Genomic DNA, 57184 nt, shown 5'->3' on the forward strand with positions numbered 1-57184 from the left:
GCGCACACCGGGCCGCTCCGGGGCATCCTTGTGAGGCGGCTAGGGTTTGGCGCCGCCCGCGATCTTGCCCCAGGGGTCCTTGAGGGTCACGGTCCGGTTGAATACCGGGGCGTCGGGGCGGGACTCGGGGTCGCAACAGAAGTAGCCCAGGCGCTCGAACTGGACCCGATCGCCGGGGGTCGCTTCGGCCAGGGAGGGCTCCAGGCGGCAGTCGCGCAGGCGCTCGAGGGACGCGGGGTTGAGGTCCGAGAGGAAGTCCCCCGCCCCCCCGGGGTCCTCGCTTCGGAAGAGGCGGTCGTAGAGGCGCACCTCAGCGGGGACCGCGTGGGCAGCGGAGACCCAGTGGATGGTGGCCTTGACCTTGCGGCCGTCGGGGGCATTGCCCCCAAGGGTGGCGGGGTCGTAGGTGCAGCGCACCTCCGTCACCCGCCCCGCTCCGTCCTTCACCACCCCGGTGCATTGGACGAAGTAGGCGTACCGAAGCCGCACCTCGCGGCCCGGGGTGAGGCGGAAGTACTTGGGAGGCGCTTCCTCGAGGAAGTCTTCCTGCTCGATGTAGAGCACCCGTGAGAAGGGAACCTTGCGGGTGCCGGCGCCCGGATCCTCGGGGTTGTTCACCGCGTCGAGCTCCTCGACCATCCCTTCCGGGTAGTTCTCGATGACGACCTTGAGGGGGCGCAGCACGGCCATGCGCCGGGGGGCCGTGCGGTTGAGCTCGTCGCGAACACAGTGCTCCAGGAGCGCCAGTTCCACGGTGCTGTCGCGCTTGGCGACCCCGATCCGGGTGCAGAACTCCCGCAGGGCCGCGGGTGGGTACCCGCGCCGCCGCAGTCCCGAGAGGGTGGGCATCCGGGGGTCGTCCCACCCGTTCACGTGCCCCTCCTTCACCAACTGAAGGAGGCGGCGCTTGCTCAGGACGGTGAAGGTGAGGTTGAGCCGGGCGAACTCGATCTGCTGGGGAGCGAAGATCCCGAGCTCCCGGACGAACCAGTCGTAGAGGGGGCGGTGGTCTTCGAACTCCAGGGTGCAGATGGAGTGGGTGATGCCCTCGATGGAGTCGGACTGGCCGTGGGCCCAGTCGTACATGGGGTAGAGGCACCAGGCATCGCCGGTGCGCGGGTGGGCCGCGTGGAGGATGCGGTACATGACCGGGTCGCGCAGGTTCACGTTGCCCGACGCCATGTCGATCTTGGCCCGCAGCACCCGGGAGCCGTCGGGGAACTCGCCGGCCCTCATGCGCTCGAAGAGCGCCAGGTTCTCCTCGGGCGACCGGTTCCGGTAGGGGCTCTCCCGCCCCGGCGCGGTCAGGGTGCCCCGGTGCTCGCGGATCTCGTCGGCGGAGAGGTCGTCCACATAGGCCTTGCCCGCCCGGATGAGCGCCACCGCCCAGTCGTAGAGCTGCCCGAAGTAGTCGGAGGCGTAATAGATCCGCTCGCTCCACGAGAACCCCAGCCAGCGCACGTCCTCGACGATGGCGTCGATGTACTCCTGCTCTTCCTTGGTGGGGTTGGTGTCGTCCATCCGCAGGTTGCACCGCCCTCCGAACTCCTCGGCCAGGCCGAAGTTGAGGCAGATGGACTTGGCGTGGCCGATGTGGAGGTAGCCGTTGGGCTCGGGGGGAAACCGGGTGTGCACCCGGCCCCCGTGCTTGCCCGATGCCACGTCGGCCGCGACGATTTCGCGGATGAAGTTCGAGGGCGCCCCGCCCTCGTCCGCCCTTCTCTCCTCGCCCATCCCCACATCCTCCTCTCGCCGGCCGTGGCGCACCCGGGGCCCCCCGCGGCGCCGATTCTCGTACACGATGCCTCCCCGCGTCCAGGACGCGCACGCGGGCCGCTTCGTCCAACCGTCTCCCCGGGTCAAGGCTCCGCCCCCCGGAGCCGATACGTGCCTCCAACATGCTCGTCCCCTGGAGGCCCCCATGACACCGAACGACCGCCGCCGGCTGCGGCGGGCGCTGCACCGCAAAGCGGGCGGTCTGCTCGCCTACCTTCTCGCCCTCACCGCGGCCCTGGCGCTGTTCCTGGGGAGCCTCCACTCCTGCTCCGAGGGCACGGAGGATGTACAGGAGACCGGCGTGCGCATCGTGGAAGACCGGTAGCGGGCGCGGCGCAGGCCGTCACCCCCTGGGCTTGGGCTCCTCCACCAGTGCCGCTCGAGTGACGACCCCGGCGCCGAAGCGGGCCTCCAGGGCGTCCACCGCCCGGAAGAGCTCCCGGCGACGCCCACCCCCCGGAGCCTCGAAGAGGCCCAGCTGCACGCTGCCCTCCCCTTCCGCCCGCAGTCGGGTCGCCGTCACCCCCACGAGCCGCACGCGCCCGCCGCTGCGCGGCACCCGGTCGAGCAGCGCGAGAACCTCCCGGTAGAGCTCGTCCCCCAGGTCGGTCGGGCGCGCGAGAACGGCCGACCGGGTGCAGCTGGCAAACCGCTCGTCCCGAAACTTCAGGGTGACGCCGCCGGCGCGCAGCCGACGCCGCCGCAGCCTCCCGGCGACCCGGTCCGCCAGGGCGAGCAGGGCGCGCCGGACCACCTCCGGGTCGTCCACGTCCTCCTCGAAGGTGGTCTCGGCGCCCAGGGACTTGGCCGCCTCGCCCGCCTCCACGGGCCGATCGTCCTCTCCCCGGGCCAGCGCCGCCAGGTGCTCGGCGCCCTCCCCCAGGAGCCCGGCCAGGTCCCGGGGCCGGAGCCGGGCCACGTCGCCGATGGTCCGCAGACCCACCCCCATCAGGCGCTCGGCGGTCTTCGGGCCCACGCCCCAGAGCCGCCCCAGGGGCAGGGGGGCGAGAAACGCCCCGGCCGCGCCGGGGGGCACCACCACGAACCCGTCAGGCTTCTCCAGGTCGGAGGCCACCTTGGCCACGAACTTGTTGGGGGCGACCCCCACCGAGGCCACCAGACCCAGCTCCTCCCGCACGGCATCTTTGATCCGGCGGCCGACGGCCGCGCCCTCGCCGAAGAGCCGTTCCGACCCCGTGACGTCGAGGAAGGCCTCGTCGATGCTCAGGGGCTCCACGCAATCGGTGTAGCGGCGCAGCACTGAGAACACGGCCTCCGAGATCTGTGCGTAGCGCTCGAACCGGGGGCGCACGAAGACCGCGCCGGGGCAGAGCTTCCAGGCCTGGGAGATGGGCAGGGCCGAGCGGACCCCCGCGGCCCGGGCCTCGTAGGAGCACGCCGCCACCACCCCGCGCCCCCTGCCCCCCTTGGGGTCGGCCCCCACCACCACGGGGCGGCCCCGGTACGCCGGGTGGTCGCGCTGCTCCACCGACGCGTAGAACGCGTCCATGTCCACGTGGAGGATGGTGCGGGCCATGCTCGGACGATAGCGCGAAGACGGCGGCGGGTCGAGGAGGAAACACCCCCTCAGAAGCGATAGACCTGGCCTTCCCGGGCAAAGCGCAGGCGGCCGGTGCGGCCCCCCTCCTCGTAGGCGCGCCAGTCGTCGGCGTAGTGCACGAGGAAAGTGCGCTCCTGATCCTCGGGGGAGAGGGAGAGGAGCTCGGGGAGGGTGGCGTGGATGTGGGCGCCGTTGGTGGCGAGCTGGCAGTCGTGGAAGACGGCGGCGCAGCCGGCGCCGTAGCGGGCCAGGTTGCCCCGGTGGAACCGGGAGTCGCAGGTCAGGAGCGCCGCGCCGCCCGTGGCCCGGTCGTCGAGCCGAAACCCCCAGCTCGGCCGCCCCGGCACGTGGGGTGTGGGAAAGGGGGTGACCCGAACGCTTCCCAGCTCGAAGGGCTGGGTCCCCTCCAGGGGGCGCACGTCGAAGTAGGTGTCGAGGCCGGCCTCGAAGAACCCTCCCCCGGGCTGCCGCAGGCGCTGCCCCATGCCCGCCAGGAGGGCGTGCTCCCAGAGGAACGGGAGCACGTTCTCGGGCACGTGGAGCACCGGGCGCTCCCCCCAGGCGAAGTATCCGGTGAAGCCCAGCTCTTCGAGGCCCCCGATGTGGTCGGCGTGCAGGTGGCTGACCACCACCCGGGCCACCTGGCGCAGGCCGATCCCCAGGGCCCGCAGGGCCCGGGACGCCGTATGGCCCGCGTCGACGAGAAAGGGCTCGCCCCGACCCGGCCGCACGAGGAAGTTGGTCTGGGAAAGGGTCTTGGCAAAGGCCTCGCCCACGCCCAGGGGGACGATCTCCATGAACGCTCCGAGACGGCAGTATGCCGCGTTCCTATCGGATCGGCCGAAGCACGTCCAAAGTCAAGGGGGTTCTCCCCCGGAGAGTCAACCCAGGGGCCACGGGGGGCGCGTTGCGCGTGGCGTGTGGCGGGTTGGCGGGCCGATGGGACCTATGGGACAGAGGCGAGGAAGGCCGGATTCTTCACCCTTCACCCTTCACCCTTCACCCGTCACAGGTTCTCCCGATACCACCCGATGGCCTCCTCCAGGCCTCGGCGGACGTCGTGGGAGGGCTCGTAGCCGAGAAGGCGGCGGGCGGCGCCGATGTCGGCCAGGCTGTGGCGCACGTCGCCCGCCCGGGCAGCGGCGTAGACGGGGTGCCGGTCGCTGCCCAGGAGCCGCGCGATCTCCCGGTAGAGCCCGTTGAGGCTGATCCGCTCCCCGCACGCCACGTTGAAGACCTGGCCGCAGGCTTCGCGCGGAGCCGTGCAGGCCTTGAGGTTGGCCTGCACCACGTCGGCCACGTAGGTGAAGTCCCGGGTCTGCTCCCCGTCTCCGTAGATCTCGGGGGAACACCCCGCCAGCAGGGCGGAGACAAACCGCGGGATGACCGCGGCGTAGGCGCCCGACGGGTCCTGGCGGCGCCCGAAGACGTTGAAGTACCGAAGGCTCACCGTCTCGAGGCCGTAGAGCTCGGAGAAGAGCCGGCAGTACTGCTCCCCGGTGAGCTTGGTCAGCGCGTAGGGGGAGAGGGGGCGGGGGGCCATGGTCTCGACCTTGGGCAGGGTCGGGGTGTCCCCGTAGGCCGACGAGCTCGCCGCGAACACAAACCGCCTGGCTCCCGCGTCCCGGGCCGCCAGGAGCATCTGGAGGGTGCCCGTGACGTTGCACTCGTTGGAGAGGAGCGGGTTGGCCAGGCTGCGGGGCACCGAGCCCAGGGCCGCCTGGTGGAGCACGTAGTCCACCCCCTCGCAGGCCCGGGCGCAGGCCTCCGGGTCCCGCACGTCGCCCTCCAGGAACTCGGCCGCCTCCAGACCCCGCAGGTTCTCCCGCTTCCCGGTCAGGAAGTTGTCGAGCCCCCGCACCGTCTCCCCCCGGGCGAGCAGGGCCTCCACGAGGTTCGAGCCGATGAAGCCGGCGGCGCCGGTGACGAGGAAGCGCGGCATTTGGACTCCGTGACGGGTGACGGGTGACGGGTGACGAGTCACGGGTGACGGGTCACCCGTCACCCCTTTACAACGACCAGTAGTACAGCCCCAGGGCCTGGGCTTCGGCCCGGGAGTAGGCCATCTTCACGTCGGCAAACACGCCCCGGCCCCCGAATGGGCCGGAGCCGGGCCGGTAGAAGCCCTGGAGCCTCTCCAGGGTGAGCTCCCGGAAGGCCCGGTGGCTCACGGCGGCCACGATGGCGTCCACCGGACCGGCCTCCTCCAGCGCCAGGGGCCGCAACCCGAACTCGTGCTCGGCCTCGGCCGAGTCCACGAGCGGGTCGTGGGCCACCACGTCGACGCCGTACTCCCGCAGCTCGGCGATCACGTCCGCGACACGGGAGTTTCGAAGATCCGAGACGTTCTCCTTGAAGGTCAGTCCCAAAATCAGCACCCGGCTGCCCTGCACGGCCTTGCCGCAGCGGATCAGGCCCTTGACCACGTTCTCGGCCACGTGCTTGCCCATGCCGTCGTTGATGGTCCGGCCGGCCAGGATCACCTGGGGCTGGTAGCCGAGCTCCTGGGCCTTGTGGGTCAGGTAGTAGGGGTCCACGCCGATGCAGTGGCCGCCCACCAGGCCCGGCGTAAACGGCAGGAAGTTCCACTTGGTGCCCGCGGCCCGCAGCACCTCCCGGGTCTCGATCCCCATGCGGCCGAAGATGACCGAGAGCTCGTTCATGAGGGCGATGTTGAGATCCCGCTGGGTGTTCTCGATCACCTTGGCGGCCTCGGCGGTCTTGATGGTGGGCGCCCGGTGCACCCCCGCCTCGACGACCAGCTCGTAGACCCGGGCCACCCGCTCCAGCGTCGCCGCGTCCTGGCCCGCCACCACTTTCACGATGCGCTCCAGGGTGTGCTCCCGGTCGCCGGGATTGATCCGCTCCGGGGAGTAGCCCACCGTGAAGTCCACCCCGCACCGAAGCCCCGACGCCCGTTCCAGGATGGGAACGCACACCTCCTCGGTGACCCCCGGGTAGACCGTGGACTCGAAGACCACGGTGGCGCCGGGCGAGAGGTTCGCCCCCACCGCCCGGGAGGCCGCCTCTACGGGGGTGAGGTCGGGGCGCTTGTGCCGGTCGATGGGGGTGGGCACCGCCACCACCACGAACCCGGCGCGGCGCAGGTCCCCGGGGTTGGTGGTGTACTGGATGCGGCCCGCCTCCACCTCGGCCTGGCTGAGCTCGCCGGTGGGGTCGATCCCCCTTCGCAGCGAGGCCACCTTGGCTTCGTTCACGTCGAAGCCGATCACCGGCACCTTCTTCCCAAACGCCACGGCCAGGGGCAACCCCACATACCCCAGCCCCACCACCGCCAGGCACGCCTCCCCGCGGGTCAGTTTCTCGACGAAATCGGACATGGATGTCTCCTCTAGCCCTTCACTTTTCACTCTTCACGCCCCACGCCATGATACTCCCGATACCACTCCACGAACCGCGGGATGCCCTCCTCGATGGGGGTGGTGGGCTCCCAACCCAGGAGGCGCCGGCTCCGGGCGACGTCCGCGCAGGTGCGGGGCACGTCGCCGGGCTGCATGGGCAGGAGATTGCGCCGGGCCTCCTTCCCGAGCGCCCGCTCCAGCACGCCGATGAAGTGTTCCAGCCGCACCGGGCGGTGGTTGCCCAGGTTGAGCACCTCGTCCCCCAGGGGGCGGTCCAGGGCAGCGAGCACGCCCGCCGTGATGTCGTCCACGTAGGTGAAATCCCGCTCCATCTCCCCCCGGTTGTACACGTCGATGGGCTGCCCCTCGAGGATCTGGCGGGTAAACGAGTACAGCGCCATGTCCGGGCGCCCCCAGGGCCCATAGACCGTAAAGAACCGCAGCCCCGTCGCGGGCAGGGCATAGAGGTGGTGGTAGGTGCGGGCCATGAGCTCGTTGGCCACCTTGGTGGCGGCGTACAGGCTCACGGGGCGGTCGACCCGGTCCTCCTCGGAAAAGGGCACCTTCTCGTTGGCCCCGTACACCGAGGAAGACGACGCGTACACGAGATTTCCCGTTCCCCGGTGGCGACACGCTTCGAGCACGTGGAGGAATCCCATGAGGTTCGCGTGGCCGTAGACCACCGGGTTTTCCAGGCTGTAGCGCACGCCCGCCTGGGCGGCCAGGTGGCAGACGGCGTCGAAGGGCCCGTCGTCGAAGGCCCGGGCGAGCCCGGCGGGGTCGGCCACGTCGGCCCGGTGAAACGAGAATCCCTCCCGGGGTGCCAGCAGCGCCAGGCGCGCCTGCTTGAGGCGCACGTCGTAGTAGTCGTTGAGGTTGTCGAGCCCTACCACGCGATCGCCGCGCCGCAGGAGCGCCCGGGCGACGTGGAACCCGATGAATCCGGCAGCGCCGGTGACGAGGTAGCGGGCCATGGAGCCTTCCTGGGGTGCCGTGAGCAGACGACCGGCGGGATAGTAGCAGAGGCCGGCGCGCCCGATCCAGGCGAAACCCCCGGAACGCTTCGGGAAAGCGCGGCTTTCTTGACCCTCTGGAATCGCGGTTGCTATACTGCGCCGTTCTTCTCTGGCCGCCTCTTGGCGGCAGCCTCTCGGCAGGGGGTTCATGGATCTTTTCGACGCCATCCGGTCCCGGCGCAGCGTGCGGGCCTTCCGCCCCGACCCCGTGCCGGGAGAGCTCCTGGAGCAGGTGCTGGAGGCGGCCCGCTGGGCTCCCTCGGGGCTCAACAACCAGCCCTGGCGGTTCCACGTGGTGCGAGACCCCGCGGTGCTCGAAGGGCTCGCGGGCCTCACCCGCTACGGCCACGTGCTGCGCTCCGCCCGGGCGGCGGTTGCCGTGTTCCTGGACGGCGAGGCCTCCTACCACCGGGACAAGGACTGCCAGGGGATCGGAGCGTGCCTCCAGAACCTTCTCCTGGCCGCCCACGGCCTCGGGCTGGGCGCTTGCTGGCTCGGGGAGATCCTCAACCGCCGGGAGGAGGTGGAGCGTCTCCTGGGCGCCCCCGCCGCCTGCGAGCTCATGGCGGTGGTGGCCCTGGGGTTCCCCGCACGGGAGAACCAGGGACGAGGCGAGCGCCTGCCCCTGGAGCATTTGATCGTGGGCACGAGCCCGCCCCCCCCGCCCCTGGAGGACGCATGAAGACGGCCATCGTGAAGTTCGGCACCTCGGGCTGGAGAGCGGTGCTGTGCGACGACTTCACCTTCGAGAACGTCCGGGTCGTGGTGCAGGCCGTCGCGGACCACCTCAAGGCCGGAGGGCTCGACGAGCGCGGCGTCCTGGTCGCCCACGACAGCCGGTTCCTGGGGCCGCGCTTCGCCCAGGTGGCGGCCGAGGTGCTGGCGGGCAACGGTCTCAAGGCCTTCCTGCCCGACCGCGACGTTCCCACCCCGGTGGTCTCCTTCGACATCCTGCACCACCAGCGGGACGGCGCGCTCAACTTCACCGCCTCCCACAACCCCCCCGAGTACAATGGCATCAAGTTCAGCCCCGCCTGGGGTGGGCCCGCCCTGCCCGAGACCACCAGGGACATCGAGGTGCGGGCCAACGCGGGCATGGCCCGGGGCGAGTACCGCCGGCTCGGCTTCGAGGAAGGCCGGGACCAGGGGCTCATCGCCTCCCACGACCCGCGCCCCGCGTACCTGGACCGCCTGCGGGAGCTCGTGGACTTCGACCGCATCCGGGCTGCGGGGCTTCGACTGGCCCTGGATCCCCTCTTCGGGACGGCCCGCGGGTACCTCGACCACCTCCTGGCCGAGGCGGGATGCGAGCTCCACATGGTGCACGACTACCCCGACCCCCTCTTCGGCGGGCGACCCCCGGAGCCCAGCGAGGCCCACATCCCCGAGCTCATCGACCTCACCGCACGGGATTCGGGCATCCGGCTGGGCCTGGCAACCGACGGCGACGCCGACCGCTTCGGCATCGTGGACGCCGGCGGCCGGTACCTGGAGCCCAACTATTTCCTGGCGCTGCTCTTCGACTACCTGGTGCGCGACCGGGGCTTCGAGGGGGGTGCGGCCCGCAGCGTGGCCACGACCCACCTCCTGGATGCGGTGGCGCGCGACCTGGGCCGCGCAGTCCACGAGACCCCGGTAGGCTTCAAGTTCATCGGCGACCTGATCCGCAAGGGCCAGGTGGCCCTGGGGGGCGAGGAATCGGCCGGGCTCTCGATTCGAGGCCACGTGCCCGAGAAGGACGGCATCCTGGCCTGCTGCCTGGCGGCCGAGATGGTGGCCCGGCGGGGCAAGACTCTCTTCGCCCAACTGGAGGAGCTCTACGCCCGGGTGGGCCGGGTGCTCACCCGCAGGGTCAACCTGCACCTGACCCCGAGCCAGGAGCAGGCGCTGGCCGAGAAGCTCGCCCGGCCGCCCGCGTCCTTTGCCGGCCGAGGGGTCACCGAGACCGTGACCCTCGACGGCCACAAGTTCCTCCTGGAGGGCGGCGCCTGGCTCCTGGTGCGCAAGTCCGGCACCGAGCCCGTGGTACGCCTCTACCTGGAGGCTGCGGACGATCCGATCCTGGACGAGCTCACGACCGCCGGCCGGGACTGGATCCTCTCCGCCTAGCGTTCACCCTTCACCCTTCACCCTTCACTCTTCACCCGTCACGAGGCCCCCCATGATCCTCGATATCCATCCCGTCGGCATGATCCAGGCCAACTGCTACATCCTGGGGGACGAAGAGACCCGGGAAGCCGTGGTGATCGATCCCGGCGGCGACACCCCCATGCTGGTGCGGTCCCTGGAGACCCGCCGGCTCAAGCCCGTGGCGATCCTGGCCACCCACGGCCACTTCGACCACGTGGAGGGACTCGCCGCGCTCAAGCGCGCCACCGGGGCTCCGATCCACGTCCACAAGGGAGACCTGCCCCTGATCCAGGGTATGGCCGGACAGGGGCTCCTCTTCGGCGTGCGGGTCGAGGCGGCCCCGCCCCCCGACGCGTTCCTGGAGGACGGCGACGCCGTGCCCTTCGGCGGGCACAGCCTCCAGGTGCTCCACACCCCCGGCCACTCCCAGGGCTCGGTGAGCTACCTGATCGACAAGAGCGTCTTCGTGGGCGACCTCCTCTTTGCAGGCTCCATCGGGCGCACCGACCTCCAGGGGGGAGACTACGACACCCTCCTGCGCTCGGTGCGCGCAAAGATCTTCACCCTGCCCGACGACACCGTGGTCTACCCGGGCCACGGCCCCGCCACTACGGTGGGTACCGAGAAGCGGTCGAATCCGTTCTTCCGGTAGGTCAGGATCGTGAGACGTGAAGCGTGAGACGTGGAGCGTGAACCGTCTTCCGAAAGCGCCGAGGTACCGCACGTGAGACAAGCGACTCGCAGGATCGCCACCCCCCTTCCCACCGCCTGTTTCAAGCTGCACGCCCGAGGATGGGCGTTTCACCTCTCACGCTTCACGTTCGGCCGGCACTGACATGCTCAGAGACCGTGAGATCATCCTCGGGGTCGCGGGGGGCATCGCCGCCTACAAGAGCGTGCTCCTGTGCCGCGACCTCACCCAGGCAGGCGCCAACGTCCACGTGGTGATGACGGAAAATGCAACCCAGTTCGTCACGCCGCTCACCTTCCAGACCATCTCGGGAAATCCCGTCACCCACCAGCTCTTCGCCCTGTTTCAGGGGTCGGAGATCGGCCACGTGACCCTGGCCGACCGCGCCCACGCCATGGTGGTGGCGCCCGCCACGGCAAACCTCCTGGGCAAGGTGGCCAACGGCATCGCCGACGACTTCCTCTCCACCATGATCATGGCCACGCGGGTGCCGGTGGTCTTCGCACCGGCCATGAACGTGGTGATGTGGGAGAGCCGGGCGGTACAGCGAAACGTGGCACTGCTGGGCGAAGCCGGCTACCACCTGGTGGGGCCGGTACCCGGGGAGCTGGCCTGCGGCGTCACGGGCAAGGGGAAGATGGCCTCGCCCGCAGAGATCATCGACGCCCTCGAGATCATCCTCTCCCCCAAGGACCTGGCCGGGGAGCGCGTGCTCGTCACAGCGGGGCCGACCCTGGAGCCCATCGACCCGGTGCGGTTCATCTCCAACCACTCGTCCGGGAAGATGGGCTACGCCCTGGCCCGCGCCGCGGTGCGCCGGGGGGCCCAGGTCACCCTGGTCACGGGGCCCACGGCGCTGGCGTCCCCCCTGCACGTGCGCGTGGTGCGCGTGACCACCGCGCGAGAGATGCACGAGGCGGTGCTGCGGGAGGCGCAGGAGGCCACGGTCGTCCTCAAGGCGGCGGCGGTGTGCGACTGGCGGCCCACCGCCTCGGCCGCACAGAAGATCAAGAAGCGGCAGGGCAGCCCCCCCTCCCTTCTCCTCGAACCCAACCCCGACATCCTCCGGGACCTGGGGGTACACAAGCCCCCCGGGCAGCTCCTCATCGGATTTGCCGCCGAGACCACCGAGCTCGAGGCCAACGCCCGGGCGAAGCTCGCCGAGAAGAACCTGGACGCGGTGGTGGCCAACGACGTGACCGCTCCGGGGGCGGGGTTCCTGGTCGACACCAACGCCGTTCGCATCTTCACGGCCGACGGCGCCGAGATCGGGGTACCCCTCACCACCAAGGAGCGCGTGGCCGACCGGGTGCTGGGCGTGGTGGTAAAGCTGCGCACCGGTTCCCAGAAGCAGGTGTGGGAGCCCCCGGCGGAGCCCTTGAGATTCTGGCCGGAAGAGCCGTGAAGGATCCAACATGAAACTCTGCATCATCGGCACCGGCTACGTGGGATTGGTCACCGGCACGTGCTTCGCGGAGATGGGCAACGACGTGGTCTGCGTGGACGTGGACGCGCCCAAGATCGCCATGCTCCAGGAGAAGAAACTCCCCATCTACGAGCCGGGGCTCCAGGAGATCCTCGACCGCAACGTGGACGAGGGGCGCCTGACCTTCACCACGGACCTCGCCGCGGGCATGACGGAGAGCCTCATCCTGTTCATCGCCGTGGGCACCCCGGAGGGAGAGGACGGCTCGGCCGACCTCCAGCACGTGCTCGCCGTGGCGCGCGCCATCGGCCGGGAGCTGGACGCCTACCGGATCGTCGTGACCAAGTCCACGGTGCCGGTGGGCACGGCCGAGCGTGTGCGCGGTGCCATCCAGGAAGAGCTCGCCTCCCGGGGGGCCGAGGTGGAGTTCGACGTGGTCTCCAACCCCGAGTTCCTCAAGGAGGGCAACGCGGTCCAGGACTGCTTGAAGCCCGACCGCATCGTGGTGGGCACCGACAACGTGCGCACCGCCGAGCTCCTGAAGGAGCTCTACGGCCCCTTCACCCGCACCAACCACCCCGTGATCGTCATGGACGTGCGCTCGGCAGAGATGACCAAGTACGCCGCCAACGCCATGCTCGCCACCAAGATCAGCTTCATCAACGAGATGGCGAACCTGTGCGAGCGGGTGGGGGCCGACGTGGCCAACGTGCGCCTGGGGATCGGGGCCGACAGCCGCATCGGCTACCAGTTCCTCTTCCCCGGGGTGGGCTACGGCGGGTCGTGTTTTCCCAAGGACGTCAAGGCCTTGATCCGCACGGCACGGGCCGCGGGCTGCGAGCCGCGCATCCTGGAAGCGGTGGAGGCGGTCAACGTCCGGCAAAAGGCCGTGCTGCCCGAGAAGATCCTGGCCCACTTCGCCGCCCAGGGCGCCGACCCCCGGTCCGCGACGGTGGCCGTGTGGGGCCTGGCCTTCAAGCCCAACACCGACGACATGCGGGAGGCACCGAGCCTCACGGTGGTGGGGCGGCTCCTGGAGGCGGGCGTCACCGTGCGCGCCTATGACCCGGTGGCCGAGGAGACCGCCCGCCGGGCCTTCGGAGACCGCCCAGCAAACGGGGGCCTCACGTTTTGCTCCACCAACTACGACGCCCTCCAGGGGGCCCACGCCCTGGCCATCTGCACCGAGTGGGGCGCCTTTCGCCGGCCCGACTTCGCCCGCATGAAGTCCCTCATGGCCTCCCCCGTCATCTTCGACGGCCGAAACCTCTACGAGCCCAAGGACATGCGCCGGCTGGGCTTCACCTACTTCGGGATCGGGCGAACGGCGTAACGGACCATCCGTCCCCCGTTACCCGTTACCCGTTACCCGTTACCCGTCCCCCGTCTCGAGGCCCCCATGCCCGTCGATCGCAACCACCACCTCTACAACACGTCCCTGCGCTCCGACCTCCGGGTACTGGTCACGGGGGGCGCGGGGTTTCTGGGCTCCCACCTGTGCGAGGCACTCCTGGCCCAGGGACGCGAGGTGATCTGCGCCGACAACTTCTTCACCGGGCGCAAGGCCAACGTCGCGCACCTCCTCGACCACCCCCGCTTCGAGCTCCTGCGCCACGACGTGACCCACCCCCTCTTCGTGGAGGTGGACCGGATCTACAACCTGGCCTGTCCTGCCAGCCCCGTCCACTACCAGTACAATCCGGTCAAGACCATCAAGACCAGCGTGCTGGGGGCGATCCACATGCTCGGCCTCGCCAAGCGGGTGCGGGCGCGCATCCTCCAGGCCTCCACGAGCGAGGTGTACGGCGACCCGGCGGTCCACCCCCAGCCCGAGACCTACTGGGGCCACGTCAACCCCATCGGGATCCGCAGCTGCTACGACGAGGGCAAGCGATCGGCCGAGTGCCTCTTCATGGACTACCACCGCCAGAACGGGGTGGACATCCGCATCGCCCGCATCTTCAACACCTACGGCCCCCGCATGCTCCCCAACGACGGCCGGGTGGTCTCGAACTTCATCGTCCAGGCCCTGCGGGGCGAGCCCCTCACCGTATACGGCACCGGCTCCCAGACCCGCAGCTTCTGCTACGTGGACGACCTGGTGGACGGCCTCGTACGCCTCATGAACACCGAAGGCCTCACGGGCCCGCTCAACCTCGGCAACCCCTCGGAGTTCACGATCCTGGAGCTCGCCCAGCAGGTTCGTGAGCTCACCGGCTCCCGCTCCGAGATCCGCTTCCTCCCCCTGCCCTGCGACGACCCGACCCAGCGCCAGCCCGACATTTCCCAGGCGCGGGAAAAGCTCGACTGGACTCCCAAGGTGCCGTTGGCAGAGGGGCTTCGGAAGACGGTCGTGTACTTCGACGCGCTGTTGACGCAGACCTGACCGGGCGCCAACTCTCCGGCCCCGCCTGCTTCGCTCCAAGGAATCCCCCATGCCCGAAGCCATCCTGGTCGCCGGCGGCGCCGGCTACATCGGAAGCCACGTGGCGAAGCTCCTCGCCCGGCGGGGCTATCACCCGGTGGTGCTGGACAACCTCGTCTGCGGCCACCGCTGGGCCGCCAGGTGGGGCACCTTCGTCGAGGCAGATCTGGCGGACAAGGAGGCGGTCCGGGAGGTCCTTCTCGCCCACCGCATCCGGGCGGTCATGCACTTTGCGGCCTACGCGTACGTGGGAGAGTCGGTGCGGGACCCGGGGAAGTACTACCGGAACAACGTCGCCAACACGCTTTCGCTGCTGGAGGTGATGGCCGAGGTGGAGAGCGAGCACTTCATCTTCTCCTCCTCCTGCGCCACCTACGGCGAGCCTTCCTCGATTCCCATCGCGGAGGACCACCCCCAGCGGCCCATCAATCCCTACGGGCGCACCAAGCTCGTGGTGGAGCAGATGCTGGCAGACTTCGAAACGGCCCACGGGCTGCGCCACGTGAACCTGCGCTACTTCAACGCGGCGGGGGCGGACCCGGAGGGAGAGCTGGGGGAAGACCACGACCCGGAAACCCACCTGATTCCCCTGGTGCTGCAGGTGGCCCTGGGCAAGCGCCCCCACGTCGCCGTGTTCGGCACCGACTACCCCACCCCCGACGGCACCTGCGTGCGCGACTACATCCACGTGAGCGACCTCGCCGAGGCCCACGTGCTGGCCCTGGAACACCTGCTCGGCGGGGGCGCCAGCCGCTCCTACAACCTGGGCAACGGCCAGGGCACCTCGGTGGGCCAGGTCCTGGAAGAGGCCCGGCGGCTCACCGGCCACCCGATCCCGGCCCTGGAGGCGCGCCGTCGCTGGGGAGACCCGGCCTCCCTCGTGGCCAGCGCCGCGAGGATTCAGGCCGAGCTGGGCTGGAAGCCCCGCTTCCCGGACCTCCCCGCCATCCTCGAGACGGCCTGGCACTGGCACCGGGGACGGAGAGGTTCGCAGGCCGTCGAAAGACCTCCCAGCTAGAAGATCGCCACCGCCACGCCCGCGGCGATGGCGATCTGGTAGAGGATCTGGGAGATGTCCCGGAACTCCTTCAGGTAACTCACCCGCAGGAGTCTTTCCGGAACCAGGACTGTGTCGCCGGGGTAGAGGTCGAGGCTCCGGATGCCGCCCCGCGTCCACCAGTTGGTGCCCCCCTCGCCCTCGGAGCTGACCACCGTGCCGTCCGCCCGAACGACGTACATGCGCTTTTCCTCGGCATCGGGGGTCGGGCCGCCGGTACGCTGGAGGTAGTAGCCGGCCCGGCGGTTGTCGGGCTCCCAGAGAAGGCTGGTGGGGTTGTACACCTGGCCCACCACGGCCACGGTCTGGGGCCTCTCGGGCACCGCCAGGGAGTCGCCATCCTCGAGGATCACGTCCCACTCGGTCCCCTCCAGCTCCCGAAGCGGGAGAAGTTGGATCACCACCCGCCCCGAGGCCTGGATGCTCACGAGCTTCTGGAGCAGGGCCTGCTGGGAGGCCAGGAAGTGCTGCTGGATGGCTACGTCCTCCGGGCTCAGCGCCGCCTGGACCTCCTGGGAGGACGCGCGGAACACGGCTTCCTGGAGGCGGTCCCGCAGCTCGTTCAGGCGCTGCTGCTGCTGGCGGCGGGCGCTCTCCCGGGTGAAGACCGCCCCCCGCAGGTACGCCTCTGCAGTATACCCCCCGGCCCGCCGCAGGACGCTCGACAGGCGTTCCCCCTTGGCCACGTGATACGCTCCGGGAAACGTGACCTCCCCCTCCAGGGTGACCTGCCGGGCCCGCTTCCACTCCGGAATCTTCTTGACGAAGAGCCGGTCGTAGGGCTGGAGGGGAAAGTTCGCGGCAGGATCGCCGGCCATGGCGGCCGCCAGATCGAAGGGGAGGGTTCGGGTTTCCCCCGTCTCTCCGGCCAGGAGCTCGGTGCGCACCACCTCCGCCTCGGCCACGTAGGCCTCCTCGGTGAGACCGCCGGCGGCGAGCACCAGGTCGCGCACCCTCATGTTGCCGGCGTACGGGTAGTCGCCCGGGCGGTTCACCATGCCGGAGGCGCTGATCCGCTGCACCGGGGCGAAGTCGTAGGCCGAGTGGATGACCACGTGGTCCAGGTCCTGGAGCACCAGGTTCGCATCCGGATCCCCGGTGAGGGCACCTCCGAGGTCGAACACGTGGATGGTCACCGCCTTGGTGGCGGGATCGGTCCGGTACAGGTGGGCCACGGGAAGATGTGCGTCCTTGGTCAGGCCTCCCGCCTTGAACACCAGATCCCGGGCCGTCATCCCTCGCGTGAGCGGGACCGCCAGGGCCACGACCTCCTCCCGCTTGGGGGGCTCCGGCGGCTCCAGGGGCACCTCGGCGACCTGCGACCCGGGCGCCGTCGCCCCCGGAACGGCGGACAGCCCCGCCCGCTGGCGGGCGAACAGGCCCGAGGGCGTCATCGCCCCGGTTGCCGCGATGGCGCGTCGCATCGCCTCCGCGTCCGCCCGGTCCGCTTCCTCCGCGGTCTTCTCCGAGGTGATCTTGCGCTCCAGTCGCTCCCGGATGGAGAGCCCCCGGGCCAGCTCGGCCTCCTCGAAGGGGAGTCTGGCCTTCTCGTCCTGTCGCTCAAGGACCTTTTCCTTGAAGCGGAAGACCTCCCCTTCGACGAGCACGGTGGGTTCCTGCACCGCGGACCAGGCCTTGTGCACGATCAGCTCGTCCTCGTCCTGGAGCACGAGATTCTGGACGGGGTCGCCCGACAGGGCCAGCGCCAGGTTCAGGTACAGGGTTTCGCGGGCGCGGTCGGGAAGGTAGCGCAGCAGCTCGGCACGGCTGAGAAGGGCATCCGGCGCAAGCCCCCCCGCCAAGCGCGCCAGGTCGGCCACCCGGCTGCCCTCGGCGATGCGGTACACGCCTGCGTTTCGCAGCTTTCCAGTGGCCCTGGCCCGCAGCGGGGGGCGGAACTGCTCTCGGGGAAATACGTAGACCTCGTCCCGGGGCTCGAGGCGCAGGTTGTCTTCCGACCCACGAGAGGAGAGCGCCTCCCCCAGGCGGAACGGAAGCACCGCGGGCATCCGGGCGTCGCCGCTCTGCCGCAGGACCACCGCGTAGGAGAGATCCACCTCGGGCTTGAGTCGCTCGGCGGGACCGACCAGGTCGGCGGCGCGCATGCCCTCGCGAAAGGTGTAGGTGCCCGGTTGATAGACGTGGCCGAACAACGAAACCTTATTGGACAGCTCCGGGGACAGGGGGTACACGCGCACGACGTCGCCGTCCAGGAGGATCAGATCCTGTTCGGGGGCCGCGAGCGAGGCGTCGAGGGTGACGCGGCTTCGGTTCTCCAGGGTGCGCTCCACCCGGACGCGCCCGGCATCCCCGTCGGCGTCCAGCCCGCCGGCAAGAGCCAGGAGGGCGCGAAGGCCCTCACCTCCGCGCAGCTCGTAGATCGCGGGCCGCCGCACCTTGCCGTGGAGGTGCACGAGCGTTTGCGCCTTGGGCACCATCACCACGTCCCCGCTCTGGAGCGGCGGCCCCTCGGCTGTCTCCTCGGCCTGGAGAAAGGCGTAGAGGTCGAGGGTACCGACCGCTCGGCCCCCCCGGCGGTGGGTGACGGCCCGCAGCGACCCCAGGGGTGTGGGCCCGCCTGCCGCCATCAGGGCATGGACGGCCCCGGAGAGGGGGGAGAGGGTGACGGTCCCCGGGCGTTCCACCTCCCCCACCACGAAGACCTGAACGGCGCGCATCCGGCCCATGGAGACCGCGGCGCTCACCCCCGTGATCGACTCGGCCCGAGCCTGGAGCAAGGCGCGGGCCTGGGCGTAGGTGAGACCCCCCACGCGCACCGTGCCCACCTTGGGGAACTGGACGCTCCCCTCACCGTCCACCAGCAGGACGTGCTCCTCGGAGAGCCGCCCCCACAGGCTTACGAGCAACTCGTCGCCGGGACCGAGCCGGTAGCCGTCCGGCGGCGGCATGCCCTCGGGAGGAATGAAGGCGTCGGCCGGAGCCTCGAAGAGCTTGCGACCATAGAGCTCGAGCTTTTCTTCCACACGGGCCACCGTCTCGCCCCGCGCGCGGATGCCGGACAAGACGTCACGAATCCCGTCCCTCAGCTCGATCCGGGCTGCCTCCAGCGCCTCCCGATGTTCCTCCTCGGTGACTCCCAGCGCCTTGCGTCTCTCCTTGAGGTGCTTCTCCTCCGAGGTGTCGAGGAAGTCGTCCTCGAGGAAGACGAGCAGGATGGACCGGTAGAGCTCGTTACGCCGGTGCTGTTCCAGAACCCGGTCCACCAGGCGCTCCCCCTCGGCGTCGGTCATTCCCTGGTCCCGCGCCCGCATGACCAGGAACCGGCGGTCGTCCTCGGAGACCTCCCCTTCCTCGGCCAGGGCCTGGACCTGCTTCAGGAGGTACGTAAAGCGCTCGGACTCCTGCCGGGTGACCTTCTCGGCGAGCTCGGCCGCCTCCCGGGGCTCGATCTGGAGCTCCCGGGCCTTGAGCTCCAGGAAGCGCTTCTCGTCGTCGTCGAGAAACCGATCCCGGAAGAGGTCCCGCACCAGGCTCTCGTACACCTTGCGGTTGCTGACCCGAAGCTCTTCTTCCTCCGTGGGGCGGCGTTCCGCAGAGGGCCGCTCCCGCTGGCTCGGAGCGGCTCGCGGGTCCTGGCCCCGCACCCCGCCGGTACCGAGAAGCCGCTCCAGGTTCTGGAGTTGGGCAGGGTCGACCCCCGAAGGAACCTGGGCCGCGGCAACACCGGCTGCGAGGACCAAAGCCAGCAGAAGGCAGAAGAAACGGTGCCGCATGCGCTACCTCGCAAAGACGGTTTCCAACGGGGTTCCTGCCTCGAAGCCTGTGCCGGGGCGCCCACCGCCGGCTTCGCCCGTCCCGGTCGAAGCCGGCAGAAGAAACGCAAGCCGGACGCCCGAGCCGGCTCGCCGGCAGTTGCGCAACGCGCCGGCCCGGCAGGAAGTACCGCAAGGACGCGCTGGGCAAGGAGGGATGGTCGGCCCGCGGGTCCGGGTGGGGAGGGGTTATAGCACGCGGCTGCGAGGGGCGGCAACGGCCCCGGAACCCCTGGAGCCACCCCCCGGGTGGTAAGCGGGGTACGGGACGCCGGCGCTACCCGACTCCACGTCGGAAGGTCGTCAGAACCTCTCCACCAGCTTCTCGATGAGGTAGCTCGACTCGCGGATGGCCTGGTCGCCGAAGGGGCCGAACCACTCGGAGATGCGCCGGAACTCCCGGACGAAGGCATCCTTGTCCCCGGTCTCGATCATGGCGAGATTCTCGGCCACGCTCTCCAGGTAGCGGCGCAGGAGCGCCCGGCGCTCGGGCGTGGCGAAGACGATCTCGGCATACAGGCCCGGGTCCTGGGCGAAGAGGCGTCCCACCATCCCGAGCTCCAGGCGGTAGATCGGGCTCGAGAAATCCAGGGTCCGGGTCAGGGCCACGCCCTGGCGGCACAGGAACTGCCCGAAGGCAAAAGAAGCAAAGTGCCGAAGGGCCTGCACCACCGCCATCACCTCGTCGTGCTCCTCGGCGGTGGCCTGCACCAGCACCGCCCCCCAGGCGGCCAACTGCTCGAGAACCCAGAGGCAGTCCTCTTCCCGGCGCCCCGGGGTGACCACGACGATCTGCTTGTCCATGGTGGTCGTGGTGGGGCCGAACATGGGGTGGAGCCCCACCACGGGGCCCGGATGGGCCGCGAGCATGGCGTGCAGCGGCCCGGTCTTCACGCTGGTGATGTCGGCCAGCACGCAATCCGGCGCCAGATGGGGTCCGAGGCGGGAGGCCGCTTCCGCGGTGGCGTCGATGGGAACGGCCAGGACCGCCAGATCCACCCCCGCCGCCAGCTCACCCGCCCGCTCCCAGTCGTCCCGCTCCAGCACCCGCACCTCGTACCCTGCGGTGCGAAACCACCCCTGGAGCCCCCGGCCCATGCTCCCCTGCCCTCCCACCAGGAGCACCGCGGCGCCGGGACGCACGCCGTGGTATGCCAGGGAACGGGACTGGGCCACCCGGGACGAGCGCAGCAGTCGCCGAAACACGTCCTCCACCAGGTCCGGGTCCAGGCCGGCCGCCTCCCCCTGCCCCCGCCGCCGCGAGATGAGATCTTCCTCGCGCGCCGGGTGGTAGAGGGGAAGCCCGCGAGCCCTCTTGAGCTCCCCGACCTGCTCCACGACCCGGCGCCGCTCCGCCAGGAGCTCCACCAGCGCCGCATCCGCGGCGTCGATGCGGCGGCGCAGCGCCTCCAGCTCCTCCCGATCCCGTCCGTCGTCGTTCATTGCACCGTGTCCATGGGCGGCAGGAAGAGCAGCCCGTTGCCGAACAGAACGGGCGAGGCCTCACCCCCCCGCCACGGGTGGAAAGACGCTCAGGGTATCGCCGTCGGCCAGGGGCTGCTCCAACGTGGCATGGCGGCCGTTCACGAGGAGGATCTTGGGCTTTTCGAGGGGAACCCGGTAGCGCGCGAGAATCTCGCCCACGGTGGCGCCCCCGGGTATCTCGGCCGGGTAGGGAACGGGCTCGGGGGGCAGGAAGTCGCGCAGGCCTGCGAAGAACTTGAGGTGAACCACCATGGGGAGCCTCAATGGAAAAGAGACGGGGGCCCCGGAGGGCCCCCGTAGGCACTGGAATACCTATTTCACAAAATTGAAGACCTGATCGAGCTCTGCGTCGGGCACCGTGAACACGGTGTTGTGGGGCGCGAGCTTCTCGGTGCGCATCCAGTCCGGGAGCCGGTCGTGGGCGTTGGTGAAGCCCGCCGCCTGGTTGAACTTGCGCTCCATGGAGAGGACCGTCTTTCCCAGCTCCACCACGTCGTCCACCTTGAGCTCGGTGCCGTAGAGGCCGTTGATCATCTCGCAGGCCTGGGGCAGGCCGTCGGGGTTGTCCAGGAGCGCAAAGGCCACGAAGAGGCAAAGGCCCGTGGAGTCCACCGCCGCCGTGGCGATCTGGAGGTTGCGGGAGAGGTCCACCTGCCCCTCGGGCTTCAAGGGGTCCACGTAGCCCCCCACCTTGAGGATGTTGGTGGCGATGGCGTACCCGGCGGTGTGATCCGCCCCCTGGGTGGAGGTGGCGTAGGTGACGCCGATCCCCTGGATGGCCCGAGGCTCGTAGGCCGGCATGGCCTGACCCTTGACCGTGGGGATGTGGTCCACCCCGAAGCATCGCCCCGTGGTGTCGGTTCCGCAGCCCAGGATGCGCCCGAGCGGGGTGCCCTTGCGCACCTCCTCCAGGAGCCGGATGGCCGCGCCGGCGTCGCCGAACTTCGCGAGCCCCGCCTCCATGGCCACGCCGATGGTGGCCCCCATCTCGATGGTGTCCAGCCCGATGTCGTCGTCCAGGTAGTCCATGCGTGCGATGGCGTCCAGGTCGTCGATGCAGCAGTTGGTGCCGTGGGCCCAGATGGTCTCGTACTCGGGCCCCTTGGAAATGTAGTGGCCGTCCTTGTCCGCGTAGATCCGCGAGCACTGGATGATGCAACCCGAGTGGCAGCCATGGGGGAGCTTCCCGTCGCCGCCCCGCTTCACGATCCGGTCGTGCTGCTCCTCGCCCGAGATCTTGGACGCCCCTTCAAAGCTCCCGAGCCGGAAGTTCTTGGTGGGGAGCCCGCCGGCCTCGTTGATGATGTTCTGGAGCACGTTGGTCCCGTAAGTGGGGAGCCCCTCGCCGGTGACCGCGTGGTCCTTCAAGATCTTGGCGAACTTGCGGGACGCCTCGCTCAGCCGCGCCTTGTCCTTGGGCTCCTTCATGGACGTGCCGTTGTCGTCGCACACGATGGCCTTGAGCCGCTTGGAGCCCATGAGCGCCCCCAGCCCGCCGCGGCCCGCGTGGCGGGTGGGCCGCAGCTCCGGGTCGGTGCAGGCAATCGAGGCCGCGGTGAGGCCCCACTCGCCCGCCATGCCGATGGTGATGTAGCCCATCTTCTTTTCGCCATACTTGGCCGTGAGCTTCTTCACCGCGTCGTAATTGCCGAGCTCCTTGAGCTCCGGGCTCTCCACCAGGGAGATCCCGTCCTTCTTGAGCACCAGGGTGTAGAGCTTGGCGGGATCTTCGGGCTTGTCCTCGATGACCAGGGCCCGGATGCCGAGCCGGCCGAGAATCTGCCCGGGCTGCCCGCCTGCATTGGACTCCTTGATCGTCCCGGTCAGCGGGCTCTTGCCCCCCACCGAGATCCGGCCCGACTGGACCGCCGAGGAGCCGCCCAGGAGCCCCGGAGCGAAGACGAGCTTGTTGGTCGCGCCCAGCGGCGGGCAGGTGGGGGGCACCTCCTGGGAGACGATGGCCGAGGTCATGGCCCGGCCGCCGAACGCGGCCCACTGGGCGGGTATGGGCTCCTCCGTGATCTTCCGGGTCCTCATGTTGACGCGCACGATCCGGTCTGCCATCTGATCCTCCTTTTCCCGTGGGAGTGGGGTGACGAAACACCGCGAGATCCGAGGCGCCGTGGAGTCTACCCGAGATTCGCGGCCTGGCTAGGGGCAACCGACTCCAGGGCCATCCCCAAAGTGGCTCGGAAGAGCCCCGGTACTCCAAAATCCCGGCTCCCCGCCCCGTACCCCACCCGCTCCACGACGAGGGGGGGCAGGGGTGCGAAGCCCGCGCAGAAGTGCTTGAGGAGCGCGGCGCCGGTGGGGGTGGCGAGCTCGCCCCGGACCCCGTCGGAGTAGATGGGGGCGCCCCGCAGGAGCTCCAGGGTGGCAGGCGCGGGCACCGGCAGGACTCCGTGGGCGCACCGCACGGTACCCGACCCCACGTGGACGGGGGAGCACCACGCCTCGTCCGCCCCCACTTGGCAAAAGGCCGAGGCGGCTGCCACCACGTCGGCGATGGAATCGAGCGCCCCCACCTCGTGGAAGTGGACCTCCTCGGGGGACCGCCCGTGCACCTTGGCCTCGGCGGCCGCCAGGAGCTCGAAGACGGCGACCGCATGGCCGGCCACGGGCCCGGGAAGCCCCGCCCCCCGGATGAGCGCCCGAATCTCCGGCAGGCCGCGGTGGCGGTGGTGGCCGGGGAGGGCCGGGTTGGGGTGGTGGTGCCGGTGGAGGGCGTCGTGTCCGTGTTCTCGGCCGTGTCCGTGCCTCTGACCGCCCCCCTCCGCCGGCTCGTCCACGGGGTGCCCGGTGCCGGGGTCGAGCACGTCGAACTTGGTCCCCACGAGACCCCGGCGCTCCACCCTGCAGGCCCGAAGCTCCAGGCCCTCCACCCCCAGGGAAGCCACGTGGCGCTGCACGGTCTCCAGGTTCGCCCCCAGGTCGAGCAGCGCACCCACGAACATGTCGCCGCTCACACCCGCACAGGCGTCGAAGTAGAGGATGCGCTTCACCGCCCCTCCTCCTTGTGCCGGGCGCCGCAGGCCAGCTTGTTGATCATGTCCGCCTGGTAGGCGGCCCCGAAGCCGTTGTCGATGTTCACCACGCTGATCCCCGAAGCACAGGAGTTGAGCATGGCCAGGAGCGCCGTGATGCCCCCGAAGCTCGTTCCGTACCCGACGCTCGTGGGTACCGCGATCACCGGCACGTCCACCAGCCCCCCGATGACCGACGGGAGCGCCCCCTCCATCCCGGCCACGGCCACCACGCAGTGGGCGCGCCGGAGCACGTCGCCGTGGGCGAAGAGCCGGTGGATGCCCGCCACCCCCACGTCGTAGACCCGCTCCACTCGGCTCCCGAAGACCTCCAGGGCCACGGCCGCCTCCTCGGCCACGGGTAGGTCCGAGGTCCCCGCCGCCGCCAGGGCCACCAGGCCCACCGGGGGCGCGGTGCTCCGGCGCAGCTCCACGAGGCGGCACAGCCCGTGATAGCGGGCCTCCGGCACGCGCTCCTGCACGGCCTCGGCCACGGCCTGGCTCGCCCGGGTGCACAGCACGTTGGGGTTGTGTCCGGCCAGGCGCGCGAAGATTTCCCCCACCTGCGCCGGGGTCTTCCCCTCCCCGTAGATCACCTCGGGGTAACCGTTGCGCATGCGCCGTTGGTGGTCGATCTTGGCGAACCCCACGTCCTCGAAGGAGAAGCTCTTGAGGCGGCCGAGGGCGTCGTCGGTGGAGATCTGCCCCTGTTTGAGGCTTTCCAGAAGGTGGCGCAGGTGGTCAGGGGTCATCGTCTTGTCCGTTGTCCGTTGTCCGTTGGAGTTTGGGACCGATCGGTCGGATCGGGTTCGTCACCCGTCACCCGTCATGGGCCGAAGGTCCTCCAGCACCTCGTTCATGGCGCCGGTCCGGTAGCCTTGCAGGTCCAGGGCCACGTAGGCGTAGCCGGCGGCCTTGAGGGCTGCCACCACCCGGTCTCGCAGGCCGTTGGCGACCCGGTCGAACTCCTCCGGGCCCACCTCCAGGCGGGCCACGTCGCCGTGGTGGCGCACCCGGAGCACCCGCAGGCCGAGCTCCCGCAGGGCCTCCTCCGCTCGCCCCACCTGGGAGACCTTCTCCTTCGTGATGCGGACCCCGTAGGGGAAGCGCGACGAGAGGCACGCAAACGCGGGCTTGTCCCAGGTGGGGAGCCCCAGGGCCCGGGAGAGCGTCCGGATGTCCTGCTTGGTGAGGCCGGCCTCATCCAGGGGGCTCCGCACCCCCAGCTCCCGGGCGGCCTGGCGGCCCGGGCGGTAGTCCCCCCGATCGTCGGCGTTGGTGCCGTCGAGCACGTGGGGCAGGCCCTCGGCGTCGGCCACTTCCCGGAGCTTCCCGAAGAGCTCCTTCTTGCAGAAGTAACAGCGGTTCTTGGGGTTTTCGGCAAAGCCCGGGACGTCGAGCTCCTCGGAGACGATGACCCGGTGCCGGGCGCCCATGCCCCGGGCAAGCGCCTCCGCCTCCCGGCGCTCCCGCTCCGGGTACGTCTCGGAAGTGGCCGTCACCCCCAGGGCCCGGTCCCCCAGGACCTCCCGGGCCACCGCCAGGAGGAAGGTGGAATCCACCCCACCCGAGAACCCGACGACGACGCCACCGAGTTCCCGCAGGGCAGCCGTCAGCCGCTCGCGCTTCCTGATCAGAACATCTTCCATCTTCGCCTTCCTCTCGCAGCCCGTCGATTCAGTAGGATGCCCGTCCAACCGCCTGCCCGTTCCCGTGCGACGATGGGGCGGACGAGGCGGAACCAGATCCACGCCCCCGGCGCTTCCCGATGCGACACCCATGGTAGCGCACGGGGCGACGCCGCAGGTAACATATCTGCGCGCCAGCAGCCCGACGTTGCTTGTGACTCGAAGGCATCGGCGCGCATCCGTACCGCGGCAGTTTCGCTACCCCTTGCCGGAGTTCCCCGAGGAGCTGCCATGCCCCAGGTCCCTGCCGAGGCGGGCAAATCCAGCTTCGGACTGATCGACGAGGAGCGCTTCTTCGCCGCGCTCCCGCTCCCATCGGTGCGCCGCGCGCTGGACCTCGGGTGCGGCGCAGGCCGGTACACCCTGGCCCTGGCCGAGCGCCTTCCTGCCGGCGCGTCGGTGCACGGGGTCGACCTCTGGGCGGAAGGCGTGGAGAAGTTGCGGCGCGGGGCCCGGGAGCGGGGGCTGGAGCACGTAACGGCCGACACGGGGGATCTGGCCGACCTGGGCGCCGTGCCCGACGCCCGCATCGACCTCGTCCTCCTGGCCACGGTCCTGCACGACCTGGCCGAGAGGGGAGAGGCCGCCGCGGCGCTCGCCGAGGCATCCCGGATACTCCGGCCCCGGGGCTGGCTCGCGGTGGTGGAGTTCAAGAAGATCCCGACGGAACACGGCCCCCCGGTGGCCATCCGCCTGTCCCCGGGCGACCTCGCGGCGCTCGTGACCCCGTTCGGCTTCGCCGAGCCGAGGGTGGTGGACCTGGGACCGAACGCCTACCTGGCTCTCTTCGTCCGGGGCTGAAGCCGCACGTTTCTGGAGCCCCTTGCCCGGCAAGACCACGCGGAACGCGAAAGGAGGAGGAACCCAGATGCGGTGTGACCGATGCGGTGCGCAGGTGAGCGCAGACGAAGCGGTGAGTCGCGGGGGCCAGAGACTCTGCGAAGACTGCCTGATGGACGCCCTGAGCCCCGCCAAGGCGTGCGACCCCTGGGCGGTGAAGCTCGCCAAGGGGGCCAAGGACGCGGGAGGCACCGGGGAGCTGAAGGGGCTGGAAAAGGCCCTCTACGACCTCGTGTCCCAAAGGGGACGGGTCCCCAAGGAGGCGGCCGCCTCCCTCCTGGGGGTCCGGCCGGCCGAGGTGGAACGGGCCTTCGCGGTGCTGCGGCACATGGAGCTGCTTCGCGGAGACCGGAGGGCCGACGGCGGGGCAGACCTGGTGCCGTTTGGGGCAGCATAGGATCCGGAGGCGGCGGGGACCTCCTCTCGGGTGCTGCGCCGGACGCGCCTGCGAGGAATTGGCGCGGGCTACCTGGGCGCCTCCCCTTCGGGAATCTCTCCCCGGCCGGCCGCGTAGATGCCCAGCGTGAAGCGGTGGGGGCCGGGAGTGCCGCGGGGAACGAAGGCCACCCGGTCGCCGGGGCGCAGCACGTGGTCGAGCTCTCGCACCACCCGGTTGCAGAAGACCGCCTCGATCTTCTCCAGGGGAAGGCCGAGCTGCCGTGCAACGTCGTCCGCCCGCTTGCCCTCGGGGGGCAGGGACACCTCCAGCTCGGAGGGCTGCCCCCGCTCCCGGGCCAGGGTGTGAAGGCACCCAAGGAGGCGCACCGAGGCTCTGGCAGCTTCGGACACGACTCACCGTCCTTTCCGGGCAGGATGCCTCCGACGGGGAAGCGTGGCGCACGCGAGGAATCGGGGGCGGGCTACTGGGCCCCCTTCCGCTGGAGCTGCTCGAAGCGCGCCTTGAGATCGGCGGCCTCGGCGCGGCGAAGCTTCGCAAGCTCGTTGTCGGGGTCGATGGCGAGCGCCTGGTCCCACTCCGAGATGGCCACGTCGAGCTCCTGGCGCCGGAAAGCGGCCAGGGCCCGCTTGCTGTGGACCTCCACGGCGTCTCGCTTGACCTGGGCCAGACCCTCCTTCGCGGGGCCGTGGCCGGGGTCGAGCTCGAGGGCCTTCTGGAACGCCGAGTAGGCCTTCTCCGGCTCGCCCACCTGGGCGGCCCGGACGCCGTTCTGGTAGATCTGCTCCACCCCGACACGCCTCTCGGCCTCCCGTAGCTTCGCCTGCACCCCGGGGTCTCCCGGGGCCACCGCCGCAGCCCGTTCCAGGACCGCCTGGGCGTCCGCCCAGCGGCCCTCCCCCCCCAGGTCCCGGGCGTGGGAGAGGGAGGCCGAGACCAGGAGCTCCCGCGCCTGGGCGTCCCCGGATTCCCGGGCCAGGGCGGCCTCCAGGCTCGCGAGGGCTCGCGCGTACTGCCCCTGGGCGATCCACTGCCGCTCCTCCCGGTACTTCTCCGCCACCCCGATGGTGTACGTCTCGGAGCGGGTCGCCGAGACATTGCCTGCGGCGTCCAACGCCGCGTACCGGAGCGTTGCGGTCTTCTCGACCCGGAGCGGGCCGTCGTAGATTCGCGCGCGGGCATCGGGGGTCGCACCGTCCAGGGTGTACCGGATCACCGGCGCCGGATCGGTGTCGTCCGAGGCGCTCAAGATGACCGTCACCGATCCCTCGAAGGTGCCTCCGGGAGGGATCGCCGACACCGACGGTGCCATGCGATCGGCCGGGGCGACGGGTGCGCGCACCGCCGGTTCCTTCTGAACGCTGGGCGCAACCGCAGCAGCGGGCGGCGGCGGGCGCGCCGCGGGGGGCTCTGGGACGCGGCTCTTCGGCACGCGCACCACCTGGCCGGCCTTGAGAAGGCTCGGGTTCTCGATGCGGTTGTAACGGGCCACCCCGTAGAAGAGAAGGGGATCGCCCAAGAACTTCTCGGAGATCTTCGACAGGGTGTCGCCGGGCTGCACCGTGTACTCGGTCCACTCCGGCCCGAAGAGGGCTTCCGGGGGCTGTTCGATCTGCTGGAGCAGGCTCAGGGCGGTCTTGTTCTCGGGTTCCCGGCACAGGGCCAGATGGAGCTCGGTGCGGGCCCCGGCGGCATCGCCCCCCTGGAGCGCGTTCACGGCATTGAGCCAGCGCTTTCGGGCGGTGACGGTGTCGCCGGGCGGGCAGAGGAACCGCTCCCCTTCGGGAAGGAGAGCGGGAGGCGGCGCGGGAGGGGGGGGACGAACGGGCTCGGGTCGCGGCACGGGTCGCGCGGCACCGGTGTCTACGGTCGGTCGTTCTGGAACGGCGGGCGACGGCTCGGCGACGGGAACCGGTTCGGGAGGCGCCGGCGGGGCCACCTGGGCCTCCCGGGACGGCGGCGCACCGGCGCACGCTCCCAGGAGGAAGCACAGCACCGCGACCCAGACCCGGGAGTGTCGGTCCATCGACCTTCCCCACCCGGCCACGGGGAGTTTCGAGCCGCACCCCCAGCCGGAAAAATGTCCCACCCAGACACGATCTCGGCGCCATGATGCCAGCATCGGAGCCCCGTGGCAACCGCGGCCCTCGTCGCGCACAGTACCCGACGCACCCCGCATCGCGCCGGAGGACCGCAGGCCGAAGGAGCAGCGTCACCCCCTCAGGGACCTACGGGGGATGTCGCCCTGCGTGCGGTGAAGACGAGCCCCTCCACGGGCTCCCCCGCCTCCTTGCGCAACACGGCTCCCTCGGCCGACTCGACGACCAGGCCCGCCTCCGAGAGTGCCCGGCAGACGTACGTCTCCCCGTGGGTGTACCGGCCGTGGGGCTCCAGGCGAAATCCCGGCCCGGCCTCGGCCTGCCGCTCCACGGTGAAGACCAGCAGCCCCCCGGGCCGCAGGGCCCTTTGCGCCGCGGCGAAGACCGCCTCCAGGTCCCCGAAGTAACACAGGGTGTCGGCGGAGACGATCAGGTCGTAGCGGGCCAAAATCTCCCCGAGGAAGCCCGTGAGCTCCGCTTGGAAGAGCTCGTCGTAGACGCTCAGCCGGCGCGCCCGGGCCAGCATTCCCGGCGAGAGGTCCACCCCGCTCAGGGACCGCGCGTACGGGCGCAGGAATGCCCCGCACAGCCCGGTCCCGCACCCGGCGTCGAGGACGTCCAGGGCTCCGGCCGGCCCCGGCGCGGCCCGGCGCACCGCCTCCGCGACCAACGCGGGGGCATGGTACTCCAGGTCGGCCAGGTGCTCGTCGAAGCTGTCCGCCAGGCGGTCGAACACGGTCGCCACGTAGGCGTCCGAAGCCCTGGGGGGCGCGTCCCCTCCGGCACAGGCAGCGAAGAGGTGGCGGGCTACGGGGTTCTCCGGCTCGCACGAGGCCCAGTCCCGAAAGACGGCCACCGCTTCTTCTACCCTTCCCGCCGCCCGAAGGGCCAGGCCCAGGAACTTGCGCGCGTCGGCGTGCCGGGGGTTCAAAGCGATGGCGCGCCGGTAGGCACCCAGGGACTCCGCGAGCCGCCCCTGCCGCTTGAGCACGTTGCCCAGGTTGTGATGGGCGTCCGCATGGTCAGGATGGAGCGCAATGGCCCGCCGGTAGGCTGCCTCCGCCTCCTCGAGCCGCCCCTGCACCTTGAGAACCACCCCGAGGTTGTTGTGGGCGCCGGCGTGCCGCGGCTCGAGCCGGATCACGTGGCGATAGCAGCCCTGCGCCTCCTCGAACCGCCCCAGTTGCTTGAGCACGTTGCCCAGGTTGCAGTGGGCATCGGCGTAGGAGGGGTCCACCTGGAGCGCGCGCCGGATGAGGGAGAGCCCCTCCTCGTCGTACCCCAGTTGGTGCCGGAGGACCCCGAGGAAGTGCATCGCCCCCGGGTCTTCGGGCACGGCCTCGAGGATGCGCCGATAAAGGGCCTCGGCGTCGGACAGCCGTCCCTGCTGGTGCAGGGCTGTGGCCAGCCGCAGGGCGTCGGCGGCGGTGAGGGCTTCCGTCGTGCCCTGCCCTGGCTCCAGGCCACGGGATCCGGCTTCCATCTCAGCCACGGCGGCTCACCGGAGCCGGTCCCGGTAGATGCCGGGCGTGGAACCCGAGATCTCGATCGCGCCCACGGCCTTGGCGTAGAACTCGGGAGCATCCACACCCCCCACCACGGCGTAGGCGTAGCCTACGCAGGCCATGGCATGGAGGCACGCCAGCAGCAGCCTCTTCCCGATGCCGGCGCCCCGCGCCCCCTCCGCGACCCCCAGGGGGCCGAAGAACCCCCGGCAGGTGGCGTCGTAGCAAGCAAAACCCTGGAGCTCCCCGTCCTTCGTCGCCACGAAGCAGGAGATGGGCCGGTTCCCGAAGGCCACGTCGGCCTCGCTCGCCCACCCCTCCCCGAAGGTCTCCCGCACCCATCCCACGACCCGGTGCTTCTCGTAAGCCCTGGCGGGGCGGACGGTGCACCCCTGCCCCCCAGGTCCCACAGCCCGCGACTCTGGAACGGGGACGTCGTAGAGTTTCACCAGCAAATCCGGCATGGCCGTAGCTTCCTGGCTACTGGGGCACGCGCTCAGCCGCCAAAGGCGGGATCCTGTCGTCCCGCATTTTTCAGATTTGCGAAATTGCTCCATCTCGACGCCAACTGACTGTACAGCCTCTTCTCCAGCGCCACGGTGTCGATATCCAGCTCTCCCCTCTTGTAAAATTGAACATCCATCAGCGTCCCGACCTGAGCATCCAGGCCTCGCTGCCCCCACACTTTTCTGTCACTCTTGAATCGTCGTAGATACCACTCGTCGACCGTATTGGACCAGTTGTCGTTTGGGCGGCCTGGAACCGATCCGAGGACACAGTGACCCATCCTCTGCGTGTAGGCAAAGCCGTCATAGCGATTGAGGTTTCCGATGGCATGCGTCGCCCCGGCAGCCTGCACCCCGACGCGGTCTTCGACCTCGGCACCGGTCGACGTGCGCGCTAGTTTCTTCGCCTCATCGCCCCGCCACTCATTGATTCCCAAGCACAAGGATTGCACGATCCGGTAGTATTGCTCGATGTGCCTCATCTCATGGTAGGCGGTCTTCAGTATCTCACAGAACGCATTCAGGGTGATGTTGTTGTTGTTGAAGTTGGGAGACGAGACATCGATCTCCCAGTCTGACCGAGACATGCTTCCCCCGTCGGCCCCGACGCTATAGGTCACCCCACAAGGGTGGACATTGATGTTCCGGAGCATGCCGCGCACGCACCTCGTCACATACGCCTGCCGGTCGGCGACTCGCGTCCCCACAGACCCAATCGTGTTCCAGCGGTTCCACAAGGTCCTACCCCACCCGGCGAACGTGGTGGCCGACTGCAGTTCATGGAGGCTATCAGGCATGGATGTCCTCCCTTCCTTCCCGAGCTGCGTCTAGAGATCGAAGGTGTCGGCCAACTCCACGTGGCTCACTTTGCCGGGGTATCCCTTCAGTGCCAAGGCAACGACCTTGACCTGGGAGCCTTCGATGAAGGCGAACGCGAAGAGACCGCCGATTCCCGGCCACTTGTCCTGGTATCCCTTGCTCTGCCACGTTCCGACGACGCGCCAACCCGCAGGCGGCGAAGCGATGCAGGCCCGACAGGCCTCGTTGCTGTAGACGTGCGCGCCGAGGATGGCGCCGGCGGGATTTCGCAGAATCGTCAGGTCACAGCCGCCGAACTGGTCACTCACGATGAAGCCGCCGGCCACGGCGACACCGATCGTGACCTTGTTGTCCTTGTTGCGGATGAAGGTCCCGTTTGCGCCCGCGAGGCTGCACGCCTCCAGCGACAGGACCCCGCCCGAGAGGTCGCCGTCCACGGGACCATCGTACATCATGGCCTCGGCGCCGAATCCGGGAAGCCCACTGCCTTCCTTGATCTTGGCCTTGCAGGTCATCTTGATTGTGCAGCCGACACCGCTTGCCACCAAGTTCGACGCAGTCAACATGAGATCTCTCCGTCCTCGTCAGTGGAGTGGGTCGCGCGAGCCTTCTTCAACACGCACGGATCCGCTCCGCCGTCGCGCTCCCGGTCCCATACCCGGTCCCGGAGCGAATGGATACTCCCTCCCCCACCGCTAGCCGAATGCGACCTGGTACACGACGTGCCAATTCGCGTCGTGGGTCAGCAACCTCAGAGCCTGTGAAACAATCTGCTGTGCGACCGGATTGCTTCGTTGCGCACTCGCTCACTCCTCGCCTATCTACTTGATATGTCTCGTCGTTCGCTCATGCGCGCCTCGCACCCCGGTCTGCTCGCGACGATTCTTTCACAGGCTCTCCGTCGAAAGAGTACGCGAACTCTCCTCCCTCCACCGTCACCTCGACCCGTGCCACCGGCTGACCCTCCATCATGTGCGTGAGGATCTCCTGACTCAGGGCCGGCAGCACGGTGTTGGTGAGAATCGCGTCAACCATGCGGCCGCCGCTCTCGAGCTCGGTGCACCTGCTCACGATCAGTTTCACCACCTCGTCGCTGTACATGAAAGGCACCTTGTGGTTCTGGGCGATGCGCTTCTGGATGCGTCCGAGTTGGAGTCGGGTGATGAGGCCGATGACCTCGTCGGTGAGGGGGTAGAAGGGGACGACCACGAGGCGCCCGAGGAGGGCGGGGGGGAAGACCTTGAGGAGGGGCTCGCGCAGGGCCTTGCCCAGGGCCTCCGGGTCGGGCAGGAGGTCCGGGTCGGAGCACACGCTCGTGATGAGCTCGGTGCCCGCGTTGGTGGTGAGGAGGATCAGGGTGTTCTTGAAGTCGATGACCCGGCCCTCCCCGTCCTCCATCCAGCCCTTGTCGAAGACCTGGAAGAAGATCTCGTGGACGTCGGGGTGGGCTTTTTCCACCTCGTCCAGGAGCACCACGCTGTAGGGCCGGCGCCGCACGGCCTCGGTGAGCACGCCCCCCTCCCCGTAGCCCACGTAGCCGGGGGGGGCCCCCTTGAGGGTGGAGACCGTGTGGGCCTCCTGGAACTCGCTCATATTGATGGTGATGACGTTTTGCTCCCCGCCGTAGAGCACCTCGGCCAGGGCCAGCGCGGTCTCGGTCTTCCCCACCCCCGAGGTGCCGGCCAGGAGGAAGACGCCGATGGGCTTGTTGGGGTTGTCGAGGCTCGCCCGGGAGGTCTGGATGCGCTTGGCGATCATCTCCAGGGCGTGGCGCTGGCCCACGATGCGCTGCTCCAGGAGGTCGGGGAGCTTGAGCACGGTCTCGATCTCGTTTCGGACCATGCGCCCCACGGGAATGCCGGTCCAGTCGCCGACCACCGAGGCCACGGCCTGGGCGTCGACGCTGGGCAAGATGAGGGGCCGCTCCCCCTGCAGAGCCGCGAGTTGTGCCTGCACGTCGCGAAGTTGCTGCAACAGCTCCTCGGGCTTCTCCGCCGGCGGTTCGTCGGCCGGCCCCGCGTCCACCGACACGGCCTGGGCCGCGGCCTCTGCCGCCTTCTCCAGGTCGCTCTCGGTGCCCTCCACCACGCCGATTCTGCCCCGCAGCGTCGCGCGCAGCTCCAGGATGCGGTCCACGAGGTCCTTTTCCGCCTTCCACCGCTCCTCCAGGCCGGCGAGCCGTTCCCCCTCTGCGGCAAGCTTCTCGGAAGCCTCCGACTCCCGGGCGGCGGTCTCGACCCCCACGGCCTTCTCGCGCCCGATGATCTCGAGCTCGGTCTCCAGGGCCTCGATGCGCCGGCGGCTGTCGTCCACCTCGGCGGGGACGGCGTGCTGGCTGATGGCCACCCGGGCGCAGGCGGTGTCGAGGAGGCTCACGGACTTGTCCGGGAGCTGCCGGGCAGGGATGTAGCGGTGGGAGAGGCGCACCGCGGCCTCCAGGGCCTCGTCGAGCACCTGCACCCGGTGGTGCTTCTCCAGGGTCGAGGCCAGCCCCCGCATCATGAGGATGGCCTTGTCTTCGCTGGGCTCGGGGACCTGGATCACCTGGAAGCGCCGGGTGAGCGCCGGGTCCTTCTCGATGTGCTTCTTGTACTCGGCCCAGGTGGTGGCGGCCACGGTGCGAAGCGTTCCCCGGGCCAGGGCGGGCTTGAGGAGGTTGGCCGCGTCCCCCGTGCCGGCGGCGCCCCCGGCGCCGATCAGGGTGTGGGCCTCGTCGATGAAGAGGATGATGGGCTGGGGCGAGGCCTGGACCTCCTCGATCACCTGGCGCAGGCGCTGCTCGAACTCCCCCTTCATGCTCGCCCCCGCCTGGAGGAGGCCCACGTCGAGGTTTCGCAGGACCACGTCCCGGAGCGGCGGCGGCACGTCGCCCGCGGCGATGCGCAGCGCAAACCCCTCCACCACCGCCGTCTTTCCCACCCCGGCCTCGCCGGTGAGGATGGGGTTGTTCTGGCGCCGCCGCATGAGGATGTCGACGATCTGGCGGATCTCGTTGTCCCGGCCCACGATGGGGTCGAGCTCCCCCTTGCGGGCCCGCTCGGTCAAGTCCACCGAGAATCGGTGCAGGGCTTCCTGCTTGCCGAGCTGGGGCGGGGGCATGGCGCCGCTGGCCTCGCCGGGTGCGGCCCCGCCCCCCACCCGGAAGCCGTCCTGGGCGGAGAGGGCGGCCTCGGGGGAGCCGGCCACCACCTCGGCAAAGCGGTCGGTCAAGGCATCCACTTTGACCTTCCCGAACTCCGCAGAGATCCCCAGGAGCGCATGAGTGAGCCCCTTGGTCTTGAGGATGCCCACCACCAGGTGGCCCGTGCGGACCTGGGACTCCCCGAAGAGCAGCGTCCCATAGACCCAGCCCCGCTCCACGGCCTCCTCCAGGTGGGAAGAGAGGTCCGAGATGGAGGTGGAGCCCCGGGGCAGCCGGTCCAGGGTCTCGGTGAGGTCCCGGGCCAGGCGCGACGGCTCCAGGCCGAAGTGCTTGACGATGCCGTGGAGGTCGGAGTTGGGCAGCTGGAGGATCTGGTGGATCCAGTGGACGAGCTCCACGTAGGGGTTACCCCGCATCTTGCAGAAGACCGTGGCGCTCTCGATGGCCTGGTAGCCCAGGCGATTGAGCTTGCCGAACAGGGCGACGCGGCTGATGTCACTCATGGGTCAACTCCCTTGCGGGTGCGGAAGGTGCGCGGGTTACGGCCCCGCCCCGAGCGGATCCAGGTAGAGCTCCGCCGGGTCCTCTTGAAGGGGCGCGGTGGTACACCAGGTGGTCCAGCCCAGCTGGGCCCCCTCGCCCAAGCGCAGGGGGGGCACGTCTTCCTTCTTCAGGGCGACCTTCACGTCCCAGGCGAGTTCGTCGCCGATGTAGCCCCGGATCAGGGCGCTCAGGCGCCGCAGGCTCTCGCCCCCCGGGAGCATCCGCTGGTAGTCGGCCAGGGTCAGCGGCCCCAGGACGATCCGGAACTTCTGCTGGTAGTCCCACACCCGGGCCCCGGCGATGGCGGTGGCGCCCAGGGTGCCCGTGTCGGGCGACTCCCCCAGACGGCAGCGGGAGCTCTCGGGGAGCTCGATCCACTGGCCGACGAACGGCTCGATGGCCACGGGCATCCCGAAATACCCGGAGACGAGCGCCCGCAGCCCATCCGCGTGCCGGGTGTGGCACGCGAACTGCCCGGCGTAATGGAGCTTGGCGAGATCGGGCAGGGCATCCCGGTGCCGCAAGGAGGGCATCCCCAGGCCGCACAGGGACCCGACGTAGAGGGCGAAGCGGTCGGCCTCGGGCCGGTCGAACTCCACGGTGGGTTGGGCATTGGCCCAGGCGCGGTAGAAGACGGACAGGAGGCGGTGGTGGAAGAGATCGGCGAACCGGGCGAAGGTGGGGTCGTCGTTCTGGCGCAGCCGGTTTCGGGCGTACTCGGTGAGGTGGAGCGGCAGCGGCCCGTTGGGCCCGAAGAGCCCCAGGAAGAAGACCTCCAGGCGGGCCGGCCCGTCGGACGGCCCCGAACGGAAGGAAGCCAGGGCGGCGGGCGCAAAGGCCAAGCTCGGCTCCTGCCCCAGGCGCACCGGGTCGGCGCTCGCCCGGGCCGACTGGCCCAGCCGGGGACGGTCCTCGTGGGCGCACTCCAGGCGGCGTAGCGCCGAGAAGAAGCCGAAACGGTAGGGTTCCTCCTCCAGTGCCCGCAGAAACGCTACAGCGCGGGCCTCTGGCCCAGCTTCACCGGCCATCGGAAGACCTCGCCGCGATCCAAGGTGCGAAGCACGGTCTCGGTAAACGAGTTGATCGCCACGTAGCGGGCGAAGAAGCGCTCCAGGACGGCCCCCAGCAGGAAGGCCCCGCTGCCCCCGAAGGCGGCCTCGTCCAGGGTGACGGTGACCTCGAGCCCCCGCCCGAAGCTCACGGGGCCCGGCCGGGGAATCCTCCGGTGGATGGGTGCGCAGGAGACCGAGCGCACGCCCTCGATCTGCTTTCGGACACCGGCCTCCCCCGGGCTGTACAGGGCCAGGAGCTCCCGCAGCGCCCCCGCTCCTTCCTTTTCACCGCTGTCGGTGAGGGACAGATAGTTGAGCGAGAGGTGGCTGATGAGGCGCCACGCCGTCTCCCCATCCGCGTGGGAAGGCCGGGGCTTGGTGGGCCCCGCCAAGCAGCGCACGGCGCGCACGGGGGCGCTCGTCTGCAGGGTGAAGTCGGTGCGCCCCTGGCCCACGGCCACTTGCAGGGGCAGATCCCGGTTGGTGCACCAGGTGCCCACCCCGAGCTGGCGCAGCTCCGAGCGGTAGGGCGCCTCGTCGGCGTCCACCAGGGACAGGAAGACCTCGCTCCCCGTGTAGGGAGAACGGGCGCCGTACCGGCGCTGCTTGGCCGAGAGAAGACGGGGCTCCCGGCGCTGGGTGAAGTAGGCCCGGTGTTCTCCGACCCCGGCCGCGTCCCGGGCGCCGTAGAAGGGGAGGAACTCCTGCTTCTGGTCGGCGCCGGTGCCGTAGCCCACCGCACCGGTGACCTGGTACACCTCGAAGTCCAGGGGGCGGGTCCGGTCGGGCAGCACGTGGTACTCGTGGTCGCGCTCCCCCAGGTGGATCCGGTCGGCCTGCTTGGGAAACAGGTTTACGGCCGGGGTGCAGAAGAGGGCAAACTGGGTGCGGTCCACCGCGCTCTCCAGAAAGGGATCGCTGCGGTCGAGGAGCACCGTGACCTCCAGAAGGTCCTCCCGACAGCGGCGCACCGCCTCTCCGAGCCCGCCGACCTCGATGAACCGGAAGCGCTCGGGGAACGCGAAGTACTCCTGGAGCAGCCGATAACCCTGGAACGACCGGGGACCCCAGGGCAGGAGCGCCTCGGCATCCTCGAAGCCGAGGCACCGGATCCGGGAGCGGGGCACCACCTCCCGCCAAGCGGGGGACCGGCCCCCCGGCTGAACCAGCACCCCGACGCCGTTGGCCGCGACGCGCTCGTAGAGCTGCAAGGGCAGCTCGCTCGTTCCCCGCAGGTACAGCGCGAGGCGATCCAGGCGCAGCTTGTCGAAGGAGCCCCCCCCCGTGGTGCGCAGGCGCAGCCGAAGACCCGCCCGAACCCCCGGGACGGCCCCCGCCCCGAAGGCGCCCCCACCCCCGGTCACGTAGGCGGCCTCGGCGAGCTCCAGGGGCCAGAGGGTCACGTCGTGGGCTGTGCGGTACTCGCACGGGGTCTGCTCGCCCTTGGCGAGCGGGGTGCGCAGCGCGCTGCCCCGGGGCACCACGAAGCCCTCCTGGAGGCTTCCCTCGGTGGGGTCGGGCTGGAGCTCCACCACCGCCATGGAGGGCGTGGGGGCCAGATAGTGGGGATAGACGAGCTCCAGGAGGTGCCGGGTGAACCGGGGAAACTCCGCGTCGAGCTTGAGCTGCACCCGGGCGGTGAGAAAGGCGAACCCCTCCAGGAGACGTTCCACGTAGGGGTCGCTGCACTCCAGGCCTTCCAGGCCGAGCCGGGCGGCGACCTTCGGGAACTCCTTGGCGAACTCCCCGCCCATCTCCCGGACGAACTGGAGCTCCCGGTTGTAGTAGCGCAGCAAACGGGGGTCCATCAGCCGCCGCTCCCCCGGGACTCGGTGACCCGGGCGCTCCCCGCCTCCAGGTCGAACTCGGTGCGCAGGAGCAGGTGCAGGGGCACCGGCTCGGCCCAGAGCTCACCCTCGATCTCGAAGGCGATGACGTTGTGGGAGGCGTCGTCCGCGCTCTCCACTGCCCGCACCGAGAGGGAGTTTCGCAGGATGCGCGGCTCGAAGTCCCAGATGGCCTGCCGGAGCGCCCGCTCCACCTCCCTCAGATCGGCGCTCGCCGCGGTGCGGCCGGCGAGATCCGGCACGCCGTAGTTGAGCACGGAGCGGGCCGCCAGGGGGAAGGCCGAGAGGTCCTGTGCCGCTTCCAGATTGCCGCAGTTGAGCAGCCAGGAGAGGTCGCGCTTGACCCCTTCCCGGAGCTTCCCGATGGAGAGCACGCGCCGCTCCCGGGCCTCCACCTGCTTCTGGGGCTCGTCGTCGGTGAGGCGGTCCAGGAGGGAAGGTTGCAGGCGCTCCTGCCGGCGGCCGGTCTCCGCCATCAGGCGGCACTCTCCGGCGCATCCAGCACGACCGAGCGCAGCGCCATGAGCGGATGCTCCCCGCCGTCGGTGGCGAGCATCCGCTGCCCGAGCCCCGCGAACTGGCCATCCTCCTGGGCCCACTCGGTGCGGCGCGCCAGCACGATCCGGGGGTCTTCGCTCGCCTCCGACCCGGGGTAGCGGGTGGGGATCAGCCCCACGCTCTCGCCCCCGTTGACCCACCGGAAGGCCGCGGGCGTCCACACCACGTCGCGCAGGTCGGCGGGCTCCTCGATGCGGAGCTCGGCGATCCGGTGGAAGGGAACCCAGTAGTAGCGCCCGTTGACGATGGCCTCGAGGACCGGCCCCAGGCGCGGATCCGCGTCGGCGATCCAGGCAAACCGGGTGCCGTCCGCCTCGCCGGAGGTGGCCGGCGCCCCGTCGAAGGCCTCGTCCCGCAGCGCCTGGGCCTGAGCGTGCTTCCCCTGCGCCCCCACGCGCACGGCTTCGACCAGGAGCGCGAGCCAGGGCTCCGGCTCCCCGAAGAGGAGCGGGGAGCGGTGGCCCCCAAACACCTGGGCGCGCAGCGCCTCGCAGCGAAGCGCCTCCCGATAGGTCTGCACCATGGCCAGAGCGCCGGCGTCGAGCTCTCCCGCCACCGTGAGCTGGTTCAGCGCCCGGTCCCACTGCCCCAGGACGGCGAGCAACTGGAAGAGGAAGATGCGAAGCCTGGCGTTGCCGGGGTCGCCCCGCACCGCCCGCTGGAGCGCAGCCAGGGCTTCTCCGGGGTTTCCCTCCTTGAGGTGCTGCTCCGCAAGCATGGGGCGCTCTCTCCTGCTCGAGGGCGCCGGGCCGCCCCCTGGGGCGGAGCGACCCGGCTGCTCTCACACCTTCTCGTTTTTCGCGATGTCCCAGCCCATCTTCACGGCCGCGTCCCCGGAGCCGTCGGGCTTCTGGGGGACGTAGTCGCAGGAGAACTTGGCAAAGTTGAGCGTCACGTTCTCGGTCAGTCGGTCCTCCCCGCCGCTCCCGCCCGTGGAGACGGAGGTGACCATCACCTTCTCCATCTTGATCTTCAGGTACTCCAGGGGCTTCTCCCCCGCCTTGCGCACGGTTAGGAGCGCCTCCGGGTACTGCTTGCCGTTGCAGCACATGAGGAAGAGCACCGGAGAGGCCTTGTCTACCCATTTGGTAAAGGACAGGTCCTGCACACTCACCTTGCCGGCGCCCCCGCCCCCCCCTCCGTGAAACGTGCCCGACTGGGACATGCCCCAGCTCCAGGCGAGCACGTCGATCTCGTCCTTGTGCTTGGAGTCCTGGGACTCACCCTTGATGTCGCCGATCTTGATGAACATGTCCATCGCCATGGCCCTTCTCCTTTCCGCGACTGCTCGCGCTCCAGAACCGCACTTGCCGTTTCTGCCGGGGTGCGCCCCGGGGCCCCGGCGCCCCATTCACCCCCTATCCGCCCCCCTTGGCCGAGGGCAGCTTCGAGACGAGCCGCAGCGACACCGTGAGCCCTTCGAGCTGGTAATGGGGCCGCAGGTAGAACTTGGAGGTGTAGTAGCCGGGGTTGCCCTCCACCTCCTCCACCACCACCTCGGCGGACGCCAGGGGCTTCATGGCCTTGGTCTCCTCGCTGGAGTGGGCGGGGTCCCCGTCCACGTACTGGAGGATCCAGTCCTGGAGCCAGCGCTGCATCTCCTCGCGCTCCTTGAACGACCCGATCTTGTCCCGCACGATGCACTTCAAGTAGTGGGCAAACCGGCAGCTCGCGAAGAGATAGGGGAAGCGCGCCGCCAGGTTGGCGTTGGCCGTGGCGTCGGGGTCGCTGTACTCCGCGGGCTTCTGGAGGGACTGGGCGCCGATGAACGCGGCGAAGTCGGTGTTCTTCTTGTGCACCAGGGGCATGAAGCCGTTCTTGGCGAGCTCGGCCTCCCGCCGGTCGCTGATGGCGATCTCGGTGGGGCACTTCATGTCGACCCCCCCGTCGTCGGTGGGGAAGGTGTGGGTGGGCAGGCCCTCCACCGCCCCCCCCGACTCCACGCCCCGGATGCGGGAGCACCAGCCATAGAGCTTGAAGGCGCGGTTGATGTTCACGGCCATGGCGTAGGCCGCGTTGGCCCAGGTGTACTTGTCGTGGCGGGCGCCCTCCACGTCCTCCTCGAAGTCGAACTCCTCCACGGGGCTGGTGCGGGCGCCGTAGGGCAGCCGCGCCAGGAAGCGCGGCATGGCCAGGCCGATGTAGCGGGCGTCCTCCGACTCCCGCAGGGAACGCCACGCCGCGTACTCGGGCGTTTGGAAGATCTTGGTGAGGTCCCGCGGGTTGGCGAGCTCCTGCCAGGAGTCCATCTGCATCACCGTGGGCGCCGCCGCCGTAAGGAAGGGCGCGTGGGATGCCGCCGAGACCTGGGCGATCTGTCCCAGGAGCTCCACGTCGGGCGGGCTGTGGTCGAAGGTGTAGTCGCCCACGAGGCAGCCGAAGGGCTCGCCCCCGAACTGACCGTACTCCTCCTCGTAGAGCTTCTTGAACAGCGGGCTCTGGTCCCAGGCCGTGCCCTTGTACTTCTTGAGCGTCTTTCCGAGCTCCTTTTTCGAGATGTTCAGGACGCGGATCTTGAGCATCTCGTCGGTCTCGGTGTTGTTGACCAGGTAGTGGAGTCCCCGCCACGCACCCTCGAGCTGCTGGAAGTCCTCGTGGTGGAGGATGCGGTTGACCTGCTCGGTGAGCTTGCGGTCGATCTCGGCGATGATCGCCGAGATCGTCGTCAGGGCATCCTCGGAGACGAGCCGGGTCTGGGCCAGGGCCTGGGCCGCCAGGGTGCGCACCGCAGTTTCCACCGCTTCCCGGGCCTGGTCGGACTTGGGCTTGAACTCCTTCTGGAGCAGGGACGCAAACTCGCTCACCTCGGCAACCGCAGCGGCAGGCTGGGCTCCCGCCTGGGCCTGGGTCTTCTCCTCCGCCATGGCTCAGCCCTCCTCTTTCGCAGGTGCGTCGGTCTGGGGCTTGGGCGCCGACGCCAGCGCCTGGAGGAGCGCCGGGTCCTGGAGAACCTTCGCGATGAGCTCCTCGGCACCGGTCTTCCCGTCCATGTACGTCATGAGGTTCGAGAGCTGGGTGCGGGCCTGGAGGAGCTGGTTCAAGGCATCGACCTTGCGGGCCACGGCCGCGGGGGAGAAGTCGTCCATGCTCTCGAAAGTGATGTCCACGTTGAGGTTGCCCTCCCCCGTGAGGGTGTTGGGCACCTGGAACGCCACCCGGGGCTTCATGGCCTTGAGGCGCTCGTCGAAGTTGTCCACGTCGATCGAGAGCATCTTGCGGTCAGCCACGGGGGCGAGGGGCTCGGCGGGCTTGCCCGAGAGGTCGGCCAGCACCCCCATGACGAAGGGAAGCTGGATCTTCTTCTCGGCCCCGTAGAGCTCCACGTCGTACTCGATCTGGACCCGGGGCGCCCGGTTGCGGGCAATGAACTTCTGGCTGCTCATCTTGGCCAAGTCTCACCTCCTCCGGCGTGCGTGCCGCGCCTGCCCACTTCGTGTCACCTGCTTACTTCAAGTGCGTTTCCTGTCAACCCCCCTCCTCGGGGCCGCGGATCGTCTCCACCTGTGCGACGCCGTCGGGGGCGAGATCCCGAACGATCTCCAGGAAGCTCTTGGAGACCAGCCGCTGGGCCCTGCGGAGCAGGAGCGGCACAGGGCTCGAGGGCTCGTGGCGGGCGAAGTACTCGCAGACCCCGTCGAGCGCCCGCACCACGTCCTCGCGGGTCGCGATCTGGCCAGGAGCGGCAGGGGCGACGGCAGGCCGCGCCGCTGCCCCGGCAGGAGCCCCCTGGACGGCAGATCCCCCGTCGGCTGCCGCACCCCCGGAAACCCCGCGTTTGCCCAGCGCCTCGTCCACCACCTTGGCCCCGCTTCGCAGGAGTTCCCGAAGCTCCTCCAGGTCCGGCGCCTGCGCCGCTCCCACCTGCTCGGTCACCAGGGTCTCGATGCCGGTCACGCCCTCCAGGCAGCGTCCGAGTACCCGTGCCGTCTCCTGGAGCGCCCCGAGCTCGCACCCCCGGAAGGCGGCCTCCACGACGCCGGGGTCCGGGGGTGCTCCCGCCCCCGGCGGAAGCGCCAGGAGGCCGGTGGCCGCCTGCACGTCGCGCAGGCTGTACCGGCCCAGGGCGGGGGAGGCGACCAGGGGCGCCTCGCGCACCGCGCGCAGGGTCGCCTCGGGATCCCGCAGCGACGCGATACAGTTCACGCGCAGGGTCGGATCGTTGTCGTCCTCCGGGTCGAGCCGGGGGTGCAGCCCTTCCCAGTACCGTTCCACGAGCCCTTTCACTAGGTCCAGGCCGTCGGCAAGGCCCGCCAGGCCGTCGGTACGCGCCAGGGCCCGGGCGAGGTACACTGCCGCTCGCAGGTCCTTGCTCCAGCCCAGGAGAGCCGCCGCCTGCTTCTTCACGGCGCTCCAATCCGGCGCCTCGGCGGGAATGACCGTGTCGCCATACTGCTGCTCGGGTTTGCCTTGGGCGGCGCGTTCCAACTCGCCGAAGGCAGGGTCGTATTCCAGGTTCTCCCCGCAGGGGTCGGCCCCGGGCACCGGCTGCAGCAGCTCCTCCACGTCGATCGCGCTCATGGGAGATCCTCGGCTCCAGGTGTTCGGTCTTCCCGCGGGGCATCTCCTGCCTGGCTGCAAATAGAACACGCGTCCATCAACTGTCAATGGGTGGAAAAGGACCGGTGGGTCCTTCCCGCGGCTCGGCGACGAGGGGCCCCGTCAGCCTCCGTCCCGTCGCCTGCACCGTGCCGCCACCCGTGCCCAGACCGCCTCGTAGGACGCCACCATGCGGTCCACCGCGAAGCGCTCGAGAACCCGTGCCCTTCCCGCCTCGCCGTGGGTTCGGGCCGCTTCGGGCTGGGCTCGGTAGTGCTCCAGGGCGGCGGCCAGGGCGAGTGCGTCTCCCGGCGGCACCAGGGCTCCCGTGAGCCCGTCCTGCACGAGCTCCGGGTTTCCCCCCACCCGGGTCGCCACCACCGGCAGCCCCGCGGCCATCGCCTCGAGGATGGTGTTGGAGATCCCCTCGTTGCGGGAGGGCAGCACGAACACGTCCAGGACACGCAGGAGCTCGGGCACCTCCCGGCGGTCCCCCAGGAAGAGCACCCCCTCCCCCGCCTCCGACTCCAGGCGCGAGCGCTCGGGCCCGTCGCCCAACACGAGGAGGCGCGCGCCGACGTCGGCCGCATGCAGCCGGGAGAAGGCGCGAAACAAGGTGGCATGGTCCTTGATGGGGTCGAGCCGGCCCACCACCCCAAGGACGAAGGAGTTCGGGGCAATCCCCAGGGTCTCGCGCAAGGCCTGCCCTTCGGGCCCCGGCCGGTATCGCAGGGCGTCGATGCCGTTGTAGATCTGGGTAATGGGCCGGCGCACGCCCACCTCCCGGCGCAGCCAGCCCACCATGGCCTGGGAAACGCAGGTGTACTCCCGCACCCAGCGCTGCACGAAACGGCGCACCCGGAGCCTCCGGGGGCTCGAGCCCTCCGGGTCGTCCATGCCCCAGCCGTGCTCGCCGTGGACCACGTCTTGGAGGCCCGCCAGGCGCGCCGCAAGGACGCCGTCGATCCCGCTCCAGTTGCGGGTGTGGACCACGTCGGGGGCGAGCCGGCGCAGCACCCGGCTCAGGCGCCAGAGAAAGGCCGGCGAGTTGCCTGGCGGCTTCCCGAGCGCCACCACCGGAGTCGCCGGCGGCAGCAGGCGCTCCGACGCGCCGGACCCGGTCAGGCACACCACCGTGTGCGCGAACCCCGGCGAAGCGCCGCGCACCACCGTGGCGATGCCCTTCTCGAGGCCTCCGGTGCCGAAGGAGTAGAGGACGTGGGCGACGCGGACCGGTGCCGGCACGGGGTACCCCCCTACCCCCCCGGAGCCTGGACGAACCGCCGGTGCCACAGGTTGAGCATCATCACGACCCAGAGCTCCGTGGCGCGGTTGCGCAGCCCGCTCTGGTGCTCGCTCCAGAGCCGTTCCAGGTAGGTGCGGTCCAGGTAGTCCCGGGTGGCGCCGCCCTCCAACACGAGGTCTCGGCCGTACTCCCTGAGATCTCCCCGGAGCCACTCCAGGATCGGCACCCCGAAGCCCATCTTCTTGCGATACAGGATGTCGTCGGGCAGGTAGCGCTTGAGGGCCTTCTTGAAGATGTGCTTTCCCTCCAGGCCCACGAGCTTCAGGCGGGCCGGAATGCGGGCGGCACACTCCATGAAGACGTGGTCGAGCACGGGGCAGCGCACCTCCAGGGAGACCGCCATGCTGGCCCGGTCGACCTTGGTGAGGATGTCCTCGGTGAGGTAGGTCTTGATGTCGAGATACTGGATCCTGGAGAGGTGGTCCGGGGCCGGCGCCCGGGCGTAGATCTCGCGGAAGAGGTCCCCCGTGCGATACCCGCCCAGGGCGCGGACCGCGTCGCGGCTCAGGACCTCGCCCTTGTCCCCGTCCTTGAAGGCGCTCACCGAGTGGAAGTAGGCGTCCGCGGGCTCCCGGGCCACGTTGGAGAGGAACGCCTTGCCCCGGAAGACCCGGGGAAGGTAGTCGGCCTTGGGGTAGAGCCGCCCGATCAGGCCGAAGATCGGCCGGCGCAGGGGGGAGGGCACGGCGTTGCGCACCAGGGTCTCCCGGGCGTCCATGTAGTAGCGGCGGTACCCCGCGAAGTTCTCGTCGCCCCCGTCCCCCGAGAGGGACACGGTGACGTTCTCCCGGGCGACCTTGGAGACGTAGTAGGTGGGCACCGCCGAGGAGTCGGCGAAGGGCTCGTCGTAGTGCCAGGCCAGCTCCTCGATGACCGGCACCGCGTCGGGGGTCACGTGGAATTCGTGGTGGTCGGTCCGGTAGAGCTCGGCCACCCGGCGGGCGTGCGCCGCCTCGTCGTAGGCCGCCACGCTGAACGAGATCGAGTTGGTGAGCACCGGCCTGCCGGGGGAGGCCCGGGCCATGAGGGCCACGACCGCCGAAGAGTCAACCCCCCCGGAGAGGAACGCCCCGAGCGGCACCTCGCTGATCATCCGCAGCCGCGTGGCCTCTTCGAGGACGCCCAGGAGCTCCTCGATCACCTCCTCCTCGGAGCGGTCTTCCCGAGGCTCGAAGGTGAGGTCCCAGTAGGGCGCCACGGCCACGCCGTCTCGGGTCACCAGGGCCGAGTGGGCCGCGGGGAGCTTGCGGACTGCGCGAAAGATGGACTTGGGGGAGGGAACGTAGAGCAGGGAGAGGTAGTCCGAAAGCGCCGTGAGATCCAGGTCTCGGGGCACCCCGGGCGCTCCGAGGACGGCCTTGAGCTCCGACCCGAAGACGAACCGGTCGGCGTCGGCCAGGTAGTACAGGGGCTTCTTCCCCACCCGGTCCCGGGCGAGCCAGAGCACCTGGCGGCGCTCGTCCCAGAGGGCGAAGGCGAACATCCCGCGGAACCGCTTCACCGCCTCGGCGCCCCACTCCTCCCAGGCGTGGACGATGACCTCCGTGTCCGAGTGGGTACGGAACCGGTGCCCCAGGACTTGGAGCTCCCGGTGCAGCTCCTGGAAATTGTAGATCTCCCCGTTGAAGGAGACCCAGACCGTGCCGTCCTCATTTGCCAGGGGCTGTTGCCCGGTGGAGAGGTCGATGATGGAGAGCCGCCGGTGCCCCAGGCCCACGTTGCCGGCGCCCTTGGCGAGCCCCCCCCGCAGGGGCGGCGGGCCCTCGGCCCCGGCCTTCTCCCCCAGCGCCGCTGCCCAGCCCTCCGAGGGCCCGTTGACGAAATACCCTTCCTCGTCGGGTCCCCGGTGGACCAGGGTCCGGGTCATGCGCACGAGCACATCCGGGGCCACCGGAGCCCCGTTGCGATGATAGATGCCCGCGATGCCGCACATGCCGGTTCCCCCGAGAGGAGTGGAGGCTCTGGGACGGCCGTTTGTAGCACGCACGCAAAGACCGTTGCAATTCGGGGCGGCGCCGTCGGGTGCCGCACAACCGCACCCCGCCCCTGACGGGAGTGCCGTGGCTCGCCCCCCGCGGGAATCGGGACCGAGAACGGGGTAGTGTCCGTCTTCGATTTCGATTTCGATCTCGATCTCTGGCATACAGGGCGGGGGGAGCCCCGGCCTGCGCGCGAAGTCCCGGCTACTCCCCCATGAGGTAGGCGTGGATGGCGTCGGCGGCGGTGCGGCCGGCGCCCATGGCGAGGATGACCGTGGCGGCGCCGGTCACGACGTCGCCCCCCGCATAGACGCCGGGCATGGTGGTGGCGCCGGTGGCCTCGTCCACGATGACCGTGCCCCACTTGCTCACCTGGATCTGGGGCGTGGTGCTGGGGATGAGGGGATTGGGGGAGTTGCCGATGGCCACGACCACCGTATCCACCTCGAGGACGAACTCCGAGCCCTTCATCTCCCGGGGCTTGCGCCGGCCCGACTCGTCGGGCTCCCCGAGCTCCATGCGCAGGCACTCCATCCCCCGCACCCAGCCGCCCTCCCCGGGAAGGATGCGCACCGGGTTGGTGAGGAGCTGGAGGTCGACCCCCTCCTCCTCGGCGTGGTGGATCTCCTCGGCCCGGGCCGGCATCTCGTCGCGCCCCCGGCGGTACACGATGATCGAGGCCTCGGCCCCGAGGCGAAGCGCGGTGCGCGCCGCGTCCATGGCCACGTTGCCGCCCCCCAGCACCGCCACGCGCCGGCCCCGGAGGATGGGGGTGTCGTACTCGGGAAAGAGGTAGGCCTTCATGAGGTTGGAGCGGGTCAGGTACTCGTTGGCCGAGTACACGCCGTTCAAGTTCTCCCCGGGGATCCCCATGAAGCGCGGCAGGCCCGCCCCCGAGCCCACGAAGACCGCGTCGAAGCCGTCCTCTTCGAAGAGCTCCTGCACGGTGCGGGTCTTGCCGATCACCGCGTTCACCTCGATCTTCACCCCGAGCCGGGTGAGGAAGTCCACCTCTGCCTGGACGATGGCCTTGGGGAGACGGAACTCGGGGATGCCGTAGACGAGCACCCCCCCGGGCTTGTGGAGCGCCTCGAAGACGGTGACCTCGTGGCCCTTGCGGATGAGGTCCCCCGCCACCGTGAGTCCCGCGGGCCCGGAGCCGATCACCGCGACCTTCTTGCCGGTGCGGGGCGCGAGCTCCGGGAGCGCCGGGTCGCCCTGGGTGCGCTCCCAGTCCGCGGCAAAGCGCTCCAGGCGCCCGATGGCCACGGGCTGGTCCTTCTTGCCCACCACGCAGTAGATCTCGCACTGGCTCTCCTGCGGGCAGACCCGGCCGCACACCGCCGGAAGACTGTTCTTTTCCTTGAGGACCTCTGCGGCCCGCCGGAAGTTGCCCTCGCCGATCTGGGCGATGAAGTCGGGGATGAAGACTTGGACCGGACACCCCTGGCGGCACGCGGGCTTCTTGCACTGGAGGCACCGAGACGCTTCCCGGATGGCCATCTCAGGGGTATAGCCCAGGGGCACTTCGTCGAAGTTGCGGGCGCGGACCTGGGGCTCTTGCTCGGGCATGGAAACCCGGGGGATGCGCTCCTTCTTGGCCATCGGGATGAACCTCCGGGATGGGGGCCTGGGGTCAGGAACAGCGGTGGGCGTGGCCTTCGTGGAAGACCTGCATGGCCCGCTTCTCGTCGTCCAGGTAGATGCGCAGGCGCTGGGTCAGCTCGTCGAAGTCCACCTGGTGGCCGTCGAACTCGGGGCCGTCCACGCAGGCGAACTTGGTCTCGCCACCCACGCTCACACGGCACGCCCCGCACATGCCGGTGGCGTCCACCATGATGGGGTTCAGGCTCACCTCGGTCGGCACTGCGTACTCCCGGGTCACCTTGCAGCAGGCCCGCATCATGGGGACAGGACCGATGGCCATGACGAGGGAGACCCTGTCCTTTCCCTCGCGCTCGATCACCTGGCGCAGCACGTCGGTGACGAAACCGTGGTGGCCGTAGGAGCCGTCGTCGGTGGCCACCAGGAGCTCGTCGCTCGCCCGGCGCATCTCGTCCTCCAGGATGAGGAGCTCCTGGGTGCGCGCCCCGATGATCGAGACAACCCGGTTGCCGGCGTCTCGCAGGGCGCGGGCGATGGGGTGGACGGGCGCCACGCCGATGCCGCCCCCGACGCACACCGTCACCCCCGGAAACTTCTCGATGTGGGTGGGGCGCCCCAGGGGCCCGGCCAGGTCCAGGAGGCGGCTGCCCACCGGCAGCTCGCCGAGCTCGGTGGTGGTCTTCCCCACCGCCTGGAAGACCAGGGTGAGGGTGCCCGCCTCGGGATCCTTGTCGGCCACGGTGAGGGGGATGCGTTCCCCCTTCTCGTGGATGCGCAGCATGACGAAGTTGCCCGCCCTGTGCTTCCGGGCGACCTCGGGCGCCCGCAGCACGAGCCGGTAGACCGTGGGGGCGAGGGTCTGGTTCTCCAGGATCTCGAACAACGCGTCTCCTCCTTTTGTCGGCAGCCGCCGGAGCATATGCCGCCGGGCCGCCGGCCTGTCAAGGAAACCAACCTCGAGAGCTCACCACCAAGACACCGGGACACGAAGGGAATCGGACTTGCGGCGTGGACGAAGACCGTTCGCGGCGCGGGCGGAGCGCCCTCCACACCCCCTGTGGATAGCCTGTGGACGGCCCTGTGGATACCCCCGTCCTCCCCAGCGCCGGCGCGGCCCGGCCGTGGAGTGCACAGACTTTCATCATGGCATAACTACTCGTCATCACTCATGTTTTCAAAATGTGCCCGTCCCTTCGCCACCTTGCGGCCGCCGGGAACCCCCCGACCGCTCCGGGAGGAATCCGGGCCCTCCGAATCCCCGAAATACGACCCGTAGAACTCCCGCTTGAACTCCCCGAACCGGTCCTGGAGGATCGCCTCCCGGGCCCGGGCCGTGAGGCTCACGTAGAAGTGGATGTTGTGCACCGAGGCCAGGGTCTTGCCCAGGGGCTCGTCCACCGTGAAGAGGTGATGGAGGTAGGCCCGGGAGAACCGGGCGCAGGTGGGGCACGCGCAGGCGGTATCGATGGGGTAGCGGTCCTTGCGGTACTCCTTGCGGTGGATGCGCAGCTTGCCCGTGCTCGTGAAGAGGGTTCCCCCACGGGCGAGCTTGGTGGGGATGATGCAGTCGAAGAGGTCCATGCCGCGCTCGATGGCCTCCAGGATGTCCTCCGGCCGCCCCACTCCCATCAGATACCGCGGCTTCTGCGGCGGCAGAAACGGCTCGGAGCACTCCACCGCCCGCTTCATGAGCTCGTGGCCTTCTCCCACGCTCACACCCCCCACGGCGTAGCCGGGCAGGTCGAGCTCCGCCAGGGCACGGGCGCAGCGCTCGCGCAGGTCGGGAAACACCGAGCCCTGCACGATCCCGAAGAGGGCCTGCTCGCCGGGCCGGGCATGGGCCGCCACGCAGCGGCGGGCCCAGCGCAGGGTGCGCTCCACCGACTGGGCGGCGTAGGCGTGCTCGGCGGGGTAGGGAATGCACTCGTCGAAGGCCATGACGATGTCGGCGCCCAGGTCGTTCTGGGCCCGGGTGGCCTCCTCCGGACCGAGAAAGGTGGGGCTGCCGCCCTTCTCGAAGGCGAAGCGCACCCCCTCTTCGGAAATCACGCGCCCCGGGAGGCTGAAGACCTGGAACCCCCCGGAATCCGTGAGGATCGGGCCGGACCACCCCATGAAGCCGTGAAGACCGCCGCAGCGCTTCACCACGGCCGTGCCCGGCTGGAGGAAGAGGTGGTAAGTGTTGGCAAGCACGATGCGGGCGCCCGCCTGGCCCACGAGCTCGGGGTGGACGGTCTTCAGGGCGGCCTGGGTGCCCACGGGCATGAAGATCGGCGTCTCCACCTCGCCGCGAAGGGTCGAGAGGACCCCGGCGCGCGCCCGGGTGCGGGCGTCGGCGTGGACCAGGCGAAACGCCACAGGGGAGTTGGTATCGCTCACGGCTCTTCGGGCCTCCCGAGTTTGGCGTAGAGGGTGTTTCGGTTGATCCCCAGGAGCCGCGCGGCCTGGAGCCGGACCCCCTGGGCCCGGGCCAGGGCCTGCCCCAGGAGCACCCGCTCCACCCGCTCCACCACGGCGCGGTAGACGCCCTCGGGCGGGGGCGCCTCGAAGAGCTCCCCCGCGAGCCGCGCCACCGCCGATTCCAGATCTCCCGATGCCGCGGGCGCTTGCGCCGCAGCCGAGGACCCCTCGGCGAAGAAGAGCGGCAGATCTCGAGCGTCGATCGCGGGTCCCCGGGCCAGCACCACCGCCCGCTCCACCGCGTTCTCCAGCTCCCGCACGTTTCCGGGCCAGTCATACCGCACCAGGAGCTCGGCGGCCTCGGGAGTGAACCCCTCAAAGGATTTCTGGTTCTCCTCGGAAAACCGTTGGAGGAAGTGGTGGGCCAGGAGCGGCACGTCCTCCCGGCGTTCCCGGAGGGGGGGCAGGTGGATGGGGACCACGTTGAGGCGGTAGTAGAGGTCCTCGCGAAAGCGGCCCTCCCGCACCTCCCGCGCCAGGTCCCGGTTGGTAGCGGCGATCACCCGCACGTCGATGCGCCGGGTCTCGTGGCCCCCCAGCCGCTCGAGCTCCCGCTCCTGGAGCACCCGAAGGAGCTTTACCTGGAGCTCCAGCGGGATCTCTCCTATCTCGTCGAGGAAGATCGTACCCCCGTCGGCGAGCTCGAAGCGCCCGGTCTTGCGCGCCACCGCCCCGGTAAACGCGCCCCGCTCGTGCCCGAAGAGCTCGCTCTCCAGGAGCGTCGCAGGAAGGCTCGCGCACGAGAGCCGCACGAAGGGCTTCTGGGCCCGATCGGAGTTGAAGTGGATGGCCTTGGCCACGAGCTCCTTGCCCGTGCCGCTCTCCCCCGTGAGCAGCACGGTGGCACGGCTCTTGGCCACCAGGTGCACCTGCTCGTACACCGCAAGCATGAGCGGGCTCGTGCCCACCATGTTGTCCAGGCGGTAGGCCCCGTCCAGGGCCCGGCGCAGGCGCCGGTTCTCGTCGGCGAGCTCCGCCTTCTCCCGGCGCACCATCTGCTGGACCCGCACCGCCTGGGCCACCACTCCCGCAACGATGGACAGGAGCCGCAGGTCTTCTTCCAGATCCGCCTCTCCGGCCGAGAGGCGGTCTGCGCTCAACACCCCCACTGTGCGGTTGCCGACCTTGACCGGCACGCACAGAAAGGCCACCCGGGAGCGATCGAGGTCCGCCCGGGCCCCGGTGCGGTCGAGAAAGAGGGGCTCGGCGCCGATGCTCGGGACCAGCAGGGGTTCGCCGGTCTCGAGCACCCGCCCCATGACGCCTTCTCCCACCCGGTATCGCCCCCGCTGCTTCTCCGCCTGGGTCAAGCCGTGGGCCGCCTCGATGGCCAGCTCACCGCTCTCCGGGTCCACCAGCGCCAGGGTCCCCCGCTGCATGCCCAGCTCCTCCGCCAGGATCGAGAGCGTGGCTTCCACCACCTGGCGCAGGTCCAGGGACGCGGACACGGCCTGGCTCACCCGGTACAGGGCCCGAAGCTCGCGAAACGCCTTGGCTCTCTTGGACATGGGCTCCCGAACGGGCACACAGGGGGCGGGACGGCGCGATTATACGGAGCCCGCGCAAAAGCGGTCAACGCGACCTGGCCGCCCAGAATCCCGTACCCGCCCTCACACCCTGCGGACTCGGGGTGAGGAAGAGATGGCGACGAGCACCTCTTCCAGCCTGCGGTGCAGCGCCGCGCCGTCGGTGCCCTTGTTCAGGTAGAACGCCGGGGCCAGCTCGTCGAGCAGGGGGCGCAACGTGGGATCGAGGCGCCGGCCCGACAGGAAGAGCACTCCAGCGGGCGCAGCCCCGAAGCCCCTCTCCACGGCCCGCAGGGCCACGGCGGCGTGCAGACCGTTGAGACGGGGCATGAGGAGGTCCAAGATCGCCAAGGAGACGGGGCGCTTCTCGCACAGGGCGGCGGTGGCCTTCTCCACCGCCTCGGCACCGTCCCGGGCGGCAACGACCTCGCCCGCCAAGCGCCGGGAGCGCAGGGTCTCTTCCAGTGCCTTGAGAAAGAACGCGGAGTCGTCGGCCACCAGGACCCGGCGAAACCGCACCAGTCCCTCCCGGCCCGCGGACTTGGCCAGGGGCATCCCGCACTGGACGCAGCGAACCTCCCGGGTGCCGCTCTCCAGGTCCACGTCATAGGTCTCGACGCTCTCGCCACACGCCGCGCAGGCCGCTCGCTCACCCATCAGTGCGCCTCGTACCAGTTGCGCCCGGCGCCTGCCTCCACCACCAGCGGCACCCGCAGCGATCGCGCCCCCTCCATGGCCTCCACCACCCGGGTGCGGACGGCATCCACCTGGGGGGCCGCCACCTCGAAGACGAGCTCGTCGTGCACCTGCAAGATCAAGCGGGCATCGAGGCCCGCCTGCCCCAGTGCCCGGCTCGCCCCCACCATGGCCGTCTTGATCAGGTCCGCCGCGGTCCCCTGGAGGGGGGTATTGATCGCCATCCGCTCCCCGAACTCCCGCTGCGCGCGGTTTCGGGACGTGAGCTCGGGGATGGGGCGGCGCCGGCCGAAGAGCGTCTCGGCGTACCCCCGGGACCGTGCCCCCTCCACGAGCTCCGCGAGAAACGCCTGCACGGACGGGAACTGTCGGAAGTAGGCCTGGATCATCTTCCGGGCGGCCTCCCGGGTAATGCCGAGCTGACGGGCCAGGCCAAACGGGCTCATGCCGTAGAGGATGCCGAAGTTCACGGTCTTGGCTTCCCGGCGCATCCGGGCGTCCACCGCCGCGAGCGGCACGCTGAAGATCCGGCTCGCGGTCTCCGCGTGGACGTCGCGGCCTGCCCGGAAGACCTCGACCAGGGCCGGATCGCCGCTCAGGTGGGCCAAGATGCGAAGCTCCACCTGGGAGTAATCGGCCGAGAGGAGCCGGCAACCCTCCGCCGCCACGAAGGCCTCCCTGATGCGGCGCCCCTCTTCGCCCCGTACGGGGATGTTCTGGAGATTGGGGGTGCTCGAGCTCAGGCGCCCGGTGGCGGCCACCGTCTGGTGGAACCGGGCATGGATGCGGCCCGTGGCCGGATCGACGAGACCGGGCAGCACGTCGATGAAGGAGTTCTTGAGCTTCGAGAGGCTGCGGTGCTCCAGCACCACCCGGGGCAGGGGGTGGTCCAGGGCGAGCTCCTCCAGGACCGAGGCGTCGGTGGAGTAGCCCGTGGCGGTCTTCTTGCCCACCGGGAGCTTGAGCTTCTCGAAGAGGATCTCCCCGAGCTGGCGGGGGCTCTGGGGGTTGAACTCCTCGCCGGCCAGGGCGAAGAGCTTGCGCTCCAGCTCGGCGAGCCGCCCGGCGTACTCTCTACTGAGCTGCGCCAACGCCCTCGAGTCCACCCGTACACCGCGGGTCTCCATGCCCGCCAGCACGGGGATCAGGGGATTTTCGATCTCCCGATAGAGCGCTAGGAGCCCCGCCTCGGCAAGCTCCGCCTCCAGCCGCACAGCCAGCGCAAGGACCGTGGCCGCCCTGCCCGGGGTCCGCTCGGCGGGTTCGGGGGACGGACCCGCCCCTTCCCCAGCCAGGCCCCGCTCCCGGGCCAGGTCTTCCAGGGGGTAGGCCCGCCGGCCGGGAGAGAGCAGGTACGCCGCCACCTCCGTGTCGAGCCGGATCCCCTCGAGCGCCTCCCCCGCCCGCCCAAGCGCGACACAGGCCGCCTGGAGCCCGTGGCCCACTACCGGCACGGCCGGATCGGCGACCAGTCTCCCCCAGGGCTCCGGCAGCCCCCCGGGGCCCGGGGCCGGCACGGCCGCCTTCTCGGCTCCCCAGGCCAGCCCCCAGGGCTCGCCCGCCCCACCCGGGACCACCGCGACCCAGGCAACGGGTCGCCCGTGCCCCGGCCCTCCGGTCGCCGGCGTCGGTCCCACCGCGTTCCCCTCTGGGGGCGGCCGAGGGGGCTGCTCCGCAGCCACCTCTCCAGGGGAACTTTCCCCCTCCAGGCCCAGGTCGCGCAGGAAGCGGTGGAACTCCAGTTCCCGCAGGAGCGCCGCGAGACGCGGGCGGTCCTGGGACCCGGGGCGCAGACCCTCCGGTTGGACCTCCAGGGGCACCGCGGTGTCGATGGTCACCAGGGGCCGGTTCTCGAGGGCGCGCTGCCCGTGCTCCCGCAGGGCCTCGCCTCGCTTGCCCCGGATTTCCGACGCCCGTGCCACGATCTCCTCGAGGCTTCCGTACTCCTCGAGGAGCTTCGCGGCGGTCTTGGGCCCGATGCCGGGTACACCCGGGATGTTGTCCACCGCGTCCCCCGTGAGGGCCAGCACGTCCACCACCCGGTCGGGACCCACCCCAAACTTCTCCGCCACCTCCCCGGGACCGGTCACCTTGTCGCGCATGGTATCCAGCAGCCGGATGCGGGGCCCCACGAGCTGGCAGAAGTCCTTGTCCCCCGTGACCAGCGTCACCTCCTTCCCGGCATCGGCCAGGCGGCGGGCCAGGGTGCCGAGCACGTCGTCGGCCTCCACTCCCGGCACGGTGAGCACCGGTATGCCCAGGGCGGCCAGGGCCCTGTGGACGTAGGGGATCTGGATCAGCAGGTCGTCCGGGGTCGCCTCGCGATTGGCCTTGTACTCGGGGAACAGGGCGTGGCGCGCCGTGGGCCCAGGGGGGTCGAAGACCACGGCGAACCCCTCGGGCGCCTGCTCGCGCAATACCCGAAAGACCATGGAGAGGAAGCCGAAGACCACGTGGGTGGGGAGCCCCCCCGCGGTGCGAAACCCTTGAAGGGCGTGGTAGGCGCGGTAGAGGAGGTTGGTGCCGTCGATCAGGTAGTACCCCCCCACGGGCTCACTCCACTCGGCAGACGGCCGTGAGGAGCAGAGCCCCGGCCGCGTCGCGCACCTCCACCGTCCAGTCCCCCCGGTGCTCCGGCAGGACGGTCTTGGTGCTCCAGGTCCGCCACGTGGGACCCTGCACCGCCAGGGGAATCGAAGCCACCTCGCGGCCGTCGTAGATCCAGACGTGGCGCACCTCGGAGGCCCCCTGGACCCCCGCCACCTGGGTAAAAAAGGCCAGCGTTCCCACGTCGGCCGGAAAGACCTGGGCTTCCCCCACGGGCTCACGCGCCTCGATCCCCCGGGCGAAGGCGTGGCGGACCACCGAAATCTCCGCCCGCGCCGCTGCCGGGGCGAGCAGGCAGCCTAGAAGGAGGACGGCCGAGAGGAGCCCTCGGGCGGGACCACGTCTGCTCTTCATTGGGTTCCTCCTCCGCGGGCGGCGGCGGGCCGCCGGGGTTTGGTTCGATCCGTATCGGGATCGGGATCGGGATCCGTTTGGGTTCTGGATCGATACCGATACCGATAGCGATAGCGATCCCGATTCTAATCGGGGACCCGGGTCACCCCTGCAGGACCCTGGCGGCCTCGGGGGCGAAGTAGGTGAGGATCATGTCCGCACCCGCCCGTTTGATGGAGAGCAGGCTCTCCATCATGAGCCCCTTGCCGTCACCCCAGCCCAAGCGCTCCATGGCCTTCACCATGGCGTACTCCCCGCTCACGTTGTAGGCGGCGGTGGGCATGGCAAACGTGTCCTTGACCCGGCGGATGACGTCCAGGTACGGGAGCGCGGGTTTCACCATCACGATGTCGGCCCCCTCCGCCACGTCGAGCTCCACCTCTCGGATGGCCTCGTCGCCGTTGGCGGGGTCCATCTGGTAGGAGCGCCGGTCGCCGAACTGGGGCGGCGACTCGGCGGCGTCCCGGAAGGGCCCGTAAAAGGTGCTCGCAAACTTGGCCGCGTAGGCCATGATGGGGATCTGTCCGAAGCCCTCGGCATCGAGCGCGGCCCGCAGTGCCCCCACCCGGCCGTCCATCATGTCGGAGGGGGCGACCAGGTCGGCCCCCGCCCGGGCGTGGGAGACCGCTTCCCGGGCCAGGAGCTCCAGGGTGGGGTCGTTGGCCACGTCGCCCCCCTCGATGACCCCGCAGTGGCCGTGGTCGGTGTACTCGCACAGGCACACATCGGTCATGACGCAGAGCTCGGGCAGGGCGTCCTTGAGCGCGCGCACCGCCCGCTGCACGATCCCGTCGTCGGCCCAGGCGCCCGACCCCACGGCGTCCTTGTGGTCGGGAATGCCAAACAGGATCACCGAGGGCACCCCCAGCCCCCAGGCGGCCCGGGCCTCCCGTACCGCCTCGTCCACCGAGAGCTGGAACTGCCCCGGCATGCTCCCGATGGGATTGCGGATGCCCGTGCCCTCCCGGACGAAGAGCGGGTAGATGAAGTCCGAAGGCGAGAGCGCCGTCTCCCGCACCATGCGGCGCAGGGTCTCGTTCTTGCGCAAGCGGCGCATGCGAAGGGTGGGGAACGTCATGGGAACCTCGTGGGAACCTCGTGGGTTGGGGGTTGCAGGTTGCGCGTTGGGGGTCGCGGGTTGTGGGTTGGGCCTGCGTGCCCACTCCGTCACTCGTCAGCACTCACTTTTCACTTCTCCCGCAGACTTTCTCCAACATGCAACGCGCCACACACAACGTGCCCATCTATCCATAGCGATAACAAATCCCCATCCCCCCCATGGGATAGCGCCAGGTGATGTTGGCGTGGGGGCAGACCAGGCGGCAGGTGCCGCACTCCAGGCAGTTCTCGAAGCG

The 57184-nt window shown here is 70.1% G+C and carries 49 protein-coding genes (1 of these 49 cut by a window edge); 10 read left to right on the forward strand and 39 right to left on the reverse strand.

From position 1 onward, the window contains the following. Positions 1–39 precede the first annotated feature (39 nt). The gene (locus AB1578_00745; protein ID MEW6486428.1) at positions 40–1734 is read right to left on the reverse strand and encodes a glutamine--tRNA ligase/YqeY domain fusion protein; all 1695 of its coding nucleotides are present in this window, start codon (positions 1732–1734) and stop codon (positions 40–42) included. Positions 1735–1921: 187 nt separating this feature from the next. On the opposite strand from AB1578_00745, the gene AB1578_00750 reads away from it, so the two are divergent. After that, positions 1922–2101: a hypothetical protein gene (locus AB1578_00750; GenBank protein ID MEW6486429.1), complete on the forward strand. Its 180-nt coding sequence runs from the start codon at positions 1922–1924 to the stop codon at positions 2099–2101. Between the two features lie 18 nt (positions 2102–2119). Here the strand turns inward: AB1578_00750 and AB1578_00755 are convergent, their stop codons facing one another. The 5 genes from AB1578_00755 to AB1578_00775 form a co-directional block, all read right to left on the reverse strand. Next, a complete protein-coding gene (locus tag AB1578_00755; protein MEW6486430.1) occupies positions 2120–3313 on the reverse strand; it encodes a DNA polymerase IV in 1194 nt (397 codons plus the stop codon). Positions 3314–3363: 50 nt separating this feature from the next. After that, positions 3364–4134 carry an MBL fold metallo-hydrolase gene (locus tag AB1578_00760; protein ID MEW6486431.1) on the reverse strand — a complete coding sequence of 257 codons (771 nt, stop codon included), beginning with the start codon at positions 4132–4134 and terminating at the stop codon, positions 3364–3366. A 209-nt stretch (positions 4135–4343) separates the two neighbouring features. Continuing rightward, positions 4344–5279, reverse strand: a complete 936-nt coding sequence (locus AB1578_00765) for an SDR family oxidoreductase (protein MEW6486432.1) — start codon at positions 5277–5279, stop codon at positions 4344–4346. 67 nt (positions 5280–5346) lie between these two features. Then, entirely contained in the window at positions 5347–6678 is a 1332-nt protein-coding gene (locus AB1578_00770; GenBank protein ID MEW6486433.1) for a nucleotide sugar dehydrogenase, read from the reverse strand. A 26-nt stretch (positions 6679–6704) separates the two neighbouring features. Continuing rightward, complete coding sequence (locus AB1578_00775) at positions 6705–7673, reverse strand: NAD-dependent epimerase (protein ID MEW6486434.1); 969 nt, start codon at positions 7671–7673, stop codon at positions 6705–6707. Between the two features lie 190 nt (positions 7674–7863). On the opposite strand from AB1578_00775, the gene AB1578_00780 reads away from it, so the two are divergent. The 7 genes from AB1578_00780 to galE all read left to right on the forward strand — a co-directional run bounded on the left by AB1578_00780 (position 7864) and on the right by galE (position 15405). Next, on the forward strand, positions 7864–8397 hold the full coding sequence (locus AB1578_00780; GenBank protein ID MEW6486435.1) for a nitroreductase: 534 nt from the start codon (positions 7864–7866) through the stop codon (positions 8395–8397). Continuing rightward, the gene (locus tag AB1578_00785) at positions 8394–9824 is read left to right on the forward strand and encodes a phosphoglucomutase/phosphomannomutase family protein (GenBank protein ID MEW6486436.1); all 1431 of its coding nucleotides are present in this window, start codon (positions 8394–8396) and stop codon (positions 9822–9824) included. The genes AB1578_00780 and AB1578_00785 overlap by 4 nt, the downstream gene beginning before the upstream one ends. A 52-nt stretch (positions 9825–9876) precedes the next feature. Then, entirely contained in the window at positions 9877–10497 is a 621-nt protein-coding gene (locus AB1578_00790) for an MBL fold metallo-hydrolase (GenBank protein ID MEW6486437.1), read from the forward strand. A gap of 184 nt (positions 10498–10681) precedes the next feature. After that, positions 10682–11941: a bifunctional phosphopantothenoylcysteine decarboxylase/phosphopantothenate--cysteine ligase CoaBC gene (gene coaBC / locus AB1578_00795; protein ID MEW6486438.1), complete on the forward strand. Its 1260-nt coding sequence runs from the start codon at positions 10682–10684 to the stop codon at positions 11939–11941. Between the two features lie 10 nt (positions 11942–11951). Continuing rightward, complete coding sequence (locus tag AB1578_00800; GenBank protein ID MEW6486439.1) at positions 11952–13295, forward strand: UDP-glucose/GDP-mannose dehydrogenase family protein; 1344 nt, start codon at positions 11952–11954, stop codon at positions 13293–13295. A gap of 66 nt (positions 13296–13361) precedes the next feature. Further along, positions 13362–14348, forward strand: a complete 987-nt coding sequence (locus AB1578_00805) for a UDP-glucuronic acid decarboxylase family protein (protein ID MEW6486440.1) — start codon at positions 13362–13364, stop codon at positions 14346–14348. A 49-nt stretch (positions 14349–14397) separates the two neighbouring features. Next, positions 14398–15405, forward strand: coding sequence for a UDP-glucose 4-epimerase GalE (gene galE / locus AB1578_00810; GenBank protein ID MEW6486441.1), 1008 nt, complete (start codon positions 14398–14400; stop codon positions 15403–15405). On the opposite strand, the gene AB1578_00815 is transcribed toward galE, so the two are convergent. The 7 genes from AB1578_00815 to larE all read right to left on the reverse strand — a co-directional run bounded on the left by AB1578_00815 (position 15402) and on the right by larE (position 25374). Then, the gene (locus AB1578_00815; GenBank protein MEW6486442.1) at positions 15402–19178 is read right to left on the reverse strand and encodes an SLBB domain-containing protein; all 3777 of its coding nucleotides are present in this window, start codon (positions 19176–19178) and stop codon (positions 15402–15404) included. The genes galE and AB1578_00815 overlap by 4 nt on opposite strands. Before the next feature lie 342 nt (positions 19179–19520). Next, positions 19521–20660 (reverse strand): bifunctional chorismate mutase/prephenate dehydrogenase, encoded by a 1140-nt coding sequence (gene tyrA / locus AB1578_00820; GenBank protein ID MEW6486443.1) that lies wholly within the window; start codon positions 20658–20660, stop codon positions 19521–19523. 60 nt (positions 20661–20720) lie between these two features. Continuing rightward, positions 20721–20954, reverse strand: a complete 234-nt coding sequence (locus AB1578_00825) for a MoaD/ThiS family protein (GenBank protein ID MEW6486444.1) — start codon at positions 20952–20954, stop codon at positions 20721–20723. A 60-nt stretch (positions 20955–21014) separates the two neighbouring features. Next, positions 21015–22766 carry an aldehyde ferredoxin oxidoreductase C-terminal domain-containing protein gene (locus AB1578_00830; GenBank protein MEW6486445.1) on the reverse strand — a complete coding sequence of 584 codons (1752 nt, stop codon included), beginning with the start codon at positions 22764–22766 and terminating at the stop codon, positions 21015–21017. A gap of 65 nt (positions 22767–22831) precedes the next feature. Next, positions 22832–23704 (reverse strand): LarC family nickel insertion protein, encoded by an 873-nt coding sequence (locus tag AB1578_00835; protein MEW6486446.1) that lies wholly within the window; start codon positions 23702–23704, stop codon positions 22832–22834. Continuing rightward, a complete protein-coding gene (gene larB, locus AB1578_00840) occupies positions 23701–24477 on the reverse strand; it encodes a nickel pincer cofactor biosynthesis protein LarB (protein ID MEW6486447.1) in 777 nt (258 codons plus the stop codon). Before larB ends, AB1578_00835 begins: the two co-directional genes overlap by 4 nt. A 60-nt stretch (positions 24478–24537) precedes the next feature. After that, positions 24538–25374 carry an ATP-dependent sacrificial sulfur transferase LarE gene (gene larE, locus AB1578_00845; protein MEW6486448.1) on the reverse strand — a complete coding sequence of 279 codons (837 nt, stop codon included), beginning with the start codon at positions 25372–25374 and terminating at the stop codon, positions 24538–24540. 270 nt (positions 25375–25644) lie between these two features. On the opposite strand from larE, the gene AB1578_00850 reads away from it, so the two are divergent. Beyond that, the gene (locus AB1578_00850) at positions 25645–26214 is read left to right on the forward strand and encodes a methyltransferase domain-containing protein (protein ID MEW6486449.1); all 570 of its coding nucleotides are present in this window, start codon (positions 25645–25647) and stop codon (positions 26212–26214) included. A gap of 67 nt (positions 26215–26281) precedes the next feature. After that, positions 26282–26650, forward strand: a complete 369-nt coding sequence (locus AB1578_00855) for a hypothetical protein (GenBank protein ID MEW6486450.1) — start codon at positions 26282–26284, stop codon at positions 26648–26650. A 68-nt stretch (positions 26651–26718) separates the two neighbouring features. On the opposite strand, the gene AB1578_00860 is transcribed toward AB1578_00855, so the two are convergent. From AB1578_00860 to AB1578_00985, 26 genes are all read right to left on the reverse strand, one after another. Beyond that, positions 26719–27042, reverse strand: a complete 324-nt coding sequence (locus AB1578_00860) for a MoaD/ThiS family protein (protein ID MEW6486451.1) — start codon at positions 27040–27042, stop codon at positions 26719–26721. Positions 27043–27113: 71 nt separating this feature from the next. Further along, positions 27114–28676 carry a chitobiase/beta-hexosaminidase C-terminal domain-containing protein gene (locus AB1578_00865; protein MEW6486452.1) on the reverse strand — a complete coding sequence of 521 codons (1563 nt, stop codon included), beginning with the start codon at positions 28674–28676 and terminating at the stop codon, positions 27114–27116. A 194-nt stretch (positions 28677–28870) separates the two neighbouring features. Further along, a complete protein-coding gene (locus tag AB1578_00870; GenBank protein MEW6486453.1) occupies positions 28871–30232 on the reverse strand; it encodes a tetratricopeptide repeat protein in 1362 nt (453 codons plus the stop codon). Positions 30233–30247: 15 nt separating this feature from the next. Next, a complete protein-coding gene (locus AB1578_00875) occupies positions 30248–30718 on the reverse strand; it encodes a GNAT family N-acetyltransferase (GenBank protein MEW6486454.1) in 471 nt (156 codons plus the stop codon). A gap of 32 nt (positions 30719–30750) precedes the next feature. Continuing rightward, complete coding sequence (locus tag AB1578_00880; protein MEW6486455.1) at positions 30751–31557, reverse strand: hypothetical protein; 807 nt, start codon at positions 31555–31557, stop codon at positions 30751–30753. A gap of 30 nt (positions 31558–31587) precedes the next feature. Next, the gene (locus AB1578_00885) at positions 31588–32145 is read right to left on the reverse strand and encodes a hypothetical protein (GenBank protein MEW6486456.1); all 558 of its coding nucleotides are present in this window, start codon (positions 32143–32145) and stop codon (positions 31588–31590) included. 280 nt (positions 32146–32425) lie between these two features. Further along, positions 32426–35224, reverse strand: a complete 2799-nt coding sequence (gene tssH, locus AB1578_00890; protein MEW6486457.1) for a type VI secretion system ATPase TssH — start codon at positions 35222–35224, stop codon at positions 32426–32428. Positions 35225–35260: 36 nt separating this feature from the next. After that, entirely contained in the window at positions 35261–36292 is a 1032-nt protein-coding gene (gene tssG, locus AB1578_00895) for a type VI secretion system baseplate subunit TssG (GenBank protein ID MEW6486458.1), read from the reverse strand. Then, on the reverse strand, positions 36256–38124 hold the full coding sequence (gene tssF, locus AB1578_00900) for a type VI secretion system baseplate subunit TssF (protein MEW6486459.1): 1869 nt from the start codon (positions 38122–38124) through the stop codon (positions 36256–36258). The genes tssG and tssF overlap by 37 nt, the downstream gene beginning before the upstream one ends. Further along, positions 38124–38639 (reverse strand): type VI secretion system baseplate subunit TssE, encoded by a 516-nt coding sequence (gene tssE / locus AB1578_00905; protein ID MEW6486460.1) that lies wholly within the window; start codon positions 38637–38639, stop codon positions 38124–38126. The genes tssF and tssE overlap by 1 nt, the downstream gene beginning before the upstream one ends. Next, on the reverse strand, positions 38639–39439 hold the full coding sequence (locus AB1578_00910; protein ID MEW6486461.1) for a type VI secretion system accessory protein TagJ: 801 nt from the start codon (positions 39437–39439) through the stop codon (positions 38639–38641). Before AB1578_00910 ends, tssE begins: the two co-directional genes overlap by 1 nt. A gap of 63 nt (positions 39440–39502) precedes the next feature. Next, entirely contained in the window at positions 39503–39985 is a 483-nt protein-coding gene (locus AB1578_00915; protein ID MEW6486462.1) for a type VI secretion system tube protein Hcp, read from the reverse strand. 94 nt (positions 39986–40079) lie between these two features. Further along, the gene (tssC, locus tag AB1578_00920) at positions 40080–41585 is read right to left on the reverse strand and encodes a type VI secretion system contractile sheath large subunit (protein ID MEW6486463.1); all 1506 of its coding nucleotides are present in this window, start codon (positions 41583–41585) and stop codon (positions 40080–40082) included. A 3-nt stretch (positions 41586–41588) separates the two neighbouring features. Beyond that, positions 41589–42113, reverse strand: a complete 525-nt coding sequence (tssB, locus tag AB1578_00925; protein MEW6486464.1) for a type VI secretion system contractile sheath small subunit — start codon at positions 42111–42113, stop codon at positions 41589–41591. A gap of 73 nt (positions 42114–42186) precedes the next feature. Further along, positions 42187–43239, reverse strand: coding sequence for a type VI secretion system protein TssA (gene tssA / locus AB1578_00930; GenBank protein MEW6486465.1), 1053 nt, complete (start codon positions 43237–43239; stop codon positions 42187–42189). 141 nt (positions 43240–43380) lie between these two features. After that, positions 43381–44502, reverse strand: coding sequence for a glycosyltransferase (locus AB1578_00935; protein ID MEW6486466.1), 1122 nt, complete (start codon positions 44500–44502; stop codon positions 43381–43383). A gap of 11 nt (positions 44503–44513) precedes the next feature. Next, a complete protein-coding gene (asnB, locus tag AB1578_00940; protein MEW6486467.1) occupies positions 44514–46496 on the reverse strand; it encodes an asparagine synthase (glutamine-hydrolyzing) in 1983 nt (660 codons plus the stop codon). Between the two features lie 250 nt (positions 46497–46746). Continuing rightward, positions 46747–48147, reverse strand: a complete 1401-nt coding sequence (gene gltA / locus AB1578_00945; protein MEW6486468.1) for an NADPH-dependent glutamate synthase — start codon at positions 48145–48147, stop codon at positions 46747–46749. A gap of 31 nt (positions 48148–48178) precedes the next feature. Then, positions 48179–49030 (reverse strand): sulfide/dihydroorotate dehydrogenase-like FAD/NAD-binding protein, encoded by an 852-nt coding sequence (locus AB1578_00950; GenBank protein ID MEW6486469.1) that lies wholly within the window; start codon positions 49028–49030, stop codon positions 48179–48181. A gap of 269 nt (positions 49031–49299) precedes the next feature. After that, positions 49300–50505 carry a tRNA guanosine(34) transglycosylase Tgt gene (gene tgt, locus AB1578_00955; protein MEW6486470.1) on the reverse strand — a complete coding sequence of 402 codons (1206 nt, stop codon included), beginning with the start codon at positions 50503–50505 and terminating at the stop codon, positions 49300–49302. A 17-nt stretch (positions 50506–50522) separates the two neighbouring features. Next, a complete protein-coding gene (gene nifA / locus AB1578_00960) occupies positions 50523–52115 on the reverse strand; it encodes a nif-specific transcriptional activator NifA (GenBank protein MEW6486471.1) in 1593 nt (530 codons plus the stop codon). Between the two features lie 102 nt (positions 52116–52217). Then, positions 52218–52790, reverse strand: coding sequence for a response regulator (locus AB1578_00965; protein MEW6486472.1), 573 nt, complete (start codon positions 52788–52790; stop codon positions 52218–52220). Further along, the gene (polA, locus tag AB1578_00970; GenBank protein MEW6486473.1) at positions 52790–55378 is read right to left on the reverse strand and encodes a DNA polymerase I; all 2589 of its coding nucleotides are present in this window, start codon (positions 55376–55378) and stop codon (positions 52790–52792) included. The genes AB1578_00965 and polA overlap by 1 nt, the downstream gene beginning before the upstream one ends. Before the next feature lie 4 nt (positions 55379–55382). Beyond that, complete coding sequence (locus AB1578_00975) at positions 55383–55790, reverse strand: DUF2914 domain-containing protein (protein ID MEW6486474.1); 408 nt, start codon at positions 55788–55790, stop codon at positions 55383–55385. A gap of 142 nt (positions 55791–55932) precedes the next feature. After that, entirely contained in the window at positions 55933–56907 is a 975-nt protein-coding gene (hemB, locus tag AB1578_00980) for a porphobilinogen synthase (GenBank protein MEW6486475.1), read from the reverse strand. 166 nt (positions 56908–57073) lie between these two features. Further along, on the reverse strand, positions 57074–57184 hold the end of the coding sequence (locus AB1578_00985; protein MEW6486476.1) for a 4Fe-4S dicluster domain-containing protein. Its footprint extends 213 nt past the window's final position; the window shows 111 of its 324 coding nt (coding positions 214–324); its start codon lies beyond the right edge, outside the window — the gene reads right to left on this strand; the stop codon is at positions 57074–57076.

It is taken from the genome of Thermodesulfobacteriota bacterium, assembly GCA_040756475.1.
GTDB lineage: Bacteria > Desulfobacterota > Deferrisomatia > Deferrisomatales > JACRMM01 > JBFLZB01.

Bases quoted from the DNA above. Each gene is read 5' to 3' on its own strand.
- AB1578_00745 (MEW6486428.1), bottom strand. From the start codon at position 1,734: ATGGGCGAGGAGAGAAGGGCGGACGAGGGCGGGGCGCCCTCGAACTTC.
- AB1578_00750 (MEW6486429.1), top strand. From the start codon at position 1,922: ATGACACCGAACGACCGCCGCCGGCTGCGGCGGGCGCTGCACCGCAAA.
- AB1578_00755 (MEW6486430.1), bottom strand. From the start codon at position 3,313: ATGGCCCGCACCATCCTCCACGTGGACATGGACGCGTTCTACGCGTCG.
- AB1578_00760 (MEW6486431.1), bottom strand. From the start codon at position 4,134: ATGGAGATCGTCCCCCTGGGCGTGGGCGAGGCCTTTGCCAAGACCCTT.
- AB1578_00765 (MEW6486432.1), bottom strand. From the start codon at position 5,279: ATGCCGCGCTTCCTCGTCACCGGCGCCGCCGGCTTCATCGGCTCGAAC.
- AB1578_00770 (MEW6486433.1), bottom strand. From the start codon at position 6,678: ATGTCCGATTTCGTCGAGAAACTGACCCGCGGGGAGGCGTGCCTGGCG.
- AB1578_00775 (MEW6486434.1), bottom strand. From the start codon at position 7,673: ATGGCCCGCTACCTCGTCACCGGCGCTGCCGGATTCATCGGGTTCCAC.
- AB1578_00780 (MEW6486435.1), top strand. From the start codon at position 7,864: ATGGATCTTTTCGACGCCATCCGGTCCCGGCGCAGCGTGCGGGCCTTC.
- AB1578_00785 (MEW6486436.1), top strand. From the start codon at position 8,394: ATGAAGACGGCCATCGTGAAGTTCGGCACCTCGGGCTGGAGAGCGGTG.
- AB1578_00790 (MEW6486437.1), top strand. From the start codon at position 9,877: ATGATCCTCGATATCCATCCCGTCGGCATGATCCAGGCCAACTGCTAC.
- coaBC (MEW6486438.1), top strand. From the start codon at position 10,682: ATGCTCAGAGACCGTGAGATCATCCTCGGGGTCGCGGGGGGCATCGCC.
- AB1578_00800 (MEW6486439.1), top strand. From the start codon at position 11,952: ATGAAACTCTGCATCATCGGCACCGGCTACGTGGGATTGGTCACCGGC.
- AB1578_00805 (MEW6486440.1), top strand. From the start codon at position 13,362: ATGCCCGTCGATCGCAACCACCACCTCTACAACACGTCCCTGCGCTCC.
- galE (MEW6486441.1), top strand. From the start codon at position 14,398: ATGCCCGAAGCCATCCTGGTCGCCGGCGGCGCCGGCTACATCGGAAGC.
- AB1578_00815 (MEW6486442.1), bottom strand. From the start codon at position 19,178: ATGCGGCACCGTTTCTTCTGCCTTCTGCTGGCTTTGGTCCTCGCAGCC.
- tyrA (MEW6486443.1), bottom strand. From the start codon at position 20,660: ATGAACGACGACGGACGGGATCGGGAGGAGCTGGAGGCGCTGCGCCGC.
- AB1578_00825 (MEW6486444.1), bottom strand. From the start codon at position 20,954: ATGGTGGTTCACCTCAAGTTCTTCGCAGGCCTGCGCGACTTCCTGCCC.
- AB1578_00830 (MEW6486445.1), bottom strand. From the start codon at position 22,766: ATGGCAGACCGGATCGTGCGCGTCAACATGAGGACCCGGAAGATCACG.
- larB (MEW6486447.1), bottom strand. From the start codon at position 24,477: ATGACCCCTGACCACCTGCGCCACCTTCTGGAAAGCCTCAAACAGGGG.
- larE (MEW6486448.1), bottom strand. From the start codon at position 25,374: ATGGAAGATGTTCTGATCAGGAAGCGCGAGCGGCTGACGGCTGCCCTG.
- AB1578_00850 (MEW6486449.1), top strand. From the start codon at position 25,645: ATGCCCCAGGTCCCTGCCGAGGCGGGCAAATCCAGCTTCGGACTGATC.
- AB1578_00855 (MEW6486450.1), top strand. From the start codon at position 26,282: ATGCGGTGTGACCGATGCGGTGCGCAGGTGAGCGCAGACGAAGCGGTG.
- AB1578_00865 (MEW6486452.1), bottom strand. From the start codon at position 28,676: ATGGACCGACACTCCCGGGTCTGGGTCGCGGTGCTGTGCTTCCTCCTG.
- AB1578_00870 (MEW6486453.1), bottom strand. From the start codon at position 30,232: ATGGAAGCCGGATCCCGTGGCCTGGAGCCAGGGCAGGGCACGACGGAA.
- AB1578_00875 (MEW6486454.1), bottom strand. From the start codon at position 30,718: ATGCCGGATTTGCTGGTGAAACTCTACGACGTCCCCGTTCCAGAGTCG.
- AB1578_00880 (MEW6486455.1), bottom strand. From the start codon at position 31,557: ATGCCTGATAGCCTCCATGAACTGCAGTCGGCCACCACGTTCGCCGGG.
- AB1578_00885 (MEW6486456.1), bottom strand. From the start codon at position 32,145: ATGTTGACTGCGTCGAACTTGGTGGCAAGCGGTGTCGGCTGCACAATC.
- tssH (MEW6486457.1), bottom strand. From the start codon at position 35,224: ATGAGTGACATCAGCCGCGTCGCCCTGTTCGGCAAGCTCAATCGCCTG.
- tssG (MEW6486458.1), bottom strand. From the start codon at position 36,292: ATGGCCGGTGAAGCTGGGCCAGAGGCCCGCGCTGTAGCGTTTCTGCGG.
- tssF (MEW6486459.1), bottom strand. From the start codon at position 38,124: ATGGACCCCCGTTTGCTGCGCTACTACAACCGGGAGCTCCAGTTCGTC.
- tssE (MEW6486460.1), bottom strand. From the start codon at position 38,639: ATGGCGGAGACCGGCCGCCGGCAGGAGCGCCTGCAACCTTCCCTCCTG.
- AB1578_00910 (MEW6486461.1), bottom strand. From the start codon at position 39,439: ATGCTTGCGGAGCAGCACCTCAAGGAGGGAAACCCCGGAGAAGCCCTG.
- AB1578_00915 (MEW6486462.1), bottom strand. From the start codon at position 39,985: ATGGCGATGGACATGTTCATCAAGATCGGCGACATCAAGGGTGAGTCC.
- tssC (MEW6486463.1), bottom strand. From the start codon at position 41,585: ATGGCGGAGGAGAAGACCCAGGCCCAGGCGGGAGCCCAGCCTGCCGCT.
- tssA (MEW6486465.1), bottom strand. From the start codon at position 43,239: ATGAGCGCGATCGACGTGGAGGAGCTGCTGCAGCCGGTGCCCGGGGCC.
- asnB (MEW6486467.1), bottom strand. From the start codon at position 46,496: ATGTGCGGCATCGCGGGCATCTATCATCGCAACGGGGCTCCGGTGGCC.
- gltA (MEW6486468.1), bottom strand. From the start codon at position 48,147: ATGGCCAAGAAGGAGCGCATCCCCCGGGTTTCCATGCCCGAGCAAGAG.
- nifA (MEW6486471.1), bottom strand. From the start codon at position 52,115: ATGTCCAAGAGAGCCAAGGCGTTTCGCGAGCTTCGGGCCCTGTACCGG.
- AB1578_00965 (MEW6486472.1), bottom strand. From the start codon at position 52,790: ATGGGTGAGCGAGCGGCCTGCGCGGCGTGTGGCGAGAGCGTCGAGACC.
- AB1578_00975 (MEW6486474.1), bottom strand. From the start codon at position 55,790: ATGAAGAGCAGACGTGGTCCCGCCCGAGGGCTCCTCTCGGCCGTCCTC.
- hemB (MEW6486475.1), bottom strand. From the start codon at position 56,907: ATGACGTTCCCCACCCTTCGCATGCGCCGCTTGCGCAAGAACGAGACC.